Annotated in this window: 62 protein-coding genes, 2 other RNA genes and 2 pseudogenes; 18 read left to right on the forward strand and 48 right to left on the reverse strand. The window is 42.7% G+C overall.

The window, feature by feature from the left end; translation table 11 throughout:
- Positions 1–148: 148 nt before the first annotated feature.
- Positions 149–415, forward strand: a complete 267-nt coding sequence (locus D0466_RS05280; protein ID WP_117321487.1) for a hypothetical protein — start codon at positions 149–151, stop codon at positions 413–415.
- 275 nt (positions 416–690) lie between these two features.
- Here the strand turns inward: D0466_RS05280 and D0466_RS05285 are convergent, their stop codons facing one another.
- From D0466_RS05285 to D0466_RS05305, 5 genes are all read right to left on the reverse strand, one after another.
- Positions 691–2,406: an ABC transporter ATP-binding protein gene (locus D0466_RS05285; RefSeq protein ID WP_117321488.1), complete on the reverse strand. Its 1,716-nt coding sequence runs from the start codon at positions 2,404–2,406 to the stop codon at positions 691–693.
- Positions 2,407–2,670: 264 nt separating this feature from the next.
- Complete coding sequence (locus D0466_RS05290) at positions 2,671–3,420, reverse strand: (S)-benzoin forming benzil reductase (protein WP_158555839.1); 750 nt, start codon at positions 3,418–3,420, stop codon at positions 2,671–2,673.
- A 101-nt stretch (positions 3,421–3,521) separates the two neighbouring features.
- Positions 3,522–3,944 (reverse strand): hypothetical protein, encoded by a 423-nt coding sequence (locus D0466_RS05295; protein WP_117321490.1) that lies wholly within the window; start codon positions 3,942–3,944, stop codon positions 3,522–3,524.
- 59 nt (positions 3,945–4,003) lie between these two features.
- The gene (dacB, locus tag D0466_RS05300) at positions 4,004–5,482 is read right to left on the reverse strand and encodes a D-alanyl-D-alanine carboxypeptidase/D-alanyl-D-alanine endopeptidase (protein WP_233522547.1); all 1,479 of its coding nucleotides are present in this window, start codon (positions 5,480–5,482) and stop codon (positions 4,004–4,006) included.
- Positions 5,483–5,592: 110 nt separating this feature from the next.
- Positions 5,593–5,958 (reverse strand): winged helix-turn-helix transcriptional regulator, encoded by a 366-nt coding sequence (locus D0466_RS05305; protein ID WP_117321492.1) that lies wholly within the window; start codon positions 5,956–5,958, stop codon positions 5,593–5,595.
- A gap of 205 nt (positions 5,959–6,163) precedes the next feature.
- Between D0466_RS05305 and hxlA the strand changes: the two genes are divergently transcribed.
- Both hxlA and hxlB read left to right on the forward strand, forming a co-directional pair.
- On the forward strand, positions 6,164–6,796 hold the full coding sequence (gene hxlA, locus D0466_RS05310; RefSeq protein ID WP_117321493.1) for a 3-hexulose-6-phosphate synthase: 633 nt from the start codon (positions 6,164–6,166) through the stop codon (positions 6,794–6,796).
- A 7-nt stretch (positions 6,797–6,803) separates the two neighbouring features.
- Positions 6,804–7,361 carry a 6-phospho-3-hexuloisomerase gene (gene hxlB / locus D0466_RS05315; protein WP_117321494.1) on the forward strand — a complete coding sequence of 186 codons (558 nt, stop codon included), beginning with the start codon at positions 6,804–6,806 and terminating at the stop codon, positions 7,359–7,361.
- A gap of 52 nt (positions 7,362–7,413) precedes the next feature.
- On the opposite strand, the gene D0466_RS05320 is transcribed toward hxlB, so the two are convergent.
- The 11 genes and pseudogenes from D0466_RS05320 to D0466_RS05365 all read right to left on the reverse strand — a co-directional run bounded on the left by D0466_RS05320 (position 7,414) and on the right by D0466_RS05365 (position 15,562).
- Positions 7,414–8,301, reverse strand: a complete 888-nt coding sequence (locus D0466_RS05320) for a DUF421 domain-containing protein (protein WP_117321495.1) — start codon at positions 8,299–8,301, stop codon at positions 7,414–7,416.
- 633 nt (positions 8,302–8,934) lie between these two features.
- The gene (locus D0466_RS05325) at positions 8,935–9,087 is read right to left on the reverse strand and encodes a YpzG family protein (RefSeq protein WP_117321496.1); all 153 of its coding nucleotides are present in this window, start codon (positions 9,085–9,087) and stop codon (positions 8,935–8,937) included.
- Positions 9,088–9,201: 114 nt separating this feature from the next.
- The gene (locus D0466_RS05330; RefSeq protein WP_117321497.1) at positions 9,202–9,672 is read right to left on the reverse strand and encodes a CoxG family protein; all 471 of its coding nucleotides are present in this window, start codon (positions 9,670–9,672) and stop codon (positions 9,202–9,204) included.
- Positions 9,673–9,868: 196 nt separating this feature from the next.
- Positions 9,869–10,480 (reverse strand): flavin reductase family protein, encoded by a 612-nt coding sequence (locus D0466_RS05335; RefSeq protein ID WP_117321498.1) that lies wholly within the window; start codon positions 10,478–10,480, stop codon positions 9,869–9,871.
- A gap of 14 nt (positions 10,481–10,494) precedes the next feature.
- Positions 10,495–11,109, reverse strand: a complete 615-nt coding sequence (locus tag D0466_RS05340) for an alpha/beta hydrolase (protein WP_199484525.1) — start codon at positions 11,107–11,109, stop codon at positions 10,495–10,497.
- A gap of 2 nt (positions 11,110–11,111) precedes the next feature.
- Positions 11,112–12,062, reverse strand: coding sequence for a ring-cleaving dioxygenase (locus D0466_RS05345; RefSeq protein WP_117321500.1), 951 nt, complete (start codon positions 12,060–12,062; stop codon positions 11,112–11,114).
- Between the two features lie 27 nt (positions 12,063–12,089).
- Positions 12,090–13,061 (reverse strand): ring-cleaving dioxygenase, encoded by a 972-nt coding sequence (locus D0466_RS05350; protein WP_117321501.1) that lies wholly within the window; start codon positions 13,059–13,061, stop codon positions 12,090–12,092.
- A gap of 261 nt (positions 13,062–13,322) precedes the next feature.
- Positions 13,323–13,850: pseudogene (locus tag D0466_RS23290) on the reverse strand (PLP-dependent transferase).
- Positions 13,817–14,395: pseudogene (locus tag D0466_RS23295) on the reverse strand (aminotransferase class I/II-fold pyridoxal phosphate-dependent enzyme). Before D0466_RS23295 ends, D0466_RS23290 begins: the two co-directional pseudogenes overlap by 34 nt.
- A 343-nt stretch (positions 14,396–14,738) precedes the next feature.
- Positions 14,739–15,161, reverse strand: a complete 423-nt coding sequence (locus D0466_RS05360) for a hypothetical protein (protein ID WP_117321502.1) — start codon at positions 15,159–15,161, stop codon at positions 14,739–14,741.
- 62 nt (positions 15,162–15,223) lie between these two features.
- Entirely contained in the window at positions 15,224–15,562 is a 339-nt protein-coding gene (locus tag D0466_RS05365; protein ID WP_117321503.1) for a hypothetical protein, read from the reverse strand.
- Between the two features lie 627 nt (positions 15,563–16,189).
- On the opposite strand from D0466_RS05365, the gene D0466_RS05370 reads away from it, so the two are divergent.
- Positions 16,190–16,642, forward strand: a complete 453-nt coding sequence (locus D0466_RS05370) for an OsmC family protein (RefSeq protein ID WP_117321504.1) — start codon at positions 16,190–16,192, stop codon at positions 16,640–16,642.
- A 112-nt stretch (positions 16,643–16,754) separates the two neighbouring features.
- Here D0466_RS05370 and D0466_RS05375 read toward each other — a convergent pair whose 3' ends face one another.
- The gene (locus D0466_RS05375; RefSeq protein WP_117321505.1) at positions 16,755–16,994 is read right to left on the reverse strand and encodes a YkuS family protein; all 240 of its coding nucleotides are present in this window, start codon (positions 16,992–16,994) and stop codon (positions 16,755–16,757) included.
- A 98-nt stretch (positions 16,995–17,092) separates the two neighbouring features.
- Between D0466_RS05375 and D0466_RS05380 the strand changes: the two genes are divergently transcribed.
- Positions 17,093–17,227 (forward strand): YuzL family protein, encoded by a 135-nt coding sequence (locus tag D0466_RS05380; protein ID WP_117321506.1) that lies wholly within the window; start codon positions 17,093–17,095, stop codon positions 17,225–17,227.
- Between the two features lie 97 nt (positions 17,228–17,324).
- Here D0466_RS05380 and D0466_RS22115 read toward each other — a convergent pair whose 3' ends face one another.
- Positions 17,325–17,486 carry a hypothetical protein gene (locus D0466_RS22115; protein WP_158555840.1) on the reverse strand — a complete coding sequence of 54 codons (162 nt, stop codon included), beginning with the start codon at positions 17,484–17,486 and terminating at the stop codon, positions 17,325–17,327.
- A gap of 117 nt (positions 17,487–17,603) precedes the next feature.
- Between D0466_RS22115 and D0466_RS05385 the strand changes: the two genes are divergently transcribed.
- Positions 17,604–17,807, forward strand: a complete 204-nt coding sequence (locus tag D0466_RS05385) for a hypothetical protein (RefSeq protein ID WP_117321507.1) — start codon at positions 17,604–17,606, stop codon at positions 17,805–17,807.
- 117 nt (positions 17,808–17,924) lie between these two features.
- Here D0466_RS05385 and D0466_RS05390 read toward each other — a convergent pair whose 3' ends face one another.
- Complete coding sequence (locus tag D0466_RS05390) at positions 17,925–18,863, reverse strand: magnesium transporter CorA family protein (protein WP_117321508.1); 939 nt, start codon at positions 18,861–18,863, stop codon at positions 17,925–17,927.
- Between the two features lie 409 nt (positions 18,864–19,272).
- Between D0466_RS05390 and D0466_RS05395 the strand changes: the two genes are divergently transcribed.
- From D0466_RS05395 to D0466_RS05405, 3 genes are all read left to right on the forward strand, one after another.
- Positions 19,273–19,968, forward strand: coding sequence for a 2-phosphosulfolactate phosphatase (locus D0466_RS05395; protein ID WP_117321509.1), 696 nt, complete (start codon positions 19,273–19,275; stop codon positions 19,966–19,968).
- On the forward strand, positions 19,965–20,759 hold the full coding sequence (locus D0466_RS05400; protein WP_117321510.1) for a phosphosulfolactate synthase: 795 nt from the start codon (positions 19,965–19,967) through the stop codon (positions 20,757–20,759). The genes D0466_RS05395 and D0466_RS05400 overlap by 4 nt, the downstream gene beginning before the upstream one ends.
- 292 nt (positions 20,760–21,051) lie before the next feature.
- Positions 21,052–22,299 carry an MFS transporter gene (locus tag D0466_RS05405; RefSeq protein WP_117321511.1) on the forward strand — a complete coding sequence of 416 codons (1,248 nt, stop codon included), beginning with the start codon at positions 21,052–21,054 and terminating at the stop codon, positions 22,297–22,299.
- 49 nt (positions 22,300–22,348) lie between these two features.
- On the opposite strand, the gene D0466_RS05410 is transcribed toward D0466_RS05405, so the two are convergent.
- The gene (locus D0466_RS05410; RefSeq protein WP_117321512.1) at positions 22,349–22,960 is read right to left on the reverse strand and encodes an SGNH/GDSL hydrolase family protein; all 612 of its coding nucleotides are present in this window, start codon (positions 22,958–22,960) and stop codon (positions 22,349–22,351) included.
- Positions 22,961–23,743: 783 nt separating this feature from the next.
- Positions 23,744–24,379, reverse strand: a complete 636-nt coding sequence (locus D0466_RS05420; protein ID WP_117322219.1) for an FMN-dependent NADH-azoreductase — start codon at positions 24,377–24,379, stop codon at positions 23,744–23,746.
- A gap of 361 nt (positions 24,380–24,740) precedes the next feature.
- On the opposite strand from D0466_RS05420, the gene D0466_RS05425 reads away from it, so the two are divergent.
- Positions 24,741–25,058, forward strand: coding sequence for a winged helix-turn-helix transcriptional regulator (locus D0466_RS05425; RefSeq protein WP_117321514.1), 318 nt, complete (start codon positions 24,741–24,743; stop codon positions 25,056–25,058).
- A gap of 47 nt (positions 25,059–25,105) precedes the next feature.
- Here the strand turns inward: D0466_RS05425 and D0466_RS05430 are convergent, their stop codons facing one another.
- The gene (locus D0466_RS05430; RefSeq protein WP_117321515.1) at positions 25,106–25,906 is read right to left on the reverse strand and encodes a DUF2935 domain-containing protein; all 801 of its coding nucleotides are present in this window, start codon (positions 25,904–25,906) and stop codon (positions 25,106–25,108) included.
- A gap of 197 nt (positions 25,907–26,103) precedes the next feature.
- Between D0466_RS05430 and D0466_RS05435 the strand changes: the two genes are divergently transcribed.
- Entirely contained in the window at positions 26,104–27,021 is a 918-nt protein-coding gene (locus tag D0466_RS05435) for an NAD(P)/FAD-dependent oxidoreductase (RefSeq protein WP_117321516.1), read from the forward strand.
- 170 nt (positions 27,022–27,191) lie between these two features.
- On the opposite strand, the gene D0466_RS05440 is transcribed toward D0466_RS05435, so the two are convergent.
- Positions 27,192–27,935, reverse strand: coding sequence for a YqjF family protein (locus D0466_RS05440; protein ID WP_117321517.1), 744 nt, complete (start codon positions 27,933–27,935; stop codon positions 27,192–27,194).
- Positions 27,936–28,068: 133 nt separating this feature from the next.
- Here D0466_RS05440 and D0466_RS05445 point away from each other — a divergent pair, with 133 nt between their 5' ends.
- On the forward strand, positions 28,069–28,401 hold the full coding sequence (locus tag D0466_RS05445; protein ID WP_117321518.1) for a DUF2680 domain-containing protein: 333 nt from the start codon (positions 28,069–28,071) through the stop codon (positions 28,399–28,401).
- Between the two features lie 128 nt (positions 28,402–28,529).
- Here D0466_RS05445 and D0466_RS05450 read toward each other — a convergent pair whose 3' ends face one another.
- The 11 genes from D0466_RS05450 to D0466_RS05500 all read right to left on the reverse strand — a co-directional run bounded on the left by D0466_RS05450 (position 28,530) and on the right by D0466_RS05500 (position 39,815).
- Positions 28,530–28,712 carry a YozQ family protein gene (locus D0466_RS05450; protein WP_117321519.1) on the reverse strand — a complete coding sequence of 61 codons (183 nt, stop codon included), beginning with the start codon at positions 28,710–28,712 and terminating at the stop codon, positions 28,530–28,532.
- 19 nt (positions 28,713–28,731) lie between these two features.
- The gene (locus D0466_RS05455) at positions 28,732–29,571 is read right to left on the reverse strand and encodes an MBL fold metallo-hydrolase (RefSeq protein WP_117321520.1); all 840 of its coding nucleotides are present in this window, start codon (positions 29,569–29,571) and stop codon (positions 28,732–28,734) included.
- Positions 29,572–29,742: 171 nt separating this feature from the next.
- Entirely contained in the window at positions 29,743–30,723 is a 981-nt protein-coding gene (locus D0466_RS05460; protein ID WP_117321521.1) for an ABC transporter permease, read from the reverse strand.
- Complete coding sequence (locus D0466_RS05465) at positions 30,716–31,633, reverse strand: ABC transporter ATP-binding protein (RefSeq protein ID WP_117321522.1); 918 nt, start codon at positions 31,631–31,633, stop codon at positions 30,716–30,718. Before D0466_RS05465 ends, D0466_RS05460 begins: the two co-directional genes overlap by 8 nt.
- Positions 31,630–32,403, reverse strand: a complete 774-nt coding sequence (locus tag D0466_RS05470; protein ID WP_233522584.1) for a GDSL-type esterase/lipase family protein — start codon at positions 32,401–32,403, stop codon at positions 31,630–31,632. The genes D0466_RS05465 and D0466_RS05470 overlap by 4 nt, the downstream gene beginning before the upstream one ends.
- A 164-nt stretch (positions 32,404–32,567) precedes the next feature.
- Positions 32,568–32,759, reverse strand: a non-coding RNA gene (gene ssrS, locus D0466_RS05475) — 6S RNA.
- 65 nt (positions 32,760–32,824) lie between these two features.
- Positions 32,825–33,017, reverse strand: a non-coding RNA gene (gene ssrS, locus D0466_RS05480) — 6S RNA.
- A 304-nt stretch (positions 33,018–33,321) separates the two neighbouring features.
- Positions 33,322–34,512, reverse strand: a complete 1,191-nt coding sequence (locus D0466_RS05485; protein ID WP_233522548.1) for an MFS transporter — start codon at positions 34,510–34,512, stop codon at positions 33,322–33,324.
- Positions 34,513–34,806: 294 nt separating this feature from the next.
- Complete coding sequence (locus D0466_RS05490) at positions 34,807–35,112, reverse strand: hypothetical protein (protein WP_117321524.1); 306 nt, start codon at positions 35,110–35,112, stop codon at positions 34,807–34,809.
- A 226-nt stretch (positions 35,113–35,338) separates the two neighbouring features.
- The gene (locus D0466_RS05495) at positions 35,339–37,495 is read right to left on the reverse strand and encodes a PAS domain S-box protein (protein WP_117321525.1); all 2,157 of its coding nucleotides are present in this window, start codon (positions 37,493–37,495) and stop codon (positions 35,339–35,341) included.
- 118 nt (positions 37,496–37,613) lie between these two features.
- Positions 37,614–39,815: an ATP-dependent DNA helicase gene (locus tag D0466_RS05500; RefSeq protein ID WP_325048677.1), complete on the reverse strand. Its 2,202-nt coding sequence runs from the start codon at positions 39,813–39,815 to the stop codon at positions 37,614–37,616.
- A gap of 318 nt (positions 39,816–40,133) precedes the next feature.
- Between D0466_RS05500 and D0466_RS05505 the strand changes: the two genes are divergently transcribed.
- On the forward strand, positions 40,134–41,009 hold the full coding sequence (locus D0466_RS05505; RefSeq protein ID WP_117322221.1) for a YitT family protein: 876 nt from the start codon (positions 40,134–40,136) through the stop codon (positions 41,007–41,009).
- Positions 41,010–41,116: 107 nt separating this feature from the next.
- On the opposite strand, the gene D0466_RS05510 is transcribed toward D0466_RS05505, so the two are convergent.
- The 4 genes from D0466_RS05510 to D0466_RS05525 form a co-directional block, all read right to left on the reverse strand.
- Complete coding sequence (locus tag D0466_RS05510) at positions 41,117–41,311, reverse strand: cold-shock protein (protein WP_117321527.1); 195 nt, start codon at positions 41,309–41,311, stop codon at positions 41,117–41,119.
- Positions 41,312–42,030: 719 nt separating this feature from the next.
- The gene (locus D0466_RS05515; protein WP_117321528.1) at positions 42,031–42,237 is read right to left on the reverse strand and encodes a cold-inducible protein YdjO-related protein; all 207 of its coding nucleotides are present in this window, start codon (positions 42,235–42,237) and stop codon (positions 42,031–42,033) included.
- 108 nt (positions 42,238–42,345) lie between these two features.
- Positions 42,346–44,172, reverse strand: coding sequence for a DNA helicase RecQ (recQ, locus tag D0466_RS05520; RefSeq protein WP_117322222.1), 1,827 nt, complete (start codon positions 44,170–44,172; stop codon positions 42,346–42,348).
- Positions 44,173–44,606: 434 nt separating this feature from the next.
- Positions 44,607–45,398 carry a 3D domain-containing protein gene (locus tag D0466_RS05525; protein WP_117321529.1) on the reverse strand — a complete coding sequence of 264 codons (792 nt, stop codon included), beginning with the start codon at positions 45,396–45,398 and terminating at the stop codon, positions 44,607–44,609.
- 263 nt (positions 45,399–45,661) lie between these two features.
- Between D0466_RS05525 and D0466_RS05530 the strand changes: the two genes are divergently transcribed.
- From D0466_RS05530 to cotJC, 3 genes are read left to right on the forward strand one after another with little or no spacing between them, the layout of a single operon-like run.
- Positions 45,662–45,901, forward strand: a complete 240-nt coding sequence (locus D0466_RS05530; RefSeq protein WP_117321530.1) for a spore coat associated protein CotJA — start codon at positions 45,662–45,664, stop codon at positions 45,899–45,901.
- A gap of 1 nt (position 45,902) precedes the next feature.
- Positions 45,903–46,169: a spore coat protein CotJB gene (locus D0466_RS05535; RefSeq protein ID WP_117321531.1), complete on the forward strand. Its 267-nt coding sequence runs from the start codon at positions 45,903–45,905 to the stop codon at positions 46,167–46,169.
- A gap of 12 nt (positions 46,170–46,181) precedes the next feature.
- On the forward strand, positions 46,182–46,751 hold the full coding sequence (gene cotJC, locus D0466_RS05540) for a spore coat protein CotJC (protein ID WP_117321532.1): 570 nt from the start codon (positions 46,182–46,184) through the stop codon (positions 46,749–46,751).
- 105 nt (positions 46,752–46,856) lie between these two features.
- Here the strand turns inward: cotJC and D0466_RS05545 are convergent, their stop codons facing one another.
- Positions 46,857–47,735: a CvfB family protein gene (locus D0466_RS05545; protein ID WP_407675606.1), complete on the reverse strand. Its 879-nt coding sequence runs from the start codon at positions 47,733–47,735 to the stop codon at positions 46,857–46,859.
- Between the two features lie 153 nt (positions 47,736–47,888).
- Between D0466_RS05545 and D0466_RS05550 the strand changes: the two genes are divergently transcribed.
- Positions 47,889–49,064, forward strand: a complete 1,176-nt coding sequence (locus D0466_RS05550; protein WP_117321533.1) for an alanyl-tRNA editing protein — start codon at positions 47,889–47,891, stop codon at positions 49,062–49,064.
- A gap of 95 nt (positions 49,065–49,159) precedes the next feature.
- Here the strand turns inward: D0466_RS05550 and D0466_RS05555 are convergent, their stop codons facing one another.
- The 9 genes from D0466_RS05555 to D0466_RS05595 form a co-directional block, all read right to left on the reverse strand.
- Complete coding sequence (locus tag D0466_RS05555; RefSeq protein ID WP_117321534.1) at positions 49,160–49,339, reverse strand: DUF5658 family protein; 180 nt, start codon at positions 49,337–49,339, stop codon at positions 49,160–49,162.
- A 126-nt stretch (positions 49,340–49,465) separates the two neighbouring features.
- Entirely contained in the window at positions 49,466–49,888 is a 423-nt protein-coding gene (locus D0466_RS05560; RefSeq protein WP_117321535.1) for a hypothetical protein, read from the reverse strand.
- A 416-nt stretch (positions 49,889–50,304) separates the two neighbouring features.
- The gene (locus tag D0466_RS05565) at positions 50,305–50,499 is read right to left on the reverse strand and encodes a hypothetical protein (protein WP_117321536.1); all 195 of its coding nucleotides are present in this window, start codon (positions 50,497–50,499) and stop codon (positions 50,305–50,307) included.
- 124 nt (positions 50,500–50,623) lie between these two features.
- Positions 50,624–51,253, reverse strand: coding sequence for a TVP38/TMEM64 family protein (locus tag D0466_RS05570; RefSeq protein WP_117321537.1), 630 nt, complete (start codon positions 51,251–51,253; stop codon positions 50,624–50,626).
- Positions 51,254–51,354: 101 nt separating this feature from the next.
- On the reverse strand, positions 51,355–52,203 hold the full coding sequence (locus tag D0466_RS05575) for a hypothetical protein (protein WP_117321538.1): 849 nt from the start codon (positions 52,201–52,203) through the stop codon (positions 51,355–51,357).
- A 67-nt stretch (positions 52,204–52,270) separates the two neighbouring features.
- Positions 52,271–52,987 (reverse strand): TasA family protein, encoded by a 717-nt coding sequence (locus D0466_RS05580; protein WP_158555841.1) that lies wholly within the window; start codon positions 52,985–52,987, stop codon positions 52,271–52,273.
- 87 nt (positions 52,988–53,074) lie between these two features.
- Entirely contained in the window at positions 53,075–53,626 is a 552-nt protein-coding gene (locus tag D0466_RS05585) for a TasA family protein (protein ID WP_117321540.1), read from the reverse strand.
- A gap of 87 nt (positions 53,627–53,713) precedes the next feature.
- The gene (gene sipW, locus D0466_RS05590) at positions 53,714–54,283 is read right to left on the reverse strand and encodes a signal peptidase I SipW (RefSeq protein WP_117321541.1); all 570 of its coding nucleotides are present in this window, start codon (positions 54,281–54,283) and stop codon (positions 53,714–53,716) included.
- A 2-nt stretch (positions 54,284–54,285) separates the two neighbouring features.
- Positions 54,286–55,167: a hypothetical protein gene (locus D0466_RS05595; protein WP_142919895.1), complete on the reverse strand. Its 882-nt coding sequence runs from the start codon at positions 55,165–55,167 to the stop codon at positions 54,286–54,288.
- A gap of 390 nt (positions 55,168–55,557) precedes the next feature.
- Here D0466_RS05595 and D0466_RS05600 point away from each other — a divergent pair, with 390 nt between their 5' ends.
- Positions 55,558–56,079, forward strand: a complete 522-nt coding sequence (locus D0466_RS05600) for a GNAT family N-acetyltransferase (protein WP_158555842.1) — start codon at positions 55,558–55,560, stop codon at positions 56,077–56,079.
- Positions 56,080–56,451: the final 372 nt, after the last annotated feature.

A 56,451-nucleotide genomic window follows, 5' to 3' on the forward strand; every position in this document is an offset into this window, starting at 1 on the left:
TTATAAAAATGTGAAAAAATGTTCCTATTTCTTTCGTTTTTTCCATTTTATAACTGGTATAAGAAATCCGAATTAGTTACTTGATGGCACTCGCCCTGCTAATCTGTATTGTAGGGCGAAACTATGAGCAAACATATCGAAAATCTGAATGGAGTGTCTGCATGTCATTTTTAAGAAGCTGTTTGGCCGATATGTAATGAGTAATGAAGAAATGATAGAGAAAATTGGAGGGCTGGCCAGAGAGTTACCGGCAGCGGACAAGATTGCTGAAAAGACGGTTCCCTATCTTGAGGCTAAGGCCGCAAAGATGCAAGAGAATGAATTTCACCCATGGCTGAAAGAATGGTACTTGACTGAAGATTTCCTGCGATTTGTTTACAACCGGTTTGGTGAACGATTTTCAAATCATTGCTGACAACCCTACTGAAATACATCCATTCTACATAAAAAAATTTATTAATGACAAACTGACTGAAGGGGAGAATCACCCAGCGGCCAAAATCGTTTTGACGAAAAAACAAGAACAGCCGATTATGTCACAGTCTTAGAAATCCGTGACATAATCGGCAATGCACTGCCATAAATCAAGGCGTGGTCCCTGAGGCTTTAACACACTACCGCATTGGGGCTCAGACCCCCAATGCTTAGACCCCAGCGCTTTAACGCGTTACCATAAAGGGGACTGCCCTTTTATCTTTGAAATTGCACACGATGCAGGTTGGCGAAAATGCCTCCTCGTTCGATCAGTTCGTCATGTCCCCCTTGTTCGGCAATGCCGTCTTCTGTGACAACGACGATCCGGTCTGCATTGCGGATGGTTGCAAGCCTGTGTGCGATGATTAGAGTAGTGCGGTTTTTGGCTAGTTCGTTCAACGCGTTCTGGATGATCATTTCCGTTTCTGTATCGAGCGCGGAGGTTGCTTCATCCAGGATAAGGATCGGAGGGTTTTTCAGGAACATCCGGGCGATTGCGATCCGTTGCTTTTGTCCGCCTGATAATTTTAAACCCCTCTCGCCTATCTGTGTCTCGTAACCATCAGGCAGCCCTTCTATAAATTTTTCCAAATGGGCCCGCTTTGCAGCTTCTTCAATTTGTTCATCTGTCGCATCAAGCATTCCATATGCAATATTTTCTTTAAGCGTGCCTGTAAACAGGAACACATCCTGCTGGACGATCCCGATTTGTGAGCGCAGCGATTTCTTTGACATATCCCGTACATCAATCCCGTCAATCGAAATGCTGCCGGCTTCCACATCGTAAAATCTTGGTATTAGTGAGCAAATTGTTGTTTTCCCTGCTCCTGAAGGACCGACAAACGCCACTGTCTCACCAGCGCGAATCGATAAATCAATTCCCTCGAGAACTGGTTTACTATGATCATAGCTAAAGCTTACATCGGAAAATTGAATGTCTCCACGCAAAGTTCCAACCTCTATTGCATCCTTGGCGTCCTTGACGTCAGGTTCGACATCAATCAGTTCTGTAAATCGCTTGAACCCGGCCATTCCTTTCGGATAAAGCTCCAGGATTGCCGCGATTTTTTCCACTGGTTTGAATAAAATATTCACGTAGAGTACGAATCCGACCAACTCTCCATAAGAAAGACGGTTGTTAAAGCTTAGCCAGGCACCGAAAACCAAAACGGCCAGCGTCATAACACGGGTCATCATATAAATGCCTGATGAACTGAATGCCATCGTTTTGTATCCCAACAATTTCGCTTTACGGAATTTTCGGTTGTTTTTTTTAAATCTGCCAATCTCATATTCTTCATTAGTAAAAGACTGGACAACCCTTACACCGGACACGCTGTCTTCCACCCGGCCGTTTACATCGGCAATCTCGCTGTACATCTGTTGCCAGGCGCGGTTCATGCGGATGTTGCTAAAAACGATTATCCAAACAAGGAAAGGGACAATAAAGATGGTCACAAGCGCAAGCTGAACATTAATCGAAAGCATGATCCAAAACGCTCCCACAAATGTCATTACTGCGATGAACAAGTCCTCTGGCCCATGGTGGGCGAGCTCGCCGATATCAAACAGATCATTCGTGATCCGGCTCATGATATGCCCTGTTTTTGTATTATCAAAAAACTTAAAAGACTGTTTTTGCACGTGCTGAAACAGCTGCTGGCGCATATCAGTCTCAATATTGATGCCGAGCTTATGGCCCCAATAATTAACTACATATTGGAGAAAAGTACTAAAAATATACAGCAGCAATAACCCAATGCTCACTGACACAATGGCCGGCCAATCGCTGTTTGGGAGCAAGGCATCAATAAACCATTGAACCGCAAGCGGAAAGCCCAATTCCAGGACAGCCACGAACACTGCACTGCTGAAATCAAGCAGGAACAGCTTTTTATGAGGCATGTAATAAGTGAAAAATCTTCGTAACATAAAGTGTGCTCTCCTTTAAAATCGTCGATACAAGATATATAGGATTATAGGGTTGGAATCCAAAAATATTCAAGCTTTTCAATTGCATTTAAACAAAAAAGGCGACTAGATTAGTCACCTGTGTATCCCTCAACAATGCCAAATAAAGCTTAATTTTAGGAACGACATTTTTCCTCCCGGCTTGAATGTTGGAACGATACCTTGATTTTAAGCGAGCGCTCCAACCGCCCTATTTTGGATCATTAATACACGCAGTATTATTCCTTACAAAAGATTTTTAATATCATAAAATCGGCCGTTTTCAAGCGGCCCGTCCTGCAGCAATGCCATCAGCTTCTCCGCTACAAGCTCCGGCGATCTTAACCTCCCCTGTTCCTTATATGCATGAAAGATCTCGGCATGGGCAAAGTCTTTTTCGTCAGCCTGCCTGATATCCGCCTGCATATTTGTATCCATGATCCCCGGTGAAAACGAGATGATGGTAACAGGATACTGTTCCTGATCTTGCTCGGCTGCTGTAACACGGGTAAACATTTCAAGGCCGGCCTTTGTACTGCAATAAGCCGCCCACCCTTGATACGGCCGCAAAGCGGCTCCAGAGGATACATTGACAATCGTTTTCTTGCCAGGAAAACCCCTAGTCCTATCAATAAAAGCATTGGACAACATGATTGGGGCAAGGAAATTAACCTTTATGCTGTCTTCCAATTTATTCTGTTCGAGCTGGCCGACAGGCTTAATCGGTTCCACCACCCCGGCATTGTTGATGAGTAATAATTCATCGGTGTCACCTATTTTAGAAAATATGCTGTCAACTATTTCCGGCAGCTGGCCAGAATCACCGAGGTCAGCCAAAATGCTGGAAACTTTAAGGCCCTGGCTTCGGGCCTTATCAATCAGCTGTTCATTGGCTGAACGAGCAACAAAAATACAATGATTGCCTTCCTGTAAACACAGCTCAGCGATTGCTTTTCCAAGGCCTTTCGAAGCACCGGTAATAATGTAAGTTTTCATATTTTTCTCTCCTCCTATATGCCAATTCACCTTAAACCCGAATCTCCATAACCTTTTCATGTTTATTTTGGTTATCCACGGTTCCTGTAAACATGAACCCTTCACTTATGTAAAAATAATTTAGTTTTTGATTTTCTGCGGCACAATCGTGCCTGACAAACGGTATGGCCTTCTGGAAACACGTGTCGATCCACCCAATCCATTATCATTCTGCCTGCCCCTCCTCCGGAAAGAGTCCTATTTGCAGCCAGGCTTTGAATATAAATGGGCTTTTCCCTGTTTTTTCTCCATAGGCGTTTGTCCCAATCGTTTTGATGGTGGTATAACGTAAAAGTAGCAGCTATTATCCCATTTCTCATGACAATGCAGGTTTGATTTATTTTGATGGAGAGCCCGGTTTCAACATCAGCACTGGAATCCAGTATATACTGCCATTGGTTGATGCGTTTTTTGGGGAGCCACTCTGCTGTTCTTTCAAGTTCATCTTTTATTGTAGCGGTTTTGAAAGTATATTCAACTTTCAAATCCTCACCTGCCTGTTTCTATAGTCGAAATAAAAAAATCAGATTTTTTTATATGTTGGTTATTGATTCGATAAAAACTCCGCGATTTGATCTTCCACTATTTTAACTGCCGCTGCATCGCATACATTATTTATCAAAATTGAGAATATGTACGTTTGCCCGCTTTTTCCTGTTACGTAACCCGAAAGGGCACTGACTGTCGAAATGGTGCCTGTTTTCGCTTTTACATTGCCTGCTGCAGCGCTACTTCGCATTCGGTTTTTCAGGGTGCCCCCTAACATTCTTTTACTGGCGCCGGCTACAGGCAGAGATTCTTCATAGGCCGGAAACCAAGCCTTTTTTTGGATAGTAAAAAGCAATTTCGTAATTTCGTTAGCCGGAATGAGGTTAACGTGTGAAATGCCGGAACCGTCACGAATGACAATATTATCGGTATCGGTTCCTAATGATTTAAGGTTGGTTTCCACCGCCTTAAGCCCCTTTTCCCAGCTGCCTTCCCCCATTTCGACTTTTCCCATTTCCTTGACCAAAGTTTCAGCATGGCCGTTGTTGCTTAACTTCATAAAGGGCACCAGAAGCTGTGATAGCGTCATGGACTCACGGGACACCAGTACAGCAGCATTCTTTGGCGTTCTCCCTTTCCTTACCCGTCCTGCCACTTTTATCCTCTGCTTTTGAAGCGCGTTAGTAAATAACTCCAGAGCATAACCGGCAGGCTCCCAAACAGCTACCCGGCTTTTGGCTGTGCTTTCACCCAAAGGAATGGTTCCTTCCGCTTTTATTGTATTTGTTCCATGTACCCTATGGACTTTTATTTTTTTCTTTCCTCCGTAACCAACGGTTTTTACAGAATTAATAATTTTCACATAATCTGTTGCGGGAGTTAAAGATATGGCGGCAGGCTGGTTCACTTTTTTTCCAGATCCCACTTCTACGATAACGGTTCCGGCATCATAGTAGGCATCAGGTGCGGCAGTTAAGGCTGAAATTTGCGCTCCATAATATTCCGTTTCGTCTGACCACGGCAGGTCTTTCGAATATCGCTCACCGTCAAACCAGGAATCATCGCCGAGTACATTTCCCAAAATAATTTTGACTCCCGTTTTTTTTAGTGCAAGGGCCATTTCTTCAAAATCCTTCACCAATAAAGTCGGGTCGCCGTATCCTTTCATATAAAGATTCCCTGTCAAAACATTGGCCCTGATACGTCCATTTGTTAACAATTCCGTTTTAAATGTATGATCCTTGCCCAGTGATTCCATGGCTGCAGCTGCAGTCAGCAATTTAAAATTAGACGCTGGCCTTAGCCGGATATTCCCGTTCTGTTCAAATAATATTTCACCGCTCTCTGCACTTCTGACGCTTATCCCTGTGACGGATCCATCAAGCAGGGGATGTTTGAGGATTTTCGACAGGTTTGCAAAGCTGTACGGCCCTCCAGAGACCTGAGCCTGGACAATATCCCCGCTGGAATAGTTGGACAAAGCCAGACCAATTGACAGGATCGGAATCATTAGTATGATTATCAATGTTTGCAAGACCTTGCTCCCCTTTATACATGTTACATCTAGTATGTACCAAGGTGTTGATTTCATTTAGAAACGGAGAAAGCGGGCCATTTCAACAGCGGCCCGCTTTCCTGAAAGTTTTATTTAACGGGCTCCTTTCCATCCAGTGTTTCGCCCAATACATTCTCCATATAATTTTTTCCCCAGCTGTACATGGAATCAAGAATCGGCATAAGGCTTTTCCCTTGCTCTGTTAGAGAATATTCAACCTTTGGAGGCACGACGGGATAAACTTCCCGATGTACGATCAAGTCTTCTTCAAGTTCACGAAGCTGATTGACAAGCATCCTTTGGGTAATGCCCGGCATCAATGCTTTCAGTTCCCCGAACCGTTTTGTACCTTCTTTCCCCAAATGCCATAAAATAAGCATCTTCCATTTGCCTCCAATGACGGAAAGGGTTAATTCTTTTTCACAGTTAAATGTTTTATCCTGCATACGTGACATTATTTCACCTCAGTACCAATGATAGCACATAGTATACCTTTAGTCACTATGTAAAAGAAAAGTGCGTACTTCTTATTCAATTATATAGGCTGTATAATTGCCAAGTACCAGAAAGCAGATTAATCTTACCAGGTGTAGAGTAATCCGAAAAGGGTATTTTAAAACTGTACACCTAACAATTCAACTGATTAGGAGTGACACATTCATGGAATTACAACTTGCATTAGACCTCGTAAACATTCCGGAAGCAAAGCAATTGGTGAAAGAAGTCGAAGACCATATTGATATCGTTGAAATCGGCACACCGGTTGTTATTAATGAAGGGCTTCGCGCCGTTAAAGAAATCAAGGAAGCATTCCCGAACTTAAAAGTTTTGGCCGATTTAAAAATCATGGATGCAGCAGGCTACGAAGTCATGAAGGCTTCCGAAGCAGGGGCTGACATCATCACGATTCTGGGTGCCGCCGAGGACCAGTCCATCAAGGGTGCCGTTGAAGAAGCAAAAAAACAGGGCAAGAAAATCCTGGTCGATATGATTGCGGTTAAAGATATCGAAGGCCGCGCAAAAGAACTGGACGAGCTTGGCGTAGACTATATCTGTGTCCACACTGGCTATGACCTTCAAGCAGTTGGAGAGAACTCATTTGAAGATCTGAGAAAAATCAAAAACGTCGTAAAAAATGCCAAAACAGCGATTGCCGGCGGGATTAAATTTGACACACTGCCTGAAGTCATTAAAGCTCAGCCGGACCTTGTTATTGTTGGGGGAGGCATTACAGGGCAAGATGATAAAAAAGCGGCAGCTGCCCAAATGCAAGAGTTGATCAAGCAAGGGTAACGGAAAGATGCAGACCACCGATTATTTAGCTGAAATCTTAAAGGAATTAGGCCGCTCAACCGCCTTAATTTCCGATGATGAAGCGGAAAAACTGGTAAACGCGATTCTCGAGTCAAAGAAAATTTTTGTTGCGGGAGCTGGCAGATCCGGTTTCATGGGAAAGTCTTTTGCCATGCGGATGATGCACATGGGATTAGACGCTTATGTCGTCGGGGAAACAGTGACAGCAAACTTCGAGAAAGATGATATATTGATTATCGGTTCCGGTTCAGGCGAAACGAAAAGCCTTGTAACGATGGCAGAGAAAGCAAAAAGCATCGGCGGAACAATAGCGGCAGCAACCATTTATCCCAATTCCACCATCGGGCGCCTGGCTGATTTTTCAATTAAATTGCCCGGTTCTCCAAAAGACCAATCTGATGGAGAATATCGTACGATACAGCCAATGGGTTCGTTGTTTGAGCAAACACTTCTGTTGTTCTACGATGCTGTTATTTTGAGGTTCATGGAGAAAAAAGGTTTGGATTCCAACACAATGTATGGAAAACATGCCAATTTGGAATAGGAAATATAAGAGACCGTACTGTTTCTAATAGCAGTGCGGTCTTTTTTGCTACTCAAGGATTATTTAATATGGTTTCCAATTGGTTAATGGCTTTTTGCAGCTTTTTCCTGTTTTGTTTATTTATTTTTTGAAGAGATGTGTGTGTTGTACTTTGAACAAGCGATTCTAAATCACCTTTGCATTTTTCCAAAATCGCGATGACCGATCTGCTGTCGGTTGGAGATTGTGTGCGGCCGTCATAAAGGTCAATTGTCAATTTTCCGCTATCGTTCAATTGCCCGAGAAATACTTCCTGCATGGAAACTCCCTTGTTTTCCAATTCGGACCGCAGCCAGCTTTTATTCCTGCCGGCCTCCATTAGCGGCCGCTCCAATAATTCCCCATCCATGATGACGATCTGCGGGGCAGCAATTGGTTCAACAGGCAGCTTCAGATCTTCTGGCGTTACTGGCTGTTTCCCTTTTTTCAGCATCACATTTAAATCCCCTGTAGGTTCAAGGATAGCAAATTCTACATCTGCGACATTAAATACATTTTTCTTGCGGAGAAGCTCCAATAATTCGTCAGCTGTATACTTTTCTTTCTTCAAATTTCCTTCGTCTATATTCCCATCCTTGATGAACACAGTGGCTTTCCCTTCTATAAAATCCCTGAATTTCTTGCTTTTCAATGATATTAAAGCCGCAATATAGGGTACCAAAGTAAAGGTGATGATCGAAAGGGCGCCATGGAACATGCTTTCATTAGAATCCATTGCTACGCCAGCCCCAATGCTGCCAATGGTGATGCCTGTGACATATTCAAAAAACGAGAGCTGGGAAATTTGTTTCTTTCCTAACCATTTCGTGATAAAGAAAAGAACAAACAAGAAAAATAAAGACCTGATAATCACATCAAGCCAATCAGGGAGATTTTGGACTAGCTGCGCCAATACATCCATATTGCACCGCTTTCAATGTGTTTTATTAAAGTCACTTAAAAAATTATGCATTGATATTTTTTAATTTGGCTGTTTTATGTCCAACTGATAGGTCAATGAGAAAACTCACTTTCTCGTAGCTTATACATTTGTAACAACCTTTCCCACTGCTGAAAGGCAAAGGTGAAACCTTGTTCATGAATGACCCCAGTATTTAGCAGAAACTACATTAAATTTATTAATTATCTTATATATATCTCTCCAACATATTTACTACGATCTTTAAGTCTGTGATTACTTCATTCACTTCAATTAATATGCATCTAAGAATCGCTTGAAATCATTGTCTCTGGTATCCAGGGAATTTACGGCTATTTTTGCTTCCAATTCTCCGTATATCTATTCTCATTTTATTCTGGAATGATTGTTTCCCATCCTTTCAGCAGGTGAAAACGATATCATTTCTTTGAAAACTTTCCGGTTGGCGATCTTGATAAGACGACGACAGAGGCGAAGTTATGCCCTCAGGATTTGGTTACACCTGCGATAACATAAGCCTGGTGCACGTAGTCTGTTTGTTTACCCTTATTATCTGCAGAAGAAAGAAAAAAAGACGCCAAAAGCGTCTTTTTTCCTGTACCCTCATTAACATCCTTACCAGCGATGCGCCTTGGCGTTGCTTCTTAAGATGATATTTGTCTTGGTCATTTCTGTATGACCGTTCACCTGAGATTTAGCACGCTTGGGCCTGGTCCAATTATGGTGAAATAGCGTAGAGTGTGGATCTAATTGATCTCTGTAACTCATCAAATCACCTCGTCTGAAGGATACTTGATTGACAGTGATACCTTTTTGGCATCACTATTAGGTTTTGTAAATGGCAACTATATTATCACATTTATTTGCCCAAGGACCGCTCCGTTACCTTAAGCGAATTTCTTTTTTCCTGCCATTTGTTCCAATGAGGCTTTCTGCAATGGCTTGCGTTAATTCGGTACTAGTCTGGGGAACAAATGATTTAAGCAATCCATTAGTAAGCGCCGCAGTGGCCCCATATGCCGTAATATTTAGAAAGCCTTCCATCTCGGTATTTTGCCCGTCGATTTGTGTTCCAGAAAAGTAACCATTACCCTTGAATTTTTCGTTCAGGCCAATTAAATCAAAGGTTACCTTTTTAGGTTCTTCCCATTTTGTAATCTCAACCTTCATTTTTATTTTCTTCTTAAGCAACCCCAAATCCCCTATAAACTCCCAGGTCGATTCAGTCTCGCTGATGATTTCATGGGCAATATATCCCGGGACGAGGGGGGCCCAATTATCCATCACGCTCACAAAATCCCACACATTTTCGATAGATAATGGAAGCTTGACTTGGTGCAATCCTTCTGGCATTACAAACAACTCCTTCTATATATTTCGGGTTGACAACTGTAATAAACCCCATCTGTTTAGTGTTAGCCACACACTTATTAATCTATTTGCACCGATACGGAAGCAGACCATTTTTCTGAAAATTCCTTGCCATGCTGTGCACAATTCCATATAGAAAAAACTTCTCCACATTAGCATGGAGAAGTTTAACATTTTGTCAACGCGGCCGTTTTAAAGCAAATGTTTTGCCTAAAGCGGCATAGTCATTGCCAGCGAGGCGGCTTACAGGGCTTAAGAGGAACGGGTCAATTTTTCCATCATGATATAGAGAAGGTTCAATATGATAAGTTACAACTCTGCCAATCAGTAAATCGCAGGCAGGTTCCCCTTCTGTCCCGCCCAATTCCAGCGCATGCTCCAACCTGCATTCCAACCGGATTTTTGCTTCCATTATGCCCGGCACTGATACCGAACTGCTTTGGATGGCCGTCAATCCGGACACGGGCAATTCGCTTTCATCATGGGGAAGTTCGATTGCCGTTTTATTGGCAGCTTCGACGATTGATTCATCTGTGATATGAACAACAAACTCGCCTTTTTCCTCAGCGTTTCTGGCGGTATCCTTTTTCGCCCCTTTCCGCCTCTGGATTGAAAGTGAAATCAGGGGCGGGGTCGCACTGACAATGTTAAAATAACTGAATGGAGCGATGTTTACGACACCTTTTGCCGATAATGTCGTGACAAGGGCCACAGGCCTTGGGATGATGCTTCCTGTCAAAAATTTATAATTTTCGCGTTCTGACATTTCCTCCGGATTCAATGTAAGCATTCAAAAACCATCTCCTATTCGACAGTAAAAATTTTATGGAACCAAACTGCGGCGGCTTCAGCTTCCGACCGGGTCAGCTGGTGCCCAAATTGTTCCCAGTGCATATCGACCTGTGCACCGGAATTTTTTAATAGTAACGCCAATTCTTCCGTTTCTTGGGGAGGGCAAATCGGATCATTGCTTCCCGCTCCAATAAACACCGGCAGTCCTGCCATATCCGGAAGCACGATTCCCCTTCTTGGAACCATTGGATGGTGCAGGATGGCCCCCTTCAATGGGTTTTCATAGTGGAAGAGCAGGCTGCCGGCAATGTTGGCCCCATTGGAATACCCAACCGCCACTATATTAGACCGCTCGAATCCGTATCCTTTAGAAGCGCTGTCCAAAAATCCATATAATTCCTCTGTACGCAAGACCAGGTCTTCTTCATCAAATACACCTTCTGCCAGCCTCCGAAAAAATCTGGGCATCCCGTTCTCCAGGACGTTCCCTCTTACGCTTAAGACAGACGACTCGGGGGAAATCATTTCTGCAAGCCCCAGCAAGTCCTGCTCCGTCCCGCCTGTGCCATGTAGAAGCAAAAGGAGTGGTGCGTCTTTGCTGCTTCCTTCTTTAAAAATATGCTTCATGGTCATTTTTCATCCTCCTTAAGGATCCGTGCCTCGGCAGGCAATAGCGCAGCTTCTATATGAGCGCGCCTTTCCTCAAGCCATGGCGGCAAAAGCAGCCTTCTTCCCATTTCTTCCGCAGATTCATCCCGTGTGAAACCAGGCGGGTCAGTAGCAATTTCAAAAAGTATTTGGCCTTCTTCCCTGAAATAAATTGCATTGAAATACTGACGGTCAATGACGGGTGTTACACCATAGCCAGCATTGGCCAAATACTGCCTCCAGCTTTCATGGTCTTCAAAATCTTCAGCCCTCCACGCAATATGATGGACAATCCCCACCCCCATGGAACCGGGTGGCAAGGCTGTTTTTTGCACATCTATGGTGTTACCGATATCACCGTTTGATCGAAACCTTACATACTCGGCATCTTCCCCTACTTTTTCAAGGCCCATCACATCTACAAGCAACTCCATTGTCTTTTCAGGCCGGGCAGATAGCAATACAGCCCCGCCAAAGCCCTTAATGGCATTATCGTGTGAAACTCCCCCAAAAGACCATTCACTTTTCCTGCCCTCATTCCTTGCCGAAAGCTCCAGCTTCAAACCATGGGGATCCTCGAAAGCAAGGTAGTCTTCGCCGAACCGGGATGATTTAATGAAGGGGATATTGAATACTCCCAAGCGTTCTTCCCAGAAACCAAGCGTGCCTTCAGGTACTATCAATAACGTAGCCCCGACCTGGCCGCCCCCAATTTTGCCGCGGTATGCGTTTGGCCATGGAAAAAAGGTCATGATCGTGCCAGGACTTCCCTTTTCGTCACCGAAATAAAGGTGATACGTGCCGGGGTCATCAAAATTCACGGTTTTTTTTACCAGGCGCATGCCAAGCACGCCTGCATAGAAATCGACATTTTCCTGGGGATTCCCTACTATGGCTGTTATATGGTGAATTCCGGTTGTCTGTTTTTTCATGTTTGTGCTCCTTCCATTGGGCAAGCCTTAATTCTTCGTATCCAGCGGTTTAAGGTTTGCCTCTATCTTCGGCCGCTTTTCCTCTAAAAATGGCGGCAATGCAAGTGATTCCCCTAAATGCGCGGGGTCTTCATCGACGGCAAATCCCGGCCCGTCCGTCGCCAATTCAAAAAGAATGCCGTTTGGCTCCCTGAAGTAAAGCGAACGAAAGTAGAAACGGTCGACAAATCCGGAATTCGGTATCCTTGCCGCTTTTAGTTTCTTGACCCATTGCTTCATTTCTTCTTCATCTGAAACCCTGAAAGCCACATGGTGGACGCCTCCACGGCCAAGCCGCTCTGTGGGAAGATCGTTTCTCTCTTCAACATGGACCTCTGCCCCTGTTCCGCCTTCGCCTGTCTCAAAAACCGCAATTTCGCACTGTCCCTGCACTGCAGAAGGATATGTCCCTTTTTCCCGGAAACCAAGAATGTCCACGAGAATATTGGCAGTTCGCTCCAAAAGAGGTACAGTCAGCTTGACTGGCCCCAATCCAAGGATTCCGTATTCAGGAAGTACAGGGCTCAACCGCCAGGGAGTTCCTCCAAGAACCCCCTTATTCTGTTCATCAGAAACCAGCAGCAGCCTCTGCCCCTCAAAATCTGTAAAGGGCAGTACCCTACGGCCAAACCGTTCAGTTATTTGTCCATGTTCAATCCTGTATTCATCAAAACGTTTCTTCCAATAGTCCAATGCCGCATCGGTTTTCACCCTAAGGGACGTCTCGGAAATACTGTTCGTTCCTGCATGGGTCCTTCCGGCATTTGGTATTTCAAAAAATGTAAATTCCGTTCCAGGCGTCCCGATTTCATCCCCATAGAATAAATGATAGACGGAGATGTCGTCCTGATTGACTGTTTTCTTAATCAGCCTCATGCCCAACACCTTCGTATAGAAATGATAGTTTTCCGGGGCCTGCTTCGTTAATGCCGAAACATGGTGGATTCCTTTCAACTCCAAGCCTTTCACCTCACAGCACTATTATTTGCCCATTTCCCTTTATTAACAAACTTATTATCTTGAATTCGAGATAAATACCTTGATACAAAAATAAATGATAGAATGCTAAATGTCAATAAAGAAAAGGTGTCCCATAAGGAAAAATATCTTCGGTATAGAATCTTAAAAATAAATAATAGAAAATGTTATCAAGGATACAGAGACTGTCTTATAATCTGAGTATCGACTTATGGAACAGCCCCTGTAAGCCTGAAAACAAAATTATATTACCCCATCAAGCGCTTGTTTCAAATCCTCGATCAAGAGATTGCTGTCTTCCATTCCGACTGCCAGCCGGACAAGCCCTGGACTCTGTTGTTCCTTCCTGAGCTGATTTTCATTATTCCCGTGATTCCGGGAATAAATTAAACTCTCAAAAGAACCCCATGAAACGCCAATTTGAAAAAGGTTGGTCGAGTTTAGCACTTTTTTTACCTGTTCAAAATGTGCCTCCTTCAATTCAAAGCACATTAATCCCGAATAGCCGCTTAGCTGTGTTCTTCCAAGCTCATAATCAGGGTGTGACTGCAATCCCGGGTAATGCACGGCTTTAACGGCGGGGTGGGTTTCAAGAAACCGTGCCACTTTGATTCCATTTTACTGGTGGGCCTTCATTCTAATCGGCAGCGTCCTTAGACCCCTGAGCAGCAATGAGGCCTCGTATGGCGAAAAAATGGCCCCCAAAAGCAATAACTCTTGATGAAACAGGGAATCGATCAAATCTTGAGTGGAAATGACTGCTCCTCCCAATGGTCACTGTGCCCGCCTAAATATTTAGACACGGAATGAATAACGATATCAATGCCCATTTCCAGCGGTTTTTGAAAGAGTGGCGTCGCCCAAGTATTATCAATCACTGTCCGTATTCCGTTCTTTCGCGCCAATTGTGCCACCGCCCTTAAATCGACGAGGCGAAACAGCATGTCTGTAGGACTTTATATATATATGACCTTCGTATTTTGTTGGAGCGCTTGTTCGATATCATTGATAAAAACGGAATAGACGACGGTATGGGCAACCCCGAAATTTTCCAGATATTTCATTAAATCCATCGTAGAAAAATAGAGGTGGCTGACACGAAGAACGTGATCCCCCTTTTTCAGGCTGTTAAATAGGGCAGCACTGATAGCAGCCTTTCCTGAGCTAAAACACCTGCATGCTTCGCCCCGCTCAAGGGCAGCTAGCTTTTTCTCCACGATTTCAACTGTGGGATTGGTTCCCCGGGTATATACATAGTGGTTTTGTTCGGCCAATTCCGCCTGGGCCGGCTGTTCAAGAGAGGTATAGGTAAACAATGTGTTGCCGAATAGCGGTGGAACGACCGCTCATCTAAACTCTACCCTATTATCGCCTAAATGCATGCATATTTCCTTGTCACGCTCAAACCTGTCATCTTTCGGCATCATTTCCCTCCTGTTATTAAAGCAGTGCCTGTGTCTCTATAGTTTGTCAAAATCATGCAAAATTAATAAAAAAACCCGCCGATTGGCGAGCCTCTGAACTGTGAAGACAGAGCAATGGATTTTTTGGGATAGGAAAATTGAACTTTGTGAACTGCCAAAATAAACAGGAAGCTGACAGGCTTGGAAACTGGTGTGATCTTATGTAAAGGAAAAGCTAATGAACAACCCTGAATCATTACCTTTCCCTTCTCATTGGCCCAAAGAAGCTTAATCCAGGATAATTATTTGGCCTCCGCCTGTTCGAACTCTCGGTATTACTTTCCTGCTGATTACTTTCCTGATGGGACCTTTGGCGACCGTTCCCTTTATCCGTTTTGTCCGGTTCTTCATTCTTATGATTCTTGGCGCTTGTTTGATATGGCGTCAGTTCATCCATTTTCTGTACTGCGGCTGAAAATTCTTCATTGGTCATCTGTTTTGTCGCGAGCAGGGAACAGAGAATCGCATAGGCAATCGGCCTTGTGTCAACCTGAACATTTAGCTGAATATCAACATCGGAATTGCCGCTGTGGCCAATCCTGGCATTGTTCTCATTGGAATCGGTATCAGTATGCTTGAAATTTCCGAGTGAAAAAACATTATCTTGCTCACCAGACATGGAAAACACTTCCTCTGTTTAAAAATAAGGCGGGAACAGGAATCCCTTCCCGCCTGGAACCATCAGTCGTCGATATCCACGTCCTGGTCCTGATCTGTGTCCTGGTCCTGTTCGGAATCTTGATCCTGGTCGGCATCCGCATCGGAGTTTGCACGTGAACGAGAGCGTACACGGGCGCTGGAATCGGAATCTACATCGATATCAAGATCGATTCTGGAGTTACCGGAGTTGCAGATTTTCGCAACGTTCGTATTGTGGTCCTCATTCTTCACTCTATTATCGGAATCCACTTCATTATCATTGTCAATATCCACATCGTTATCAAAATCGTTTTCTACGTCTGCATCAAAACGAACATCCGCTTCTGAATCACCATTGCCATTTCCATTTCTTCTAGCCATTAATATTCCTCCTTTCGCTTTATATCAGCAATATATTCAGTTACGGGAAACAGGGATAGACAGATTCATCAGGACAAATGTGGAATTGTCATTTATTAACCCTTTCTCCACGAGTCGGAAGAGAAAAGAACAACTAATGAAGACTCGTCGAACTAACCCCCTATATATATTGGAAAAAAGTTCACAAATCAGGACACACACTGCATAAAAAAATGTCCCTCTTTTTACACGAGGGGGTTTTCTAAGTTAAATTAATCACCCACTAGAATCCCTAATAAAAGCCAATAATAGAATTCTATAAATGGCTTTTATTCGGGATTTAAGATAATTTATCTTTCCAGATTCCCTTTCCAGCTCAAATGGACCTTCGGGAGGTCGCCAAAAACAATGAATAACATAGCATGTTACGAAAGGGGCTTTACGTTACTTGTATTTTTATCCTGTTGGTCATCATTGGTTTTGGCAAATTAAGGGGCTATAGCTAAAAAAGTTTGATATTATAGTCAGGTAACGGGGCTGTATGATAAAAAGCAGCCCGTTATCTATAATTTTAGATGCATATCTACATAAAAATCAGCAATCTTATATTACACTGAAAGCATAATTAGATTTGGAGGAGGGATTGCCATGGCAGAACATCATTTTCATTTGACTGCAAGTTGGCCGGGCCTAAGAAACGGCGTCGGGGAAATCAAGGCAGGAAATTTACGGACAAAGGTTTCCATACCACCAGAAATGGATGGGCCGGGAATCGGGACCAACCCAGATGAAATGCTTCTCGGCGCTGCTGCGACGTGTTATATCATTACCTTGGCAGCAATGATGGAACACAGCGGCCTCGCAAAAAGCAAATTGACAATGGAGTCAGAAGGAATTGTCGATGTAACAAACGGGGTCATAACATACAAGACAATCATTCACCGCCCAAAAATAGTACTGCTTAACAGTGCCACAGAGAAAGATTGCAAATTGGCACAGCGTTTGGCTGAAAAAGCAGAAGCATCTTGCATGATTTCACGGGCTATAAAAGGTAATGTAGACATAGAATTGAAAACTGAAATCGAAAAAGCGGCCGGGTAGAGAATAATTAACGGCCCAGTTCACGGAATACAAAGAACCGATATTCCCATGAAACGGGGGCAATAATTAAAGGCCGCTCACCGTTTCATGGGAGCTGATTATTCCGGTTATGTTATATTCTGCTTTCAACCTGCTGGCATACTTCTTGAGCCGTTAATCCATTGGCTTCAATTACCGAGCCTTGAATGGAAGTGTCCTGCATGCCCATTATATTGGAATCCATGCCAGTGATCACACAGAAATCACACCCTTGGGCATCGGATTCCTGTTTCAATTCGACAACATCATGCCCTTTGTCCCGCAGTGCCTGCTGGATATTGCTCAAGGATTGTTCTACACCTATTCTCGCCATGGTTTTACACCTCCTCCATCATTTAAACTTTCCCAATGGGAACGAATTATGTATATAAGACAGCGCAAATAGAGAAAGTAACGTTGGAGGTGAAAGACTTGAACCATAAAATCAAAAAGGATCCATCAACCATCGGATTGGGTTCCCCACAGGTGGAAGGCCAGGGAACGACCAACAAGGAAACTGGCTCCATTGAAATGTCCTCCACTAGAAAGAAGCAAAAGCGGCACTGATTATCGGGGCTGACTCGAAGGAACAAACGGGTCAGCCCTTTTTTATTCTTTTGTCAGTAAGGAAACAGTCAATTTAGCTATCTGCCCATGATTATTGCTACAAATTAAGGTTCCTGATTTCATTTTCGGTCTTCATATCGCTAACGCCTTCTTTGCTTAACCCTTTTATTTCCACACAAGCCGCTTTGATTCCCGGATCCATATCACTCGACTTTTGGTTATTATTTGGCGCCGCCTGGCCGTTCCATTTATTCATCATTCCACTCCTTTCCCTTCATTTCTCTTGTAATCTGCCACCATACTTAATAAATCATCCTAAAATGGGAATACATAAATTCGCTTCCCATCCACATGATAATGAAAGGAGGTGGCTGCAATGGAACCAAGACAACCAGGAAACAAAAAACTGCCGGATTTTAAAGAGTTGAATGACCGCATAATCTTAGAGCCTTCCGGAAGCCCGCAACTGGTAATCGAAACAAATTTGGATGTAAAAAACGCTGAAGATGAAAATCCTTACTTTGGCAGAAATGGCGAAGATGAAGCAAACACCCTGCTTCGGGACTACTTCGATGAATAAATTGGGAAGCTTCATTTTATATAATGCAGGCTGTACGAATGGTCATATTATGCCTGTTTTACAGCATATTCATTTCTCAATAAAAAACAGGCCTCCTTACGGAAGGCCTTCTCACGTTTAAAAATATTTCTTTTTCCAAAAAATAAACGCTGTTGCACCGGCAAGGCCGACTGCAATCAAAAGCGTAATCACGAAAGCAAAATCGTTATGTTCGAAAGGCAGCTTTACATTCATACCAAAGAAGCTGGCAACCATTGTGGGAAGCGTTAAAATGATCGTCACCGAGGTCAAAAATTTCATTGCGATATTAACATTGTTTGAAATGATCGACGCAAAAGCATCCATCATCCCGCTCAGGATGCTGCTGTGGGTTTCAGCCATCTCGATTGCCTGGGTGTTTTCAATAATTACATCTTCAAGCAATTCCTTGTCCTCTTCATACATTCTCAAATAATTAAAACGCAAGATCTTATCGAGCACTACTTTGTTTGATTTCAATGAGGTAGTGAAGTAAACCAGGCTTTTTTCCAGTGTCAGGAATGTATATAGCTCTTTATTTTTCATTGACTGGTGTAATTCCCTTTCGGCTTCATTGGAAATCTTGTTTATTTGTTTTAAATAGCGTAAATAGTAAGACGAGATATCGAAAAGCAACTGCAGGGCAAAGCGGGTTTTTTTGTTAGTGTAAAAATCTTTCTTCTTGTTCGTAATAAAATTCTCCAAAACGGGGGTTTCTTTTAACGAAATCGTAATAAAGCATTCATCGGTAAAAATCATTCCGATCGGAATCGTTTCATAAATCGCCAATCCTGTATCATCACGTGCTATATAAGGATAATCGACAATGATCAGCACATTTCCGTCTTCTTTTTCGATTCGGGAACGTTCTTCATCATCAAGCGGGTCTTTGATAAAATTGATCGGCAAATCGAGCCTGTTGCAAATCTCTTGGATTTCCTGCTCAGTCGGGGCCACTATATTTACCCAGCAGCCTTTTGATATCTCAGAAACGGTTTCCAACCGCCTGTCTTCAGTTGTTTTATAGATGGCCAGCATTTGTTTACCTCCTCTTTAACTCCGAGGAAGCCATTCTACCTTTTTCGAGTTGATACTTTCAGAGCTATCAAGTTCATGGCAAGGATTATATCAGCTTCCTCTTTCTCACTGGGATCAGGGTCGTAGGAACTACTCATTCATGTATCAACTCCCTCTTATACTGGTAATCTAGAATGCTTAACTTCTTAACATCCTTTAAAAATCATCATCCTTTATCTTAATCCTTGTCATAGCATAGTACAATAATGTTTTTCCACGATGAAGAAGGCGTAATTTTCAGTATTCTCCGGAACATTAAAATAACTGTAAGTATTTTGTAAATCGCTCAAATTGGGTAACCTTATAAATGCCTATGGAATATAATTCTTTGAAAACCCAAATATGACTGCATGTCGGGAGAGGTTGGAAGATGGGAATTCAAATTATTCAAGGCCATGACCACAAATTGAATAGTGCCGACATAAATATTGTCATTGATGTAATCCGTGCGTTTACCGTTGCCCACTATGCATTTGCAAAGGGGGCTAAGCAAATACTGCTTGTTGGAGAAGTGGGTAAAGCGTACCAATTAAAAAAAAGCCATCCTGATTATTTATTGGCGGGAGAAATAAACGGGATCGCGATAGAGGGGTTCGATCTAGATAATTCTCCATTGACAATCATGAAAAGAGATGTAAAGAATAAAACTCTTGTCCAAAAAACAACCAATGGAGTAAGGGCTGCATTAAACTCATTAGATGCCAGGGAACTGTATGTAACCGGCTTTTCCAATGCAAGGAAAACTGCTCACTATACGAGAAACTTTTATCAGTCTTCGAATGATTCAGCCGAAATCAACATCATTGCTTCCCATCCAACAGGGGATGATGACCTAGCATGTGCCGAATATATCCACAGCATCATCACTGGTTCATATACCATTACTCCGGAGGAAACAGCCTCAAGAATAAACAATTCACATGTGGCTAAAAAATTCTTTGATGAAACCAACCCATATTTCCAAGCCGAAGACATAGCGGTCTGCAGCAAAGAACTAGACAGCAATTTCCTGATGAAAGTGAATCAGGAATGCGAAATACCCACGATTGAGAGGTTCTTTATATGAATCTAACCGGACTTGTCCTCCCAAATCGGGAAAATAAGCCGAGGACCAACGGGCTTACAATTGTAATCGATAACGGCACCCCCATCCAGTTTTTCAAAGATACCATCAACAGTGCAGGGGATTATATCGATTTTGTCAAATTCGGATGGGGAACATCATTGGTCACGAGACATCTGGGCGAAAAGATCGAATGCTTGCAAGAAAACAACATTGAATATTTTTTCGGCGGCACCCTTTTCGAAAAATATGTAAGCCAAGGAAAGGTTGATAATTTTTATCAGTATTGCAAAAATTATGATTGCCGCTTTATCGAAGTTTCAAATGGGACCATCGATATCACAAATAAGGAAAAAGCAAGATTCATTAGAGATTTTTCAACAGAATTCAGCATTTTTAGTGAAATAGGGAAAAAAGATGGAGACCTCGCTGAATTGCAGAGCGACTCTGAATGGCTTGAATATATCCACGAAGATCTGGAGGCAGGTTCCACTAAAGTCATAACTGAAGCAAGGGAAAGCGGAACGAGCGGCATTTGCTCAAAAGACGGAACACTGCGTGTTGGACTGATCGAACAGCTTCTTACATCAGGCATTGGCCTGGAGCGTCTCATTTTTGAAGCTCCTACTAAAAAAATGCAAACATTTTTTATAAATTCTGCAGGATCTAACGTGAACCTTGCGAATATCCCCTTTACAGACCCCATCGCTCTCGAAACACTAAGACTTGGTTTACGCTCAGATACATTCAGTCTGCTAAATAAACAAGAAATAGGATATGCGGGATTCAAATAAACCGAATAAACCGGTAAACCGGGGTCAGTCCCCCGGTCCGATAACGCATTAACGTAATCGGGGTCTGACCCCCGACGCGTTAATGCGTTAATGTATATATATCCAACCTCTCGTTCTCAATTGAGAAGCTATGCCGATCGAACTGTTTTTTGCCCGCACTCTTGCCATAGGAGAACCGCCATTGTACAATTCATTTCGGTTCAAGGGAAGATGTGATGAAAGGTCTGCCGCTCGTCTAATACAATAGTCCGCGAATCAGCTAAACATAATGGCAAAAAGGGGAAATCAATCATTGGGTTTTACAAAAAATGAAAAGTTAAGCATATACAACGGTATTGCCTCCACCGCCTCCACCAACATGGTTAATGGATATATTCCATTATTTGCGATTAGTGTCCTGGGTGCTACGAATAATCAAATGGGCCTTATTACTTCGCTGCCGTCCATCATCGGGATGCTTGCGTTAATCCCTGGCGCCATTTGGTTAAATAAATGGAAAAGCAAAAAAAACTTCGCTGTTGCCTCTACCTTCGCCACGAGATTCATGTTCATGCTGATCCTGTTCGTTCCGTTTTTTTCTGAATCCGGTTATGCTCCCTGGCTGCTTGTCGGGTTGATTGCATTATTGAACTTTCCAGGCGCGCTATCAAATCTTTCCTGGCAGTCAATGATCGGGGATATGATATCGGAAGATCGTCGGGGAAACTTTTTCAGCTCAAGGAACAGGTACAATACGATTGCCGCATTGGCAGCAACGTTTTCCACAGGCCTGTTTTTAAGCTTGTTTGATAAACGGGATGCCTTGCCTTACCAAATACTCTTTGCTGTTGGTTTCCTACTTGCCATTTTTGAAGTAATATTCCTATTTAAACATAAAGAAAGAGTCTCCAAGCCAGAGATTAAGCAAGAAGTAATTGAGAAGAAAAAATTACCTTTTGCCGTGTTTCGGTACAAGCCATATACTGCATTTTTGATTTGTGCGATGGCTTACAATATTTCTGCACAAATGGGCTGGTCGATTTTCAGCATCTATCACATTAAGGAGGCCCATGCTACGGCCATTTGGTTCAGCTTGTTTTCAGTAACTAACCAGCTGGCGCAAATCATCAGCCTTAAATGGTGGGCCAAGTTCGCGGACCGGCGGGGAAACACCATGCTTCTCTTCGTTGCAGCTGCTGGCATGGCGTCAGCTCCAGTTTTGACAATCTTGTCTACAAACCTGGTGTATATCACACTGATAAATTTCTGGATCGGGATTTTCGTAGCGGGTACAAATCTGCTTTTGTTCAACCAGCTGCTGAAAGCGACTCCGGATGAATCAAAGACAAATTACATTGCGAATTATAACTTCTTGCTGGCGATTGTCGGTTTCATCGCTCCGCAAATCGGTGTGTTTTTACTGAATCAATTTGGCATGAATTTTGCCATGGCACTTGTGTCAGCTGCCAGGTTCACGGCTGCGTTTTCTTTCCTGGTTGTTGCTCTGAAGCTCGAGAACCATAAAGCTTTCCGGGCGCGTACAATAGAGGAAAGTGTATAACATCGTGGTGAGGAAGCTGCGGGCTTCCTTTCATTTTTCATTAAAAGTTTCAAGGAAATACACCGGCATGTTTCATCCAGGTTTTCGCCATCAATAAATGTCCGGTGCTGCTTAAATGTACTCCGTCAGTCGTCAACGAAAAACCGCTTTTTCTTTTCAGAGCTTCGATGAAAACGGAATGTTCAGGAACCAGGGCGGCATTGTATTGGACAGCCATGTTTTTCACAATCTCCACATAAGGCAGGAGCCTTTTGTTTCCTTCTGATTCATGGTTTTCTTCAAGGATTGTTGGCTCCATCAACACAATCTGCGCCTTGGTATGGATGGCGGCCTGCGATAAAAGGCTTCGAAAAACTGATGCGTACTGAAGTGGATATACCTGTTCGATTTGCGGCTGGTCGAGCTGCCTCCACACGTCATTAATGCCAATTGATATAGAAATAACATCGGGATTCTCGTCAAGTACATCCTTTTGCCAGCGTGCTTCCAAATCCGTGATTCGGTTACCGGCAATTCCTTTGTTAACAATATTCGGGTAAGCGGCCGGCTCCTCTAGCATATAATGATCGCGAATCATCCTGACATATCCATACCCGAATCCTTCTGGATCGTCCCTCCTCCCTGCATCCGTAATGCTGTCGCCGATAAACAAAATCTTCATGGTATTTGCCCTTTCTTATTCATAAATATGGATTTACAAGGCCGCAGTGCCTGTTTACTTATGTATTCATTAATTATATAACTTTCGAGACTATAGAAATCGTGCCGATCATTAAGAGTAGACACAGTCCATCCCGGGTGCTGGAAATCGAGATCCCACAGGCGAATGTATAAACCTTGTGTTCTGTTTATGCAGTTTAGAATGTTTAAAAATTCTTTTTAGCCCAAAAAAAACCGGGAATAATACTCCCCGCGAGATCCAATCATTATACGTCTGCTCTTTTTTATTGTAGTAGTTTACGCCATATACGGCACCTTCATCAACCATGCGATTATCCCCAATGTCGTACGGATCTGGATGTCCTGCCTTTTCAAGAAGCTGAATGTGCGTTTTGTCCCCTTTCCCGGACCAAAGCCTGGCTTTTGTCTTTCATTGCATGAAACAATTGCATGCTTTATCCCGTTTACCCCGTGTGGACAAATAAGATAAGCCTGCTACACCAACACCCAGCTACCGATATGGACTTAATGCTTTTACGTTTGCCGCCCTTTACCATATCCTCTCTCGTATTTGATAATATTTACCCGAATTTAAGAAATGCAAACATTATTAGAAAACACGCCATGTGTACCTTATAAACACCAACACACAGCTGAAGGCCAGTCAGGAAAGGCGTAACCACATGATGTGCGCACACTGGTTGCAGTTAGGAAAGATGTTTACTTTCCTTTCTGCAAAAAAAAACACCGGAAGTTTTTCCGGTGCCATTCATAAATCATTTTATTAGAATTTCTTTCCTAATTCTTTTGCTCTTCCAATTCCATCCTGTTTGATTTCTTCTGCACGGTCTGGGAATTGGTTATGGCCTTCGATGAACAGCCCTTCAACCGTTGGTACACCAAAGAAGTCCATCATGATTTTGATATATCTGTGCCCCATTTCAATTTCGGACATTGGCGGTTCTGAATAAATGCCGCCGCGTGCCTGGATATGCAGCGCTTTTTTGTCAGTCAACAGGCCTACAGCCCCTTGCTCTGTATATTTGAATGTTTTGCCTGCTTGTCCAACCGAGTCCAAATAAGCTTTCATTACAGGAGGGAACGAGAAATTCCACAACGGTGTAACGAAAACGTATTTGTCTGCAGCGACGAATTGATCGCTAAGTTCATTTAAACGGCTGACTTTCAGTTGTTCCTCTGCTGAAAGCTGGTCAAATTGGGAGCCTGAACGCAGCTTGCCCCAGCCGCTGAAAATATCAGCATCAAGCTGTGGGATATCCAAGTTATATAAATCCAGATGGACAATCTCATCCCCAGGATTTGCTTCTTTGTAAGAATCGATAAACGCCTTACCAGCAGCCATGCTGAAAGATAGCGTTTCATCATGAGGATGTGCTGTGATGTACAATACTTGTGCCATAAAAAATGATACCTGCCTTTTCGGTGATTTATTTTTTGACGGGGGTGAAATTTGCTGTAAAGCCAATTAATACCCATCAACTTGCGAAAGAAGTTGCGAATGGTTTCCAAAAATGCTTGCTGCACTTGAGCCACTGAACGCGGCCCTTTTTATTTTTTGCTTAACATTCTTTTTTACAACGGGAACTAATTCCTGTAATAAGCTTGATACACAGAAAAATTGTGCGGATAACCATGTCGTTTACTTTACGTAAGTTAGTATATTATCGTATATTAATACTGTCAAGGAATCAGTTTTCAAAATGTTAATCTGTCACAATTCCTTTTTTCAGGGTATAATATATTATATTGAGGTGATGAATATGGAGAAGTCAACGATTTGCCCTCGTTTTGAAAAAGGAATGCAAATATTGAGCAAACGCTGGACTGGCCTGATCGTCAGCCAACTGTTAACCGGCCCTCAACGGTTTTGCAACATTGAATCCTCTTTTCCGATAAGCGGAAGGATCCTTTCCGAACGTTTAAAATATCTTGAGCAGGAAGGGATTGTGAAACGGGAGGTATACCCGGAAACACCTGTCCGTATTGAGTATTCACTTACAGAGAAAGGAATCGCCCTTGCTCCGGTAATCAGGGAGATTCAAAACTGGAGTACGGATTGGATTGAACCCGCTCAATAAAATTTTATAAATACAAGAGGAGGCCGAATGATCTTGGCCTCCTTTTTTTAATGTTCCACCCTTTTTTTTGCAGGATTGCATTCTGGTAATTCTGTATTTGTCGATTCTGCGACCTTCATTAAATAATAGCACTCTTCCCTCGCCATATGGTCTGCCATCAAAGCAGAGAAGATTCCCAATGTCTGTTCCGTAAGCTCATATTCTTCAAGCTCATCTAAAAAACATCGAAAAAGTTTTATTTCCAGCTTTACATCCTCATTCATCTTTTGCAACGCAGGAAATTTATCCAGGTTCGCCCGCAAATAACCAGTGAGTTCAACGGCCTTTAAATAAAAGTCCGCGAATTTTTTCGAAAAAGCGGCGGATCTATACTTAATATCCTTTTCTACGGCATCCATCGTGTCATTTATAATCCCTGCATGGCCAGCTGCATCTATGAGCCACAGAAGATGGTGGTGCAGTTCATGAAAAACAGGCGGTTTCTCGCCTTTCTCAAGATAACCAATGATGTTTAAGTATTCCTCCAGTTCATTCACCATGTGATTTATGAAGGTTGGCGTCATATTGATCTTTATCCTGCCTGTCAGGTGCCTTCTGAGCAAAGATAACTTGAATCCACGAAACCGGTGCGTGAGTTCTTTTACATTTTGTGTAAATGGAATCAATTGATTTTCCGAAAGATTCGGCAGCCCATTTAACATGGAATCATAATTTTCTTTAAAGTATTGCGCCTTTTGTATATCTGCAGTTTCGGCCGGAGCAAGGGTGTCCAAAATGAACCTTGAATGGTCACCAAGAACCTGCAGCCAGAAACTATGTTCAAACATTGCGTCCTGCTTGAATGTCATAAAACTCCTCCCCTTTCCTCTCCTTATATATTCCTGATGGATCTCTTTTAGAATGGCAACACAACACCCTGCATCATGGTAAAAATAGTTTCATCACAGGTTACGGGTGGTATATTTTTCAAATACGTGTCTAAAACTATCTGTATTTCATTCAGGTATAGAAACGAGAATATTCTCCCGAAGGCGGTGGCGACAAGATGGAACATACAGATTGCATTATTATCGGAGGAGGAATTGCCGGTTTGCAGGCTGCCATTCAATTAGGACGGTATAACCACGATGTGCTGGTACTCGACTCTAATCAGGGCAGGTCCACAATTTGCAGATGTTATCATAATATTTTGGGATGGCCTGAGGGTGTAAGCGGGGCAGAATTAAGGCGCCTCGGGAAGCAGCATGCTGAGAAATATGGCGTTTCTTTTTTACGTGATAAGGTATTGAGCCTTAGTAAGAAGGATGGCAGATTTGAACTTGGCACCGAGAAAGATAGCAAGTATACGGCTGCGACTGTGTTTTTGGCCACGGGCCTTATCGATAATCTGCCGGACATTGAAAATTTGGCACCTTGCCTTGGCAAAAGCATTTATGTTTGCCCGGATTGCGATGGATATGAAATTTCAGGCAAAAAAACAGTAGTCCTCGGAAACGGGAATACAGGGGCGAATATGGCGGCTACCCTCACATATTGGTCAAACGACATCATTTATATCAACCATGGGGGAACCACCATTGAAGACAGCGCAAAGGAGGCTTTGGTAAGCCATAATATACCGGTCATCACGGAGCCCGTTTCAAAAATCATCCTGGATCAAGACGAAAACCTGCAAGGGTTCACGCTCACTAACGGGCAAATCATTGAAGCTGAGCGTGGCTTTACCGTATTTAGCGGAAACAAAATGAACTATGAGCTCGCTGAGCAAGCAGGGGTTACGTTGAATGAGAAAAAACATGTAGTTGTTAATCCGCGCACAAAAGAAACAAATGTAGACGGCATATGGGCGGGCGGAGACTTAATCGCCCATTCCGAACAAACCACGATTGCTATGGGCGACGGTTCACAAGCAGCGATCTGGATCCATAAACGGTTGATGGGGGAAGGCCCTCCGGAAGACTGATATCCTGGCATAAGGGGTTTGTATACAAAAGCGGATTTTTTAAGGTTTGGATTTTTAATTACAAAACAATAACTTGCGAAATTCTAAAACGAGGCACCAGCACGGTGCCTCGTTCTGGTTTCCACCGCAGTTTATAATTCTTATAGAGGTCCTATCTCGAGACCTCTGGCCTAAAGCACTTTTACCAGCGGATAAAAAAAGAATCGCCTTCTGCTTGAGTAATGAAGTATAGGGGGCGTATTCGAAACCTCCGAAAGCAAATAGGGAGCCATCCTATTATATGAAATATCTGCTGTTGCTTTTCTCACCTTCCATTTATCATGATGGATATCTCCCCTGAGCATGTTCCCTCCATGAAAGGAGTACATGCAGTACCTTTCCATCAGCCAGTGGTCCAGGGATCCCGGCTCCGCTTCATATAAAGTTTTACCGGCACTGTAAGCTACATCCAGTGACTCTCGATTCCCCCGGCCGGTCATCCGCTCACTCTTAAATTTAATCGTTTCCCCTTCTTCGTGAAACAGCATTTTCGCCCGTTTATAAGGAAGGCCCGTACCAGCACTTGCTCCAGCAACAGCAAGTGGATGATCAGCATCCAGGCTAAAAAAATAAATACCCGGAATACCATCGTGAATAACATAAGTCCTTACATTTAACTCCAAATATGAATGTAAAAAAGGGATAGGCGGGATTCCCCGCATCCTCATATTGGTAATCCTTAGCGGAATAATGCTTACCCATGCCTTATGTTCAAAGGTATCAAGCATCAGCTCACCTGGGAGATATTTTCCAACTGATTCAGGTGCTAGTGGATAGTGCATAAACAGCAAATCCCTCCACACCTGTGTCATAACCCATGGTGCGCCAGGGAGCGGATAAGGACGATGGTCGATTTCCCAAAATTCTTTATACATAATGATCCCCCCATTTTCTAGAGGTCGTCCCACAGGCTTTAACGCATTAGTGTGGTGAGGGAATGACCCCGTTTACATATTTTTTCACTTTTACGAAAAAAATAGTAGCAAATCATGAAAGGAGTTTACTGATATGAAAAAAGTTATTGTTTCTATGTGTACCGCGTTTGCCTTTTCAATTGGTTTGGCTGCAATCCCGGTTTCTGCTGTGGAAAAGCAGGCACCTATGCAAGAAAGGGAGATTCAGCTCACCGCGGGACAAAAAGAAGAGTTGAAGCAGATTCACAAAAATTTATTGGAAGAAAAGAAAAAATTAATACGGAAATATGTCGAGTTTGAAATGATAACGGAAGAAACTGGTGACCGAATCATAAAACGGTATGAAGATCATTATAAGATGGTCGAGCAAAATGGTTTTTTAATGCCGCACCATCATTTTCACAATAAAAGATGGAAACAGAAATAGACAAGCCGGTCTAATGATCACTACCGGCCTTGCCTTTTAAAAAGGCTGTCCCAGAGAAATTTGTACTAGCAGGGACAGTCTTTTTATTCTGTTACAGAGGCTCAAATGTTTTTCCCGTTTTCCACGGATTACACTTCGCTGTCCCGGTTTTCTACGGTATCCCCTCTTCCCGCATAATGGTCACTCATCTGTTCGTGCGTTTCTGCCAGGCCTGAAGAAACTTCATCGTCCTTATTATAATCATCGAAATCAAAGGTTCTCCCCGCTATTCCACTTGAATCAAACGGTTGTTTTTTCTTATTGTTTTCCATACATGAACCTCCTCGCAGATTAGTCTACAAACTTTCCGTAATCAGGCTTTGCAATCGTATCAAATTCCGCCGCAAGCCTTTGCAAATTTACGGTGAGCTCCTGGCCGGACATAGGCATTCCATGCCCGGTCACCGCCATGGCGGGTCCAAGTTCTGCAAGCTTTTCCACAGATTGCTTCGCAGCGTTCCAATCCGGTGTTAAGTAACGAGGAGGACCGCTGATTTCTTTATCCTGGGTAATCACCTTGTATAACGATTCCTGTTTTACGGTGACGAATGCATCACCGGCGATTAAAGCGCGGTCACTATCCCTGAATAATGAAATGTGGCCCTCGGTATGCCCTGGGGTGTGAATCCATTTCCAGCCCGACAGTACCGGGATCGACCCATCCGCGGGCAAAGTGCGGATATGTCTCCCCAAATCGATTCCTTCATTTGGGAACATTTTCGACATCTTAGCCACCATTCCGCCCTCCACCGTGGAGTCTGGCTCCGGATAATCCTTCAGTCCGGTTAAATAAGGAATTTCAAGCTCATGTGCATATACCGGAACTTGCCATTGTTCTACTAATTCCACTATGGCCCCGACATGGTCAAAATGGCCATGCGTAAGAATGATGGCTTTCGGAGGGACATTTTCACCATAAATCTCCCTGGCAGTCCCGATGATCTCATCTGCAGACCGGGGCATCCCGGCATCAACCAGCACCCACCCATTATTCGTCCCAGGGCTTCCAATGAAACAGACATTCACGATTTGAATCGGCAAGCAAAAAATATCACTTGAAACAGCCATATTATCTCCGCTTGTGACAGAGGTTACGGGAATGAATTTCTTGTGCAAATTATGGTCATCCATTGTGTATCCCCCTTAACAATCTACCTTGTTAGTATTATCATTCCGGCCCGGAAATATGACTAGGTATGAAGCTTTCCAGCCCATTCATCCTTCCCTTTCCCTATTTTCCCTGAAATACTCATCTTCATTTATCAAAAAAAAATCTGCCCCGACCCGGGCAGACTGAACAAATTAATACACATCCTCCTTTGTGAAAATCACAAAGGAAACAACAAGGGCTGCAGCCCACCAGAAAAGTAAAACGGACAGTGATGAAAATAGGGTCATCCCTTCAATCGGTGGGGCCACCCCATTTAAATAATTGGTAAGTTTCAAATTGACCATAAATAAGTACTTGGCAGATTCCCAGGAAGAAACCATATTACTGAGAATCGCTCCGGATATGAGCGCTGCAAGCATAACGCCCATTCCAGCCGCTGTACTCCTGATCAAGACGGACAGCATAAAGGCGAGTGTACCGACGACTACAGCGACGAAGCACACAAGGCCAAAATCCATAAGCAGAAATTTCCACTGCTCCACGAGTCTGACCTCACTCGTATCCAGATTCCCTTCAGATATAGTAAAGCCTGTTATGATAGGGGCATTCATTCCTTTATATCCAAAAACGATTCCTGAGAGAATATAGGACAACAAACCAACCATCGCAATTATCATTGATATAGCCAAGAGCAGGGTTATATATTTACTAAGCAATATCTTCCATCGCTTTACCGGTCTGGTTAGTAAGAGCTTGATGGAACCCAGGCTGTGTTCGGATGATACAAGGTCGCTTGCGATGATCATCACAAGGAGCGGAATAAATAGGTCGCTGGAGTTTTCCACGAACATTCTCATAAAGGAAGGGGCTCCCGGTTCCGTTGGGTTGATATTATGGTCAAGGTAATATTGCTGCTGCTTCAGTGTTATTTGAAGCTGTTCCCTCCAGTCATCGGACATCCTGCTTGAGCCCAACCGGTTCTGAATATCAATGATTTGCTGCTGAAGGGCAGCCCTCCAGTCTGTCGTACCAAGCTTTTCCCGCTGCTCTTCCACTTGTTTATATTGGGCATAAGTAAACAGCAAGACAAGGACTGCTATTATGATACCAATTACAAGCAAACGTTTTCGGGCTAGCAGTTTCATCATTTCATTCTGGATCAGATTAGCCAATTCCGCCACCTCCCCCGCCCGTCAATTCCAGGAATAATTCCTCAAGTGCAGGAAGCTTCCGGTTCATTTCCATAACAAGTACGCCTTGTTTTGTCAATTCTTGATTCCATCTTCCGGCATCCCTTTCTTGAAAAGGAGTGATGAGGTATCCATCTTCTGTTTCGGTGACTTCTGTCAAACCTCGTAATATTCTTTTTCCTTTCTCAAGGGGTTCCAGCTTCCAAATGATTTTTTCCTGTGTGTTTAACAAATTGTGGACTGTATCAACCTGGATGATTTCACCTTTTGAAATGATCGCTACACGGTCACAGAGGAGTTGTATCTCGCTCAATAAATGGCTTGAAACAAGCACGCTCAGGCCCTCCTTTTCCGCAAGCGCGCGAATAAACTGCCTCATTTCCCTAATACCCGCAGGGTCGAGCCCATTGGTTGGCTCATCCAGGATTAATACCTTTGGTTTATTTAAAAGCGCCTGGGCGATGCCCAGCCTTTGCCTCATCCCAAGCGAATAGGTCTTGACTTTATCATCGATGCGGGCCTGCAATCCTACGAGATTAATCACATCTTGAATTCGTCCTTCATTCGCACCGGGAAGCATCCTTGCAAAATGCAGAAGGTTTTCATAGCCGGACAAGAACGGATACAACTCAGGATTTTCCACAATACAGCCCATATACTTCATGGCCTTGGTGAAATCACTTTTCACATCATAACCGCAAATCCGTATGGAACCTGAAGTTGGTTTGATCAAGCCGACAAGCATTCTGATTGTCGTTGTTTTTCCGGCGCCATTGGGGCCTAGAAAGCCGAATACTTCTCCTTCCCGGAGTTCAAAATTCAGGCCTTTTATGATTTCTTTCCGTTTTATCGTCTTCCTTAAGTCGCTAACTGACAAAGTGACCCGGCTCATTCCTGCTTCTCCTCCCATTTAATCAAAGGGGCAACTCGTTCGGCTATCAATCGGTACCCTTGTTTATTCGGATGGAATCGATCCGTGTAGAGATAATCATTAACAGATGTTTGAAAAATATCGAATGTGGGCACAAACACGATACCGTTAAAGGCGGCACTTGTTTCCTCGCTCTGGCGGTTCCACTCCCGGACAACCTGACTCGTTTGTTTGCCATCCTCCAGTTCAATAAATGGATTATACAAGCCAAGGTAAAAGATAGTCGCTTTATCGTTTGCTTTGCGGATATCTGCAAAAATCGATGAAAGATTTCGGGTGAATTGCGACTGTAGCTGGCTTACTGTGCCTGCATTATAATCCAGCAGGGTTTGTCCCCCTCTAAACAGGTCATTGCCTCCGATCGTAAGCAAAATCGTATCAGCCGCAGCCAGCTGGCGGCGGACCTCTTTTTGTTTGACCTGCTGCCTCAACTCACGTGAAGTTTGGCCGTTGATGCCAAGGTTATGGACCTTAACCTCCTGGCCAATTCGTTTCTTCACCTCCTGAGTCACTAGCCCGACATATCCCTTTCCAGTTTCGTCACCCGTGCCTCTTGTTAATGAGTCCCCTAATGCCACAATCGTCAATTCCTGGCCCTCTATATTTTTGACTGGGCTTTTCACTTTATTGTCCAACCCTCCGTCCGAATGTTCCACATAATAATCCTGTACAGCCCATCCGAAGCCCGCCATCCACAGGATCCCCAGAAGGACAGACAAGGAAGTGACCATTTTCACTCTACTTTTCCGCAGAAAAACCATCCTTTCTTACTTCTCATCATTTGTTGATAAAACCATTAAATCATAAGTTCCCTTTAATTGAAAAAAATGTCTCCTTCTAACGCTATGAAGAACGCAAAAAAACCAGTCCCGAAAGACTGGTTTCATTTACAAATATGTAAGCCGCGCTTGCCGTAGCCAGATAAGAAAGTTTTAAACCACCACTCCTCAAAGTGGGTGTTTGCAGAAACGTTCCTGTTTATCCTCTATCGGTGATAAAGGCCCGCCATTCCAGTTTCAATATAAAACTCCCTATTACAGCTTAAAGGTTAAAACTTTATTATGCAATACGTACAACGCAGCTATATGATTATAATACACAAAATCTAAATGAAATACAACGTTATTTATTTCCAGCGTGTGGAACTTAAAAATGTAAGCCGCACTTGCCGTAGCTTTGATAAGAAAGTTTTAAACCACCACTCCTCAAAGTGGGTGTTTGCAAAAACATTCCTGTATATCCTTTGCCCGTGGCAAAGGTTCGCCATTCCTGTTTTAATATAAAACTCCCTATTACAGCTTAAAGGTTAAAACTTAATTAAGCTATACGTACAAAGCAGCTTATGAGATTATATTACAGGAATCAGCGCAAATACGCAAGGTGTATGTTTTTCCGGTTTTTCCAGCTCTTTGGAAAACACTGCGTTTAACTTTCCGATCGCTTTGCCATCAATTTCTTCACTTTTTCTGAAGGTGTCCAACAATCGAACTGATAGGTCGTTTTGGTATCAAATCCAAGCCGGGAACAATAATATCTCATAGAGCCATCCTTCTTTTTCGCTCGAAAATGGATACAAGTTGCACAGTAATGATATTTCATGGTAACCCGCCCCCTTTGAAATTGGCGCATAAACAAAACGGTTAGTCCATTCAATTTTGCCCGCTTAAACCGACGTTGCTTGTGCTCTCTTTTTCAAGCTTTATCAGCCAAAATGTGAGGAACACACCCAACAGCGAAAGAATGCCGAAGAAAAGATAAACGCTGTAAATGCCATTTTTGTCCATAATGATCCCTGCAAAAAAGGTACTGAACCAATTACCCAGGCCATTCCCGATTGCGGAATACACCGTAACAGCTGTGACCGTGATGTGTGCCGGTATGATGTGGCGGATATACTGAAGCCCGGCCGGAATAAACAGGCCAAGCGAAAATCCTTGGATTACTGAAGTGAAGTAAATAACCCCGAGCCCAGGCTCGGAAAAATAGAATAGCCACCTTGCCAATGACGCAAGTCCCGCGACCAGCGCAATAGGCAGCAGTCCCATTTTTCTAATCCAGCTTCCCGCAACCCCCATAAACGGAATTTCGGAAAGCACCGCTAAAAGAAAAGCAAGCCCGATGCCTGTATACGTTCCGCCCCTAGCCTCTACGAATAAGCCGTAATAAACATTATTGGCAAGGTTGGGGCCGAAAACAAGGAATGTAACAGCAAGAAAAATCAAAAATCGCTTGATTGTAAACAATTCCTTGATTCCATGGGTGATGCCCCGATTGGTTGCCTGGCTTTCCTGCGGCAGCCGGAGTGCCAGCATTGCCGCTAAAGCAAGTGCTATAAAGAATGCATAGAAGATCACTGTGGGCCCCAAATTTGTCTCAGATAAACGCCCCATTGCAAACACCGCTATTCCGAAGCCCAGAGACCCGAACATACGAAGTCTCCCGTAGTTCGCTTTGACCTTGTTAGTGTATTGCAGAGAAATGCTATCTGATACCGGGATGATCGCACTTTGAAAAATCGCTAGCATTAAGGCGACGGCTGCCAAAAGGATATATTGATGTAAAAACAAATACCCCAGTCCAAAAAAGCCTGCAAGCAAGGTAGCCATTGACAGGATTTTTGCAGGCTTCCCCGTCCAATCGCATGCCATTCCCCACAACGGCTGGAATACAATCATGATAACCGGCCCTACCAACATAATTGTGCCTATTTGAGTTCCGTTCAGCTGTTCCACTTCTTTTAAATAAACGCTCAATAAAGGCGTGAGGCTGCCCATCGCAAAAAACGCGAACAAGTAAAAGCCCTGCAGCTTCATAAGGTTGAAACGAATAGATTTTCCCAAACTATGTATCCCCCAAGTTGTCAATATGTATCGTCCCGCTTAAAAAGAGATAAAATAAAAATTGCCCGAATGCTTATCCGGACAACAATGGCTATTCACCGACCTTGAGTGCTGATGTATTTAATCGATAGCCTCCGCACCGTGAAAGGCGTTGAAGAATGCCCCGGTCTGATACACCCGTATCGCAGATTCATTAAAAGGAATCACCTTCGAAAGATTACTGCATGTTTCCGGCCTTAATATCCCTCGCATTGCGACTTGAAATTCCGTATCTTCATATATATGACAATACCATTATAGTATGGCCGGAAAATTATTACTAGTAGTTATTATAGGCAAGCAGCATAAAAAGCGCAGAACCATAAATGGTTCTGCACCCTTCGATTTATTTTGGCCGTCTCCTGTTTCTTCTTCGGTACCGTCTTCAGTTTCATCTTCAGTACCGTCTTCAGTTTCTTCATCAGTACCTTGTTCCGTGTTTTCAGTTTCTTCCGTTTCTGTTCCTTCCGCATCAGAATCCTCGTTACTGCAACCTGTGGCAATACCTGTTAACAAGAAAGCTGCCATCAATGCTAAAAGCAATTGTTTTACATTTTTCATTTCTCCCATGCCTGCTTGATTGTCCGATTTGGATTACAACACTATGAAACAATTCTTCACGGCATTTAGAAGGAGATTCCAAAATTCTTAACTTTCGTTAACCCGTTCTTTATATGTGCTTGATTATAGAAAAATCAGTGCTTCTTCCCTGTATTAGTTACCTAATGATCAAATCTAATGGCAAAAAAACAGGAACTCCATGTCCCTGTTTCATATTGTCTAATCATTATGCAGTTTTAGCAGGCAGTACGATGTTAAAGCGAGTTCCTTTGTTCAACTCACTCTCGACAATGACACGGCCATTATGGCTTTCGATGATTTTAAAACTCACCATCAAGCCCAGGCCGTTCCCGGTCTTCTTTGTCGTATAAAAAGGCTCGCCAAGCCGTTTTAATTTTTCCGCCGGTATACCCACTCCATTATCCGTGATGGATATTTGGACTTCCCCATCCTTCTTCTGGATGGATACTTCTATCATGCCGCCATTTGGCATAGCCTCCATGCCATTTTTCAAGAAATTCAGGAAGACCTGTTTCAACCGGTTTTCGTCGCATGAAACAAGAATCTCTTCTTCTTTGGCATGAAAATGAATCTGGACGTTCCGCTTTCTGGCTTCAAAATCAATGAAGGAAGCAACATTTCGGACAACCGGGATGATATTCTTTAGTTCCAGTTTTACAGCCTTGGGTTTTGTCAATACCATAAAATCCTCCACAATATCGTTCACACGTTCGATCTCTTCCAAAATAATTTCCAGAAACTCCTTCCTGGAAGGATCGGTCTCGTCCAATTGAAGGAATTCGGTATAACCTTTCATGGATGTTAAAGGATTGCGGATTTCATGTGCCACCCCCGCTGCAAGTTGCCCGACCGCTGCTAATTTATCCTGCCGGTGAAGGGCTTCTTCAGTTCTCTTCCTTTCTGTGATATCATTCCGGATCGCAAGATATTGATAAGGCCTGCCATTTGGTCCAAGGTAAGGCACAATCGTTGTATCCACCCAATAATAAGAACCATCTTTTGCCCTGTTCCTGATTTCTCCCTTCCAGACCCTTCCGCCGCCAATCGTTTTCCAAAGTTCAATAAAGAAAGATTTCGGGTGATAGCCGGAGTTCAGGATGTTGTGGTTTTTTCCAATCAACTCCCCGCGACTGTATCCGGAAATATCACAAAACCTACTGTTGACCTGGGTAATTATTCCTTTTGCATCCGTAAAAGCGACAATAGAGGACTGATCGAGTGCATAATGGATATCACTTACCTCTTTCAACGAATCCTTCAAATTCTCTTCTGCTTGTTTTCTGTCCGTGATATCCGTACGGATGGCAATATACTGATAAGGTTTTCCATTTTTCATAAATGGCACAATCGTTGTATTAACCCAATACAAAGTCCCATCTTTGGCTTTATTGCAGATTTCACCTTTCCAGGTGAGTCCCTTCGTAATCGTGGTCCACAGCTCTGTAAAAAAGGAGTTCGGGTGATAGCCGGAGTTAATGACTGAGTGGGTGTGGCCAAGCAGCTCATCCTCGGTATATTTCGATATTTCAAGGAACTTTTGGTTCACATAAGTAATGATTCCCTTAGGATCCGTGATGGCAACAATAGACGACTCGTCCAAAGCAGAACGGATATCCTTGATGTGCTGATTGCTTACGGCCAGGCGCCTGCTGATGACGGCACTGGATCCAAGCAGCCCTGTCAAAATCAAAATCGACATGAATAAAACCAAATATACGACAAAAGGCGTTTCATGGACCAGCTGATCGACCTTTCTTACAGGAGCATCGACAGGGAGCGCCCTTAGCAATAATAAATGGCCTTGCACAATCGCCCCAGTGATAATAAAAGTAGAAACCGGCTTAAACCACAGGCGGTTGGAAGTCCGCATTCTGTTTGAATAGAACAACACCATGAAAGCAAACAAAAATAAACCAAATATCAGGACAACAGTGAATAATAACAAATAATAATGAATACCCAGGCTGTAATTTAATGAATACATGCCGATGACGTAATTGGAAAGGAGCGCGACGGTTAAGAGAAGACTGCAAATGCACACATTGGACAGCCTGATCCTTATGTTTGTGACAGAGAAAAAACCCATTGATGCCAGAGCAATGCCAAGAACGATCGACAAAAGTGCAATCGGCAAATTATACCTTGCTGCACCGCTTAAATCAAAGGCTAAAACACCAATAAAGTTTAGCGTCCAAATTCCGATGCCCATTGAAAAACTGGCGCCGAGAAAGAGAAATCTCTTGTGGCGCTCCGCTGTTCGAAGCATTGTCAACAAATCAAGCGCAGTATACGTCGCGATAAAGGTTAAGATTATTGCCACCAATAATAAAATCGGATTGGTTGATTCGATCCCGGCATCCATTTATATTAATCACCTTTCACTCTCTAGACTCACTAAAATCAGCTTAACGTATTTGAAAAGGTACAACAATAACTTTCAGGCTGACCCAAATTCAGTTCAAGCCCACGTCTGAATACAATTAGATTAGCGTATAATCTTTCCAATTTTCAGGCAGCATGCGCTGGTATTTGCCTGTCAAAAAACGGTCATCCGCAAGCACAATCAGACCGTGGTCTTCCTCTGACCTAATCAGCCTTCCACCTGCCTGGAGCACCTTATTCATGCCTGGAAATACATAAGCATAATCAAATCCGTTTTTGCCCTTCCCTTGAAAAAATTTTTTTATGATATCCCGTTCAGGACCGATTTGCGGCATGCCTACGCCGACCACAATAACTCCGTTCAGGCGGTTACCCTTAAGATCGATCCCTTCCGAAAAAATGCCGCCCATTACGGCGAATGCTAACAATGTTGATTCAGTTTCTTCTTTGAACAAGGCTAAAAATGAATCCCTATCAGCCTCTGACATATTCGCGCTCTGAATGATGGTTTCAAAACCGTTATCCTCTTTGGTAGCTTCATAAATCAAATTCATGTATTGATAGGATGGGAAAAACACCAGGTAGTTTCCCTGTCGTCCAGATAGCAGGGTTTTTAACATCGCGGTGATTTCATCCTTTGATGATTCCCGGTCCCTGTAACGGGTCGAAACCCGTTTAATATATACCTCCGTTTGCTCGGGGGAAAATGGTGAGGTTATTGAAATGGAATAGTCATCAACCGACCCGCCAAGCATTTCTGTATAGTATGGCAGCGGCATCAATGTTGCCGAAAAATGAATCGTCGACCTGAATCCTGCCGAGATTTTCTGCAGCAGCTTTGAAGGGTCCAGGCAGAAAACCTTCACCCTTACTTCATTGCGGCTCATTTCCGAATAGACAGTAAAATGTTCATCATACAGTTGGGAAATTTTTAGAAAATTTTGTGCAGCAAAGTAAATCTCGAGCAATTCCCCATTATTTTCCTCGTTCCCTGACACGGATAAATACTGTTCCGCTGTTTCGATGAACCCTTCCAGAAGTTCAATCAATCTTTTTGGCACTTCGCTCCATTCGGATGTATTCATTGATTGATGCTCTTTTTTGAAATCGATGAAATATTGGTTGATGTGTTTGAAATGGTTGAATAATTCATTATCAACGTCTTTAAACTCCCTTTTCAGCTGAAGAAATGACGATTTATTCAGCTCCGCCGAAAACATCTCCCTGCCCCTGTCCACCAAATTGTGTGACTCGTCAACAAGCAAAACAGTTTTTTTCTTTTGTTCTTCAACTAATCGTTTTAACGAAACCCTAGGATCGAACACATAGTTGTAATCACAGATGATGGCATCGCTTAAATAGGCAAGGTCCAGGGAAAACTCGAAGGGACATAATTCATGTTTTATGGCATATCGTTCGATTGCTTTTCTGTCGAGTATGTTTTCGTTCATTAGTGCATCAAGGATAGCTTCATTGAGCCGGTCATAATAACCATCCGCAAATTCGCATTGGTTTTTACATTTGGTATCTTCCTGAAGACACACCTTTTCCTTAGCCGTGATGGTAACAGTCTTGACAGACAGGCCCTTTTCCTCCAATAAAGAAAATGCATCCTCGGCCGCTTTCCTTGTTGTCGTACGGGCAGTCAGGTAAAAAATCTTTTCAATCATGCCTCTCCCCATCGCTTTCAGTGACGGGAAGATGGTCGACATCGTTTTTCCAATGCCGGTAGGGGCATTCGCAAATAAAGACCTTTTATCCTGGATCGTTTGATAAACCGCTCCTGCCAGTTTTCTTTGGCCCTTTCTATAGTCCGAAAAAGGAAAATCGCTTTGCTGAATGCTTTCATTTCTGTTTTTGAAGTGTATTGCCTGCCAATTCGCAAATGGATAGTATCCTTCAGCAACTTGCTGAATAAATGTTTGTAAATCAGCGAAAGAACACGATTTTTGAAATCGTTTTACCTGCTCTGTTTCTGTATGTACATATGAAAGCTGCACATTTATTTGATCAAGCCCATTGTCCTTGGCATACATATAAGCATAGCATTTCGCCTGGGCCCAGTGGACCGGATGGCTGTTTTCAGTTACTAGCTCAAGATTTCCGGCTGTTGATTTAATTTCATCTATCGTCACAATTCCTTCATCGAACAAAAGGCCATCACATCTTCCCTCGAGATGGAAGAGTATGTCATTGCATTCGATTTCCGTTCGAAGGAAAAATTCATTTTGGTCCGTGTCCCGATATAGTTTTTGGATTTTTTGGTGGGCTTTTGTTCCTTCCGCCATGGAATTAGTCATCCGAAAGCGCGTATCGAGGCTGCCGCTCCGAAAGACATATTCAACAAAAGACCTTACCGAAATGCGATAGCCATATAACATAAAATCACCTGGTTCTTAAATATATTTCTTATTAAATCATATAATCGGGAAACAATATACGGCATGCGGGAAAATCTTCACCGTTTCAAGGGCAGGGATAGAAAAAGGATCATTACAATAGAAAGACTAATATTTGCATCGAAAGAACCAGGAATAATTTATAATAGAACTATACACAAAAATTTCCAAGGAGGTGTATCCATGCCTGATATTTTGCCAACGGTGAATGTAACTGAGATGCCCGTTAAACAGGCCCAACACAAAAAACGTCCTGCCGCCAAAATCCTGCAACGCGGGTTATTGATAACCCTGGGAGCAATCATGATGGGCGTCGGCCTTGAAATTTTCCTTGTCCCAAATAAGGTAATTGACGGAGGGATCACAGGGATATCGATCATGCTTTCTTATGTAACGGGCTGGCACCTAGGGGTGTTCCTCTTCCTGCTTAATCTTCCATTCTTCTTCCTCGGATATAAACAAATAGGGAAAACCTTCGCTCTATCTACTTTATATGGTATTTTCATCCTATCGGTTACGACTTCCCTGCTTCATCCGGTTCCTGCTTTGACACAGGATATCCTGCTTGCGACTGTGTTCGGAGGAATAATATTAGGCGCAGGCATAGGAATCGTGATCAGGTACGGAGGTTCTCTTGATGGAACTGAAATTTTAGCGATCCTCGCGAATAAAAAACTGCCTTTTACCGTTGGAGAGATCGTGATGTTCTTTAACTTATTCATTCTCGGCACATCCGGTTTTGTGTTTTCCTGGGATCGGGCCATGTATTCGTTGCTGGCGTATTTTGTAGCCTTTAAAACGATGGACCTCACGATAACGGGAATGGATGAATCGAAATCTGTGTGGATCATAAGCGAGGAATACCGGGAAATTGGCGATGCCATCATTAACCGTTTAGGGAGGGGTGTTACATACCTGACAGGAGAAGGAGCATTCTCAGGGGATGACAAGAAAGTCATTTTTTGTGTGATTAACCGTTTGGAAGAAGCAAAACTGAAGGAAATCGTCAGTGAATATGACCCCGCAGCATTCCTTGCCGTAGCTGACATCGCGGAGGTTCGCGGCGGCCGGTTCAAGAAAAGGGATATCCATTGATTATGTATCTATAAACAAAATAGGCTGTGTAAAATCACAGAGTCAGACCCACATGTAGACGCTTCTATGGGTCAATCCCTTGATGACACAGCCCCGAACAATATTATTTATTTCATTTTCGGATTATTGATTGCTTGGAGCATTTTTGTTCCAGCCTTCATTTCACTATTACAAAGCGGGCAACTTGGTTCATCACTGAACGTGAAGTTATCCCGAACCCACCCGTTACAGCTCTCGGATGTACACTCCCATACCTTTGTTTCTTCCGGGGGGATTTCTTCTGCATTATTACGTCGATACATACCTCTCACTCCTTTGATTAACTTGAATATGTTTGTTCTAAACATTCCCTATCTTCAATGAAGCAAGATTGGTAAACAAGTAACGCTGTTCTTATTCATTATACCATAAAATCAGCAACAAAAAATGAAAGAGGCCATCTCCTTTCAAACGAGATAGCCTCTGCATGATTCCATCCTATGCCTTAACACTCAATCCGCCGAATCGGCAAACAATTTACGGACTGTTTTTTGTTAAAGACTAAAGAGTAATTTTTTCGCGCAAAACCCAAAACAATGAAAGCCCTTCCTCTCTCCCATCCATACGGTTCCTGGACCGTGCCTGTGAGAATCAGGTTTCGGCTTCATAGCACATGTTTATTAAAGGGTATTGTAGTCAACGCTGATCTGGAGCAGTTTAGCCTGGTACATGTAAAAATAGCATGCTTTCAGAGCATTCCAAATAGTAGAAGCAGTTAATGTAGAAGAATAAAACACATGGGGATTATCTAATTTTTTGTAACTAACTTGATTCTAAAGCATTATGACTTTCTTTCAATAAAAAATCTGTCACATTTTACCTTAATAAAAATGCACTTGTATAAATTACCCTCACTGTTATTCATCTAAGGAACAACAGAAAATTAATTATATCATCTTTTATTTTTAAAGTCAATATTCAATCCCATTCCTGATAGGGGGAAATTGAAAGCCACTAACGAAAGTGGCTTATTTAAGGTTTGTCAGCGAAATGTATTATATTCTGTTTGAATTTTCGGCAGCTCCCTGATTTCCTCAAGCAGATGCCCGCCGCACATCGGGCAGGTTTGATTATCAGCAGAAAATTCCTTCCTCATCCATCCTTTGCAGTTCGGGGCTTCACAAGCGTATACGATCGTGTCTTCCATGATTACTACCGGTTCCTCAGAATTCTTTTTTCCAAAGTACATGAGTAACCTCCTTTTTCGATTCATAAGTAAGCCGTGCGAGCTCATTTTTGCCTACTTAGATAGTATACGCAAGTTCATCCTGTAATATTTATGTTAATCTCCGGCCGGCTATTCCATGCTTTCATGAACCGCAGCTGCCGGCATTTTTGGTTCCCCGGCCTTCCCTGTATTGTGCATGTAATCCTCTATTGCCTTAAGAAACTGTTTGCCATACCGTTCCTGTTTCTGTTTTCCGACCCCTTTCACTTCAAGAAATTCTGCTTCTGAACGTGGGATTCTTGCCGACATATCCTTTAAAGTGGCGTCAGAAAAAACAATGAACGGCGGGATTCCTTCGGCTCTGGCGATCTCTCTCCTAAGCGCCCGCAGCTGTTCGAAAAGGGTATCATCCTCAACCATTGCTTGTATGGTGATAGTTTCCCTGCGCAAAACATTTTCTTTGCCAATAAGGACGTTTTTTCCCTCCTGGGTTATTTTTAGTACTGGAAATTGTCCCCCGCTCATTTCGATATATTCCCTTGCTGTCAGGAAATCGATAAAGTCAGCGATTGATTTGGCCGACTGTTGGCGCATGATTCCATATGTTGTCATTTTCTGAAAGCCAAAGTCTTCAATTTTCTTATTCTTGGAGCCGGCGAGCACCTGGCTGACAAGTGTTTTTCCAAACCTTTCTCCCATTCTCACTATGCAGGAAAGTACCATTTGCGCTTCCACTGTAACATCATGGGAGGCTCTTTCGTCCAGGCAGTTTTCACAATGGCCGCAATCATCAGCATCCGCTTGCCCGAAATACTTTAAAATAAAAGCCTGGAGGCAGCCTTCTGTATGGCAAAAGTCCTTCATCAGATTTAATTTCTTTAGCTCCTGCTCCTTCCTGCTCTCTGGAGAGTCCGATTGGTCGATTAAAAACCTTTGGATCTGTAAATCCTGGGGAGAATACAATAGGATACATTCACTTTGCAGCCCATCCCGGCCCGCGCGCCCTGCTTCCTGATAATAGCTTTCCATATTCTTTGGTGTTTGATAGTGGATTACAAATCGGACATTGGATTTATCTATACCCATTCCAAATGCATTCGTAGCGACCATCACCGCCAAATCGTCCTGGAGGAACGCATCCTGCTGCATGCTCCGGTCGGTTTCATTCATGCCGGCGTGATATCTTCCCGCCTTTATCCCCTTTTTAGTCAAAAGGGTATATAAAGAATCGACTTCTTTCCGTGTAGCGGCATATATAATTCCGGATTCGTTATTATTTCTGGCAAGGTAGTTTTTTAAATAGGTTGATTTATTCGTACCTTTAACAACGGAGAAAAACAGATTGTCCCTCGAAAAACCGGTTGAAACAACATCGTCTCCACTGATGCCAAGAGAGCGGCAAATATCATGCTGGACCGCAGTTGTTGCAGTAGCAGTCAACCCCAGAATCACCGGTTTGGAAGGAAGCCGGTCTACTAAAGCTTGAATCTTCAAGTAACTGGGGCGGAAATCGTGGCCCCATTGTGAGATGCAGTGAGCCTCATCAATGGCGACAAGCGAAATGTCCAGCTCCTTTAAGCTTTCGAGAAAAAACCGGTTTTCCAGCCTTTCAGGAGCAATGTATAGCAGTTTATATGCACCTTTTTTCGCATCCCCCATTCTTTTATCCGCTTCCTGTGCAGAAAGGCTGCTATTTAAAAAGGCAGCAGGAATTCCGTTTTGGAGAAGTGTATCCACCTGGTCTTTCATTAGGGAAATCAAGGGAGAAATCACGAGTGTCACAGCGGGAAAAATAAGCGCCGGAATCTGGTAACAAAGCGACTTTCCGCCTCCTGTCGGCATGATGCCTGCTGTGTTTGTCCCATTTAATACACTTTGGATGATCGCTTCCTGGCCGCTTCTAAATGAATCATAGCCAAAATACTGTTTTAGATATTGCCTTGCTTGTTCCAGCAAAAAAATCCCCCATTCTGTTTTCATAAATGTTTTATAGATCAGCTTATATCCGGAATTCGTTTTGTTCAAAGAGTTTAGCATTTCACAGCGAAGGATGGAGACATTGGGATAATGGGGAAAGCGAAAAGGAGGGAACTGCCTGATATCATCATGATACAATAAAAAAATAAATTTGAATATGAGATTTGTTACACATTCGTGTCTTTTCAAAATGCTGAATTGTCCTTTGATTCTGGAGAAGATGATTCATTGACGCCACCATTATCAGGCTCTTACTTGTTCCTTCATTAATGAAGATGTTGGGTGATTGGAATTGGTGGCTGCCATTTACAAATAAAAATAAAGGCAAAGTTAAGGCCGGTGAGGGTAAATAATGCAAAAAAATGTGTCATAGGGGGTCAGACCCCCTATGACACATTTTTGATTATCGTTATTTATTTCAGTACTTTTACAGTTACTTGCCTTACTCCCCAATTAAGAGCATCTTGTTTATTCGGGAAGAATAAGTCAATTTTATTGCCTTTAATGGCGCCGCCTGTATCAGCAGCCGTGGCATATCCATAACCCTCAACCCACACCTTTGAGCCAAGAGGAATTACATTTGGATCGACTGAAATCACTTTCGCGTCAGGATTGGCCTTTAAATCCACACCTGTTGCAGTAACACCGCTGCAGCCTTCACAAGAGGCCGTATAACCAGTTGCCGATACCGTCAGCTGTTTGGCTGTTTCCCCTTGATCTGAAGAAGCGCTGCTGTTTGCAGCCGGCTCATTGGATGCAGCTTTAACCACTGATTTTTTTGGCTCGGCTGCTTTTTGTGCAGGAGCAGACGCTTGTTGGATTGCTGCGGCCTTTTGGCCCTTAAGTATTAAGAGCTGTTGATCCGGATGGATTATGTCTGATGTTAATTTATTCGAAGATTTAATACCTTCAACACTAGTGCCGAATTTGTTTGCGATTTTCCAAAGTGTATCCCCTTTTTTGACGGTGTAATGCTTTTCTTTTGCACCCTTTCCGCCAGAAACCGTAAGGACTTCCCCATTGTAGATTGTATCTGAATGTAAGTTATTCCAATTCTTTATGTCTTTAACAGAAACGTCGTATTTTTGGGAAAGTGCCCAAAGTGTGTCTCCATCTTTTACTTTCACATCTTCGGCAGATGCTTGAGTTCCAAGACCCCCTGTGATTACAGCAGCGGCTGCGAAAGCCAAGATTGATTTTTTCATATTTTAGTACCCCTCCCTGTAAGCTTCTATCAGCTAACAAAACCTATAATAGCATAGTAATCTTTCAAACCAAGGTCAAAGAGGTAAAAGTCTGGTAACAAACATAACAGGTTTTTAACAGGATATTACGAAAATGGAAGTGTGAAGGTTGATTGTAATATTTCATTCCAATTTTTTATATAGACGGAGAGTTTATGAATATCATAATTCCCGTTATTAAGCATACTCTTTAATGATTGATTTTGAAAAAGGAGGGTAATGCTTTGCAACCAGAAAACCTACATCATTTTACACCGGTCAAATCCTATAGACCCTTTCACGGCCCCTTTGATCCCTGCCCGCCGATCGGCAAGAAATATTACAGGACCCCGCCCAATCTATACATGAACTTCCAGCCGCCTAATCTGGAACAATTTCCGCCCCATGAGGCCTTGATGAGAGGAACTCTTTGGAAAGCGCTATACGACTATTACGAAAATCCATATAGAGAAAGGAAGTCTTAATTTGGCGAAACAAATTGATGATGAATATTATCAATTGATGGGACAGATTCAGGCCGTTGATTTCGTATTAGTCGAACTGACCCTATACCTTGATACGCATCCAGGCGATCAGCAGGCGCTGCAGCAATTCAACCAATATTCCGCTTACTCCCGGCAAATTAAACAAGTATTCGAGCAGAAATATGGCCCCCTGTTCCAATTCGGGGTCAGCAACGATCCAGGCCCGCGCTGGGATTGGGGCAGGGGCCCATGGCCATGGCAGGTTTAAGGAGGAGATAATATGTGGGTTTATGAAAAGAAACTGCAATATCCTGTAAAAGTAAGTACATGCAATCCAACTCTTGCCAAATACTTAATGGAACAATACGGCGGTGCTGATGGTGAACTGGCTGCTGCTCTCCGCTACTTAAACCAGCGCTATACAATCCCCGATAAGGTAATCGGGCTATTGACTGATATTGGCACCGAGGAATTCGCCCATCTTGAGATGATAGCGACGATGGTTTATAAGCTTACGAAAGATGCGACACCCGAGCAGCTAAGGGAAGCCGGGCTTGGGGATCATTATGTGAATCATGACAGTGCGTTGTACTACCATAACGCAGCCGGTGTTCCATGGACTGCCTCGTATATCCAGGCAAAGGGCGACCCTATTGCGGATTTATATGAAGACATTGCCGCCGAGGAAAAAGCGCGCGCTACCTATCAATGGCTGATTGATATATCGGATGATCCAGACCTGAATGATTCCCTCCGATTTTTGAGGGAACGTGAAATTGTCCATTCCATGAGATTCCGGGAGGCGGTTGAAATCCTAAAAGAAGACCGCGAACAGAAAAAGATTTTCTAACAAAAAAAGCAGCGGATTTTTTTCTCCAGCTGCTTTTTTGCCGTTTTCCGTTATTAAAGGCAGTGTGTTTCCGTAGGGTTCAGGCATGGGTTGCAATACCCCCCCTTAGGTCGTTTTCCGGTCGGAAGAATAAGTCCATCCCTCTTCCTGGTAAACTTTCCCTTCCTTCATCAGCTTGCCCAGCGCCCGTTTAAAGGCGCCTTTACTCAGGCCAAAATGGAATTGGATGTCATCAGGCGGTGTTTTATCACTGTACGGCATTGCCCCGCCTCTGTTTACCAGGTAATTGAAAATGACCTGTGCATCCTCGGACATTTGATCCTGTTTGAATGGAATCAAGGATATGTTCAGGCTTCCGTCTTCTTTTCTTTCGATAACCCTGCCCTCCACAAATTCCCCAAGCCGCGGCTCTTCTTTCCTTTCGCTTTCATGGATGAAGCATCGGTATCCCTCTTCTGATATCATGAACGAGCCCACTTTCAAAAGACGGTATACATGCCCTTTGACTGCTGTATTCCTCATTCCCTTGGCAGGGGTTTTTACGGCTATCTCCTGGATGACATCTTCCGTGGCAAGCTTCCCAAACAAACGGCCATACCGGTCTGTTTTCAGTGAAACATAGAGTTTGTCACCTACCGCAGGCCAAAGATGGTCGAGTGCCGGCAGATCATCGACAGACACAAGGATATCCTTGGATATGCCAATATCCACAAAAACACCCAGCTTCTCTTTCACATTGACGACCTCGGCCCAGCCATAGGTGCCGATTTCAATTTCAGGGATTTTCATAGTAGCGGTGATGCGGCCTTGTTTATCGTGATAAATAAAAACACGTACCTCATCGCCAATTTCAATATCCTGCTCCGTTACCATCTCATTATTATGAAGCAATACATCTTCGTTACCGTCCGTTAAAAAAACGCCAAAATCGGCCTGCCGTTCCACTTGCAACTCCACCACAGTACCGGGTTCTATCATTGTCATATTTGCTTATATCCTCCCGCTTCGCTTACATTATTACCAATTAGTTTACCCAAATAGAAAATTTTCCAACATAGTTGAATCTATCACTTTTGCTTATCAATGTATACCCTTTAAAAAATGATATACTGGTCAAAAAGGAAGAAAGGATTACACATGGGCAAAAAATTATATTATGAAGATGCATATCTCAAGAAATGGAGCACTACGATTGATACTGTAATTGAAAAAGATGGGGACTTCCTGGTAACTCTTACGGAAACAGCGTTTTATCCTGAAGGCGGGGGCCAGCCTTCGGATTCCGGGACGATTGGCGGTATAGCAGTTTTAGATGTTTTTTCCGAAAATGATACTGTCTTTCATAAACTGCCTGGCCGGCCGGAAGCCGGTGTTATTGAATGTGAAATCGATTGGAAGCGCCGTTTTGACCATATGCAGCAGCATAGCGGCCAGCACCTCTTATCTGCTGTCTGCCGGGAGCTTTATGACGCAAACACCATCAGCTTTCACCTAGGATCCGACACTGTCTCCATTGATATTGAAATTGCCGGTTTATCGCGGGATCAGGTCAGCGAAATAGAATCGCAGGCAAACCAATACATTTTTGATAACCGGAAGATACATAGCTATTTTGTGACAAGTGATGAGCTGAGCAGACTGGCCGTGGTAAAAATGCCGAAAGTGACAGAAAATATTCGCATCGTCGAGACAGAAGGCATCGAATATAACCCTTGCGGCGGGACCCATGTGTCAGCCACCGGCTCGATCGGCAGCATTAAAATAGTAAAAACAGAGAAACAAAAAGGTGTGACAAGGATCTTTTTCAAATGCGGCTTCAGGGCGCTTGCCCACTTTAATGACAGCCTTGATATCCTTAACGCCGTTTCCTCCAAATTTAACACCGGGCATAGTGATATCATCAGCCGCATAGATAAATTGGAACAGGATTATCGGCAAGTTTTAGCCGAAAAAGAAAAGCTGGCGGAAGAAAATGCCTCTTACCTTATCCGTGACCTGATACAGGATAGCGGGGGCGGAATCATTTCCTATGTTTTCGAGGATAAATCGCTGAAAGAGCTCCAGCGGCTTGCAGCGATTGCATCAAAAGAACAGGATGTCCTATTGTTATTCGGCACCTTGAAAGACAAAAAAATCTTGTTCTCCCATAGCGGCGCTGCCCAGGTGCACTGCGGCAGCTTCCTGAAAGCACACTTACATTCCTTTAATGGAAAAGGCGGAGGCAACGACAAAAGTGCCCAGGCCGGTTTTGCGGCGAAGGAAGATATGTTGGCTTTCTTTGAGTTTGTAAAACGGGAATTATCCGAAAATTAAAAGGAACACCCAACCTGACGTGAAGCAAAATCACAAATTCGTATAAGATGGCAGATAGTTTTACGAAATACAAGATCCAGCTGGATGCTATTTTTTTATATAGTAATACCAGAATGGCAGGCAGACCGATTTTGATGAAAAAATAGACGCACATCGACGGTTAAGGTTGCTTTCATAATCGGATTTGCCTCATCTATGATCCCAGCATAAAAACCGGCTGCCGTGAAAATGGTATCCATAGTGCTAAAGAACAGAAGCAGATACGGTAACCGCAAAAGAACCAGCTCCTCCATTGATGATTACTTTTAGGAGGGCTGGTTCTTATTTATTCGAGATTAAGCGTGGAAATTGTTAAGGTAAAAAAAACGCCGCCTCATCCCTATAACCATACTGGTAAGCCTTTAGTCTTCGATTTTAACTTTCCCGATGCCAAAGCGTTCAAAATGCTCGTGATAATAGTCTTCCAGCTCCATAAGCCGTTCCATATATTGTTGCTCATTGTAGTTATGGACCAGGTTCTCGCTTTCAATGTCTTTGCGGGCCATATAGTATACGAATTTATCCCAAAATACCATGTCTTCATACGAATCCAAAACCTGGAATATATCATTTTGAACTGCTGGTGCAGGCTCTAACAGATTATGTTCCTCGTTTCGGATAATATCGAAGAATTGAAATTCCTCGGCACTTCCTAATACCGTTTGCTCCAGCTCCCGATAATCTTCATTGGGCGAATCAGGGTTTTCAGAATCCACTACCCACATTCCATATTCAATGAGTTTCACTAATAGTTCGTACTGCTGCTTTGTCAGATCAATTTTCATGAGGGTCTCCTTTTTAGAGAGTTATGTCATTAACATAACTTTACCCTATTTCAGGGAAGCCTGGCAAAGAAAAATAGGGAGCCGCACCTGAACCTTGTGTGGTGTATTTATTTAGTTGGAGATAGCTAATCTATTCGAATTTGGAAATTTGTAGTGAAGATTACGCAATTAATTATGTGTGTTCATTTTTTATGCAAATTTGATTTCCTCTTTTAATTTCGTCTTGAACTGAAAGTTTAGTTGAGTTTTTGTACACTTTAGTTGAAATACTCTGGCTGTTGCGAACCGGGCTTTTGTTACGTTTCTTTTGTAAAAAATCATTTTGCCCTTCCGATTGTTGAATTTTAATTTAGTGCGACTTTATGTAAATTGCCTGAAAAATAAATAGACGGCTGATTTCATCAGCCGCCAATTCCTTATTTTTCATCCAGCTCCGTTACACTGAAATACACTGCTTTTTCCGTATCTACGACATGATGTGTGTTATCTACAACCATATTATAGTAGCGGTGTTTCTGGATATTACTGATCAATTGCGTGGAGTCTTCCCCTTCCGTTTCGTGGGACACTTCCACTCCACCGGGGAAATAAAAAGCTACCTTCAACTTCATCTGATTGTTTCATCCTTTCGGGTTTGGGAGGTTTGTTTTTTCAATACTATATTTTCATAACCTTAAACCGCGGTTGGTAAACATCAGAGTTTTTTATTAAGAAAGAAAATGTGGTGCTGACCATTTACATTTTTTCACTTTGAATCCGATTATTGCTTTGCAGCTTCAATGTTGTGATCACTGTAATGACAAGAAAATAAGTAAGATAGATGAGAACAGAAAGCCATTTGTTAGTTTCGAATATTGTCCCGGCCGCAGTAAAAATAAAAACTGCCGGCGCCTTTCCTAAAATGGTAGCGGCTATGAATGTGTACCAGGGAATCCTGCTTAATCCAGAAAGGATATTAATCAGCGGGGAGGGAATAACGGGGATCAGCCTGGCAACCAGTATACTGAAAAAAGCGTTAGTTTCAAACAGAGTCTCATATTCCTGTACTTTGGGATACTTAATCAATTTTCTTTGGATCCACGATTGGAACCCATACCTCGCCATGAAAAACATCAATAAGGTTCCGATAAAAATTCCAGCCAAGGATAAGCCCGTTCCTTTAGCCAACCCGAAAACAGCTCCTATCATCCCGGCCAGCACAGGATACGGCAACACCGGGAAAAATACGAGGAAGGCCACCAAAAGGATACTGACAGGGTACGCAATAACTCCGCCGGATTCTATCATTTGCAGGAGTGGATCTTTCTGTGTAAATACGATGCCAATAATGATGGCGGCTGTAATAAGAGTAAAAAGCTGTTTCATGGCATAACCTCTTTAAATCTTTTATTTTGAAGGGACTCTGGTACTTCACAGCTGTAATATCGTCCCTTCAACAGTTCATTGCTTCATTACCTTTATCTTCGTTAAGGCGCATTGGATCGGTTTCCTTGTTTCAAGACAGTAAACGGTTTTTGACAAACCACTTGTGTTCCTACATATACTTTCGCCGTATAGGTCTCATTAGTGGTTACCGGATAATCCCAGGTGGAGAATCTCGCATGGTAATGCGGCTCATCCACTTGTTCATGGTGATCAAGAGTCCCATCTGTTACCCGAAAGTTATAATTTGCGCCAGGCCCTGAAACCTCAAGTCGGACATTATCCCTCTCGATAGACTCCAGGTTCCCCATACCATCCCTCAGGTGAAATTTAATAGGAACCGTGGATTTTTGATGAAGTGTAAAATTCCGGTTGCTAAAAGGAGGCTCGAAGCATCCATCTGTAGGAATCTGCTCCTCATGCCCTACCGCTGAAAAGTTAAAAGTCACCGATGTTGACTTCCCTTGCGCATCATTTCCGGTTTCAAGGGGTAACTCCGCTGTAAAAGTGAGATCCCTATTCCCCCCGTTAATGATGGTACCTAAAGGAAAGTCTTTTAATCCATTGAGCGAACCCTGATATAAATGCCCCTGGTTGTCATTTACGGTTAAAATAATTCGATCGTATAATAGTTGATCCCCTGACTCCTGGCTGGAGCTGACAGTATAGTTAAAATCGAGATTGCCATTATTACTGACTTTTAAAATAGAAGTCTTCGTATCTCCCGGGGCCAGGTTTTCCGCGATAAGGAAGCCGTTTGCCGGGGAGGTGGAGATGTCGACGTTGTAGGTGGTTTGGTCGGCTTGGGTGTTTTTGAGTGGAAAAAATACTACTATTAACAGGACTAAACTTACCAGTAACACAATTAAATTATATCCTTTTATATTTTTCATATAAAAATCACCCACAATATCTAAACCGCGGTAAATACACACCGCGGTCGGAATTTATCCTAATTTTTTAAGGGTTATTTCTAACTTGCTCCGCAAAGAAGCCGAAATCAAAGATAAAGTTTTTTCCTTGTATCGCATTACTAGCTGATTTATCTAAGGTGACTTTAAAAGTTATGTTTAGCGGACCCGATCCAAAACCTGGAGTAACTCCTGCTAATTCTAGTTCTTCATCTACTTCTGCATAGGTATTTGTATCGTTAAAAATCAATTCGCTTAATTTACCTTCAAATATTGTAACTTCCTCATCAGGGTTTGTTATTAATACATTTGCTTTTTCTATAAATTCAAGATATTCAGCTCCAGTTACTAAGCCGCTTACACTGCGAGTTCCTCCTGTTTTAAGGTATTGAGTGTAAGTTTCACGGGGAGTTGCCTTTATTCCTGTAAGTTTTGCATCTAGTGAACCGGTATTGCTCAGTTCCATTGTCCGTCTCACTGTATCACCTGGTGCCCATCCACCTAATGCATCACCACTTGGTGTGATTTCTGTTACATCATATGGATGTTTTGCATCCGGATCTAGCGAATCTGGATAAAACATAGGACCAGGGGTATAATCACCATGATTTCTATTGGCCACTAAATTAATCGTACCTGCGGTTGCTGTATTGTTTGTGTTAGAAGTAGTATCAGTAAATAGAGCATATGTCGCTCCACCTATAGTTAATCCAACTCCTAATAATCCTGTACCAGTAAACAATGCTAATTTCTTTTTGATATTCATTCTGATCCTCCTAGGACACATTCCTTTAAAAAAGGGGATGGTTAAAAAACCATCCCCTTTATAGGTTAAAAATCCTTTTAATAAAAATTATTCTGATGCATCTTGGTTCCAGGATTTAGGACCACTGTCATCTGTTTTTGTATTATTTCTAGCTTGAACTGCTTTTACATTAAAGGTTACAGTACCAGTAGCCGCTTGATAATCATTATTCGCTGCTTTTGGGAAACTATATGCAACATTGAATGTCGCCGTCCCATTCTTTGGAACCTTTACCGCACCTTGATCGTGAGTTATAGTCACTGGAGTACTACCTTCAAACAAGTCACCTGTGCCATCTTTGAAGGTTGCATTAGCATTTGTAGTGTAATTATCTAATTTCACCCATGCATCTAGAGTTCCTTTATTTTCTATTGTCAATGTTGCGTTATCAGTATCCCCAGGTGCAAGATTTCCAATATTTGCAGTTGTCGACAATACTGCTCCTCCCGAAATATCATTAATTTTTACCGTACCAGCTGTAAAAGTATTTCCGCTATTGGATGCCTCAGCAGTGAATAATGCAAATGTACCTCCACCAATTAATGCTGCACCCATAGCTGTTCCTAATAATGCTCCACCGATTTTCTTTTTAATGCTCACTTTAAATCCTCCCTTTAATTTCCCTACTTATGTATAGGGATTTTTGATTATTTATATTGAACTCCAATACGGAGTATCAAACTTTTACTATGCTGCAGTCTTTTCTTTTGGTGGTTCAATTTCCCTAATCGCTCTCCAAATGCTGAAGACAGACCAGCAAATCATTAAAACCCCTGGTACAATCAGTAAAAATATTGCCCCCGTCTTTGATTGAATAAAACTCATAATTTTACCAATATACGGAATTGTATAACCCGTATATTCACCAACTACATTTGCAGCTAACACGGGACTTGGATCTTTCGATTTGTTATTATCACCTTTTGTAACATACTGAACGGTTGAATCTACTGTTTGTACTTCCATAATTCTGTGTGTGATTAATGTATTGGGATCATCAGCTGCTTTGAAAGTGATGACATCACCCTTTTTGAATTTTGCGGGATCTTCAACTGGTTTAACTGCAATTATTGAGCCTGTTTTGATACCTGGTTCCATCGATCCTGATAAGACTGTCATTAACTCATGGCCCATAATCTTTGGTGTTCCTCCGGCTATTTTTGAAGAGACTACAAGATAAATCATGGTTATTAGAAATCCATACACAATTATTGAAGTGATTCTTCCAACCCATTTTAAGAGTTTCTTATTTTTCATTTTTATGGATTACCTCCGGGTTCAGAGTTTACGTTTTGTTCATTGGACTTGACTTCGATATCTTTTTCATTTCTTTTTGGAGTTTCTAATTCTTTTACTGGATTCTCTTTTGGCTCAGGCTTAGGTTCTTTCTCTGTTTCAGGTTCTTTTTCTTGTGGTTGTTCTTTTTCTTTTTCCTGATTGTTTTCCATTTTATCGGAAGGTTTAATTTCTTGCTTTTCCTCAGTTACAGGTTTATTTTCTTCTTCCTTTACTGCTTCTTTCTTCTTGTCATCTTCTTCACGGTTGGCTTCCTTTTTATCTTTATCATCTTTTTCGTTGTGTTCCTCTTTTTCGTCCTTCTCATTACTGTTTCTGCATTCTTTAAATACGATTGGCATGCTGATCGCAACCGGTATTTCGTCAATTTTTATTTCAAAGGGACTTTGGATCGGTTTTTTCGGGTGTTGATAGGCAACAAAGATGTATACTCCGGAGTTTTCCGGTTCAAATGATAGTTTTTGTTTAGGGTCATTTGCGTCCATCTTCTCTATAACGCCGGTATGGACTTTCTTGATGATCTGCGAATCTATTTTTTCGACTACATCATCATCCAGTCGGAAGTGCCCATCTTTCATGGAGTAAAAATTGTGTGAGGAAAACTGATAGACTTCAAACTTGGAATCTTTTATCATATCGCCTTCACCCATATTCTCGATGTAGGCATTTATAGATTTGCAATCACAGTCATCGTAAGGTTTGACAAACTTCAGCTTGCTTTTATCCCACCATGTTCCGGCTTTAAAAGAGTTTTCATTGGTGGCCTGATCAATGAACAGTGCATTGGTTGGAATCGCCATATGTAAAACAACGATAATGGCATACCAGAGAGCTGCTATTTTCATGCCAATCATCAGGCCTTTATTTTTTTGCCGAAACTTCCGGATTCTGGTGTTTCTAATTGTTCTCCCTCCTCGCTCCGTTCTTTTTATTGAACGGAAGATTTTAAGAACAACTATTTGGTTTTCCTCTTGCTGTTCTTTTTTGTTCTTTTTATCGAACCCACAAGTTGAGTATAGGACATTTACAATAGTTTGAAAAACCTCAAATTCGGTTATTTTTTCTTTATAAAGAACATTTTTCGTTCGTTTTTTAGAAATAGCTCCTATTTTCACTGTTTTTTGTATTTTTTAAAGAACAAAATGAATGTTATAAGGAACAAAGTTGTTCTTCCTGGGAATTGAGGTACAATAAAGTTTGCAATAGCAGTTTACGTAAAAAGGGGAAAAGGTAGCGTGAAGATTCGTAACGCAGCACCAGGCGATGCCAGGGGCATTACCCATGTACATATTAATAGCTGGAACACTACTTATAAGGGGATCGTTCCTGAAAGCTATTTAAGGAGTTTAGATTTTGAAGATAAGGCCGCATTCTGGGAAAAGATTATTGCAGAGGGGAAAAGTATTGTTTCTATCGCCGAAAATGATTCTGGAGAAATTGTCGGGTTCGCTAGCGGCGGCAAGGAGCAAACCAGTGATCCTGAATACTTGGGGGAAGTGTATGCCATTTACATTTTAGAAAGCCATCAAAGGATGGGCCTTGGCAAAAAACTCATCAAGCCGGTGATTGAAGAGTTGATTAATCGAGGTTTTCCGAACCTGGTGATCTGGGCCTTGGAAAAAAACGCCTGCCGTTCCTTTTATGAGTCTCTAGGGGGCAAAATCGTTAACAAAAAGCCGATTTTGATGACGGGAGAACCGCTTATTGAGGTAGCCTATGGATGGGAAGACATACATGATATACTCGAGTACTTATAAAATTCGATGTAAGCGGAAAACTGATCAATCAAGCGAAAATAACAAAAATTCAGCGAATGTACCGTTAATTAAGCGAACAGGAAACTTCGATTCACCAATACAAACATGACCAATACTGTCTGCCTTTTCAGCCATAAATTTTGTTGGTCAGTCCCCCATTGGTGTAAAACATTAATCCCAGGGACTGACCTCCATTACTGTGCTCGTTATTCCAACGGGGGTCTGACCTCCACCACTGTACTGCGTTATTCCAACGGGGGTCTGACCCCCGACCACTGTACCGCGTTAGTCCACCGGGGGTCTGACCCCCACCGCTGTACCGCGTTAATCCACCGGGGGTCTGACCCCCAACACTGTACTGCATTAACCCAC

The organism is Peribacillus glennii (assembly GCF_003429105.1).
Lineage (GTDB): Bacteria > Bacillota > Bacilli > Bacillales > DSM-1321 > Peribacillus > Peribacillus glennii.

Excerpts from the sequence above, each read along its gene's own strand:
- D0466_RS05465 (WP_117321522.1), bottom strand. The coding sequence starts at position 31,633 with ATGAGCCGGGTCACTTTGTCAGTTAGCGACTTAAGGAAGACGATAAAA.
- D0466_RS05490 (WP_117321524.1), bottom strand. The coding sequence starts at position 35,112 with ATGAAAAATGTAAAACAATTGCTTTTAGCATTGATGGCAGCTTTCTTG.
- D0466_RS05515 (WP_117321528.1), bottom strand. The coding sequence starts at position 42,237 with ATGTACTTTGGAAAAAAGAATTCTGAGGAACCGGTAGTAATCATGGAA.
- D0466_RS05290 (WP_158555839.1), bottom strand. The coding sequence starts at position 3,420 with ATGAAAACTTACATTATTACCGGTGCTTCGAAAGGCCTTGGAAAAGCA.
- D0466_RS05445 (WP_117321518.1), top strand. The coding sequence starts at position 28,069 with ATGAAAAAAGTTATTGTTTCTATGTGTACCGCGTTTGCCTTTTCAATT.
- D0466_RS05470 (WP_233522584.1), bottom strand. The coding sequence starts at position 32,403 with ATGGTCACTTCCTTGTCTGTCCTTCTGGGGATCCTGTGGATGGCGGGC.
- D0466_RS05560 (WP_117321535.1), bottom strand. The coding sequence starts at position 49,888 with ATGAAAATTGATCTGACAAAGCAGCAGTACGAACTATTAGTGAAACTC.
- sipW (WP_117321541.1), bottom strand. The coding sequence starts at position 54,283 with ATGAAAAATAAGAAACTCTTAAAATGGGTTGGAAGAATCACTTCAATA.
- hxlB (WP_117321494.1), top strand. The coding sequence starts at position 6,804 with ATGCAGACCACCGATTATTTAGCTGAAATCTTAAAGGAATTAGGCCGC.
- D0466_RS05425 (WP_117321514.1), top strand. The coding sequence starts at position 24,741 with ATGGAGAAGTCAACGATTTGCCCTCGTTTTGAAAAAGGAATGCAAATA.
- D0466_RS05455 (WP_117321520.1), bottom strand. The coding sequence starts at position 29,571 with ATGGATGACCATAATTTGCACAAGAAATTCATTCCCGTAACCTCTGTC.
- D0466_RS05595 (WP_142919895.1), bottom strand. The coding sequence starts at position 55,167 with ATGAAAATAGCAGCTCTCTGGTATGCCATTATCGTTGTTTTACATATG.
- D0466_RS05330 (WP_117321497.1), bottom strand. The coding sequence starts at position 9,672 with ATGCCAGAAGGATTGCACCAAGTCAAGCTTCCATTATCTATCGAAAAT.
- D0466_RS05340 (WP_199484525.1), bottom strand. The coding sequence starts at position 11,109 with ATGAAGCATATTTTTAAAGAAGGAAGCAGCAAAGACGCACCACTCCTT.
- D0466_RS05280 (WP_117321487.1), top strand. The coding sequence starts at position 149 with ATGGAGTGTCTGCATGTCATTTTTAAGAAGCTGTTTGGCCGATATGTA.
- D0466_RS05580 (WP_158555841.1), bottom strand. The coding sequence starts at position 52,987 with ATGAATATCAAAAAGAAATTAGCATTGTTTACTGGTACAGGATTATTA.
- D0466_RS05510 (WP_117321527.1), bottom strand. The coding sequence starts at position 41,311 with ATGTATCGACGTAATAATGCAGAAGAAATCCCCCCGGAAGAAACAAAG.
- D0466_RS05420 (WP_117322219.1), bottom strand. The coding sequence starts at position 24,379 with ATGGCACAAGTATTGTACATCACAGCACATCCTCATGATGAAACGCTA.
- cotJC (WP_117321532.1), top strand. The coding sequence starts at position 46,182 with ATGTGGGTTTATGAAAAGAAACTGCAATATCCTGTAAAAGTAAGTACA.
- D0466_RS05410 (WP_117321512.1), bottom strand. The coding sequence starts at position 22,960 with ATGAAGATTTTGTTTATCGGCGACAGCATTACGGATGCAGGGAGGAGG.
- D0466_RS05320 (WP_117321495.1), bottom strand. The coding sequence starts at position 8,301 with ATGGATGTATTGGCGCAGCTAGTCCAAAATCTCCCTGATTGGCTTGAT.
- D0466_RS05505 (WP_117322221.1), top strand. The coding sequence starts at position 40,134 with ATGCCCGTTAAACAGGCCCAACACAAAAAACGTCCTGCCGCCAAAATC.
- D0466_RS05450 (WP_117321519.1), bottom strand. The coding sequence starts at position 28,712 with ATGGAAAACAATAAGAAAAAACAACCGTTTGATTCAAGTGGAATAGCG.
- D0466_RS05500 (WP_325048677.1), bottom strand. The coding sequence starts at position 39,815 with ATGACTAATTCCATGGCGGAAGGAACAAAAGCCCACCAAAAAATCCAA.
- D0466_RS05550 (WP_117321533.1), top strand. The coding sequence starts at position 47,889 with ATGGGCAAAAAATTATATTATGAAGATGCATATCTCAAGAAATGGAGC.
- D0466_RS05370 (WP_117321504.1), top strand. The coding sequence starts at position 16,190 with ATGGCAGAACATCATTTTCATTTGACTGCAAGTTGGCCGGGCCTAAGA.
- D0466_RS05390 (WP_117321508.1), bottom strand. The coding sequence starts at position 18,863 with ATGCTGGCCATCTATAAAACAACTGAAGACAGGCGGTTGGAAACCGTT.
- D0466_RS05375 (WP_117321505.1), bottom strand. The coding sequence starts at position 16,994 with ATGGCGAGAATAGGTGTAGAACAATCCTTGAGCAATATCCAGCAGGCA.
- D0466_RS05285 (WP_117321488.1), bottom strand. The coding sequence starts at position 2,406 with ATGTTACGAAGATTTTTCACTTATTACATGCCTCATAAAAAGCTGTTC.
- D0466_RS05395 (WP_117321509.1), top strand. The coding sequence starts at position 19,273 with ATGGGAATTCAAATTATTCAAGGCCATGACCACAAATTGAATAGTGCC.
- D0466_RS05335 (WP_117321498.1), bottom strand. The coding sequence starts at position 10,480 with ATGCTTACATTGAATCCGGAGGAAATGTCAGAACGCGAAAATTATAAA.
- D0466_RS05305 (WP_117321492.1), bottom strand. The coding sequence starts at position 5,958 with ATGTCACGTATGCAGGATAAAACATTTAACTGTGAAAAAGAATTAACC.
- D0466_RS05440 (WP_117321517.1), bottom strand. The coding sequence starts at position 27,935 with ATGTATAAAGAATTTTGGGAAATCGACCATCGTCCTTATCCGCTCCCT.
- D0466_RS05545 (WP_407675606.1), bottom strand. The coding sequence starts at position 47,735 with ATGACAATGATAGAACCCGGTACTGTGGTGGAGTTGCAAGTGGAACGG.
- D0466_RS22115 (WP_158555840.1), bottom strand. The coding sequence starts at position 17,486 with ATGATGAATAAATGGAACGGCCAGGCGGCGCCAAATAATAACCAAAAG.
- D0466_RS05570 (WP_117321537.1), bottom strand. The coding sequence starts at position 51,253 with ATGAAACAGCTTTTTACTCTTATTACAGCCGCCATCATTATTGGCATC.
- D0466_RS05430 (WP_117321515.1), bottom strand. The coding sequence starts at position 25,906 with ATGACATTCAAGCAGGACGCAATGTTTGAACATAGTTTCTGGCTGCAG.
- D0466_RS05345 (WP_117321500.1), bottom strand. The coding sequence starts at position 12,062 with ATGAAAAAACAGACAACCGGAATTCACCATATAACAGCCATAGTAGGG.
- D0466_RS05325 (WP_117321496.1), bottom strand. The coding sequence starts at position 9,087 with ATGAGTTACAGAGATCAATTAGATCCACACTCTACGCTATTTCACCAT.
- D0466_RS05435 (WP_117321516.1), top strand. The coding sequence starts at position 26,104 with ATGGAACATACAGATTGCATTATTATCGGAGGAGGAATTGCCGGTTTG.
- hxlA (WP_117321493.1), top strand. The coding sequence starts at position 6,164 with ATGGAATTACAACTTGCATTAGACCTCGTAAACATTCCGGAAGCAAAG.
- D0466_RS05385 (WP_117321507.1), top strand. The coding sequence starts at position 17,604 with ATGGAACCAAGACAACCAGGAAACAAAAAACTGCCGGATTTTAAAGAG.
- D0466_RS05365 (WP_117321503.1), bottom strand. The coding sequence starts at position 15,562 with ATGGCTAGAAGAAATGGAAATGGCAATGGTGATTCAGAAGCGGATGTT.
- D0466_RS05575 (WP_117321538.1), bottom strand. The coding sequence starts at position 52,203 with ATGAAAAATATAAAAGGATATAATTTAATTGTGTTACTGGTAAGTTTA.
- D0466_RS05400 (WP_117321510.1), top strand. The coding sequence starts at position 19,965 with ATGAATCTAACCGGACTTGTCCTCCCAAATCGGGAAAATAAGCCGAGG.
- D0466_RS05525 (WP_117321529.1), bottom strand. The coding sequence starts at position 45,398 with ATGAAAAAATCAATCTTGGCTTTCGCAGCCGCTGCTGTAATCACAGGG.
- D0466_RS05495 (WP_117321525.1), bottom strand. The coding sequence starts at position 37,495 with ATGGATGCCGGGATCGAATCAACCAATCCGATTTTATTATTGGTGGCA.
- D0466_RS05360 (WP_117321502.1), bottom strand. The coding sequence starts at position 15,161 with ATGTCTGGTGAGCAAGATAATGTTTTTTCACTCGGAAATTTCAAGCAT.
- D0466_RS05565 (WP_117321536.1), bottom strand. The coding sequence starts at position 50,499 with ATGAAGTTGAAGGTAGCTTTTTATTTCCCCGGTGGAGTGGAAGTGTCC.